The organism is Paenibacillus sp. FSL H7-0357 (genome assembly GCF_000758525.1).
Classification (GTDB): Bacteria; Bacillota; Bacilli; order Paenibacillales; family Paenibacillaceae; genus Paenibacillus_AQ.
The window spans coordinates 7,621,886-7,679,556 of the sequence record NZ_CP009241.1; the positions used below are offsets into that span (position 1 = coordinate 7,621,886).

At 49.5% G+C, this 57,671-nt stretch carries 54 protein-coding genes, 1 tRNA gene and 1 pseudogene (1 of these 56 cut by a window edge); 9 read left to right on the forward strand and 47 right to left on the reverse strand.

The genetic code is table 11. The features are described 5' to 3' along the window. Positions 1-347: 347 nt before the first annotated feature. The 9 genes and pseudogenes from H70357_RS33685 to H70357_RS33720 form a co-directional block, all read right to left on the reverse strand. Positions 348-683, reverse strand: coding sequence for a helix-turn-helix domain-containing protein (locus H70357_RS33685; RefSeq protein ID WP_038598176.1), 336 nt, complete (start codon positions 681-683; stop codon positions 348-350). Positions 684-688: 5 nt separating this feature from the next. Further along, positions 689-1,429, reverse strand: a complete 741-nt coding sequence (locus H70357_RS33690; protein ID WP_052092402.1) for a hypothetical protein — start codon at positions 1,427-1,429, stop codon at positions 689-691. A 27-nt stretch (positions 1,430-1,456) separates the two neighbouring features. Continuing rightward, a complete protein-coding gene (locus H70357_RS36425) occupies positions 1,457-2,698 on the reverse strand; it encodes a YecA family protein (protein ID WP_052092403.1) in 1,242 nt (413 codons plus the stop codon). 14 nt (positions 2,699-2,712) lie between these two features. Further along, positions 2,713-2,922: pseudogene (locus H70357_RS36430) on the reverse strand (response regulator transcription factor); the annotation flags it as partial. Between the two features lie 531 nt (positions 2,923-3,453). After that, on the reverse strand, positions 3,454-3,849 hold the full coding sequence (locus H70357_RS33700) for an SRPBCC family protein (RefSeq protein WP_052092404.1): 396 nt from the start codon (positions 3,847-3,849) through the stop codon (positions 3,454-3,456). Between the two features lie 27 nt (positions 3,850-3,876). Continuing rightward, positions 3,877-5,091 carry a WS/DGAT domain-containing protein gene (locus H70357_RS33705; protein ID WP_038598180.1) on the reverse strand — a complete coding sequence of 405 codons (1,215 nt, stop codon included), beginning with the start codon at positions 5,089-5,091 and terminating at the stop codon, positions 3,877-3,879. Continuing rightward, positions 5,072-5,599, reverse strand: a complete 528-nt coding sequence (locus tag H70357_RS33710) for a TVP38/TMEM64 family protein (RefSeq protein WP_269322459.1) — start codon at positions 5,597-5,599, stop codon at positions 5,072-5,074. The genes H70357_RS33705 and H70357_RS33710 overlap by 20 nt, the downstream gene beginning before the upstream one ends. A 39-nt stretch (positions 5,600-5,638) precedes the next feature. Further along, on the reverse strand, positions 5,639-6,583 hold the full coding sequence (locus H70357_RS33715) for a DUF4097 family beta strand repeat-containing protein (protein WP_081966077.1): 945 nt from the start codon (positions 6,581-6,583) through the stop codon (positions 5,639-5,641). 45 nt (positions 6,584-6,628) lie between these two features. After that, on the reverse strand, positions 6,629-7,291 hold the full coding sequence (locus H70357_RS33720) for a helix-turn-helix domain-containing protein (RefSeq protein ID WP_038598184.1): 663 nt from the start codon (positions 7,289-7,291) through the stop codon (positions 6,629-6,631). 164 nt (positions 7,292-7,455) lie between these two features. Between H70357_RS33720 and H70357_RS33725 the strand changes: the two genes are divergently transcribed. Beyond that, positions 7,456-7,938, forward strand: coding sequence for an alpha/beta fold hydrolase (locus tag H70357_RS33725; RefSeq protein ID WP_156130985.1), 483 nt, complete (start codon positions 7,456-7,458; stop codon positions 7,936-7,938). Positions 7,939-8,188: 250 nt separating this feature from the next. Here H70357_RS33725 and rlmH read toward each other — a convergent pair whose 3' ends face one another. Both rlmH and H70357_RS33735 read right to left on the reverse strand, forming a co-directional pair. Next, the gene (rlmH, locus tag H70357_RS33730; RefSeq protein WP_038601220.1) at positions 8,189-8,668 is read right to left on the reverse strand and encodes a 23S rRNA (pseudouridine(1915)-N(3))-methyltransferase RlmH; all 480 of its coding nucleotides are present in this window, start codon (positions 8,666-8,668) and stop codon (positions 8,189-8,191) included. A 93-nt stretch (positions 8,669-8,761) separates the two neighbouring features. Further along, a complete protein-coding gene (locus H70357_RS33735) occupies positions 8,762-10,555 on the reverse strand; it encodes a helix-turn-helix transcriptional regulator (RefSeq protein ID WP_038598186.1) in 1,794 nt (597 codons plus the stop codon). A gap of 167 nt (positions 10,556-10,722) precedes the next feature. On the opposite strand from H70357_RS33735, the gene H70357_RS33740 reads away from it, so the two are divergent. The 3 genes from H70357_RS33740 to H70357_RS33750 are packed head-to-tail and all read left to right on the forward strand — an operon-like array spanning position 10,723 to position 13,312. Beyond that, on the forward strand, positions 10,723-11,634 hold the full coding sequence (locus H70357_RS33740; RefSeq protein ID WP_038598188.1) for an ABC transporter ATP-binding protein: 912 nt from the start codon (positions 10,723-10,725) through the stop codon (positions 11,632-11,634). Next, positions 11,631-12,572: a DUF2705 family protein gene (locus H70357_RS33745; RefSeq protein WP_231578359.1), complete on the forward strand. Its 942-nt coding sequence runs from the start codon at positions 11,631-11,633 to the stop codon at positions 12,570-12,572. The genes H70357_RS33740 and H70357_RS33745 overlap by 4 nt, the downstream gene beginning before the upstream one ends. A 47-nt stretch (positions 12,573-12,619) precedes the next feature. Then, a complete protein-coding gene (locus H70357_RS33750) occupies positions 12,620-13,312 on the forward strand; it encodes a DUF4097 family beta strand repeat-containing protein (protein WP_038598190.1) in 693 nt (230 codons plus the stop codon). Here H70357_RS33750 and H70357_RS33755 read toward each other — a convergent pair. Continuing rightward, positions 13,299-15,074 carry a sensor histidine kinase gene (locus tag H70357_RS33755; RefSeq protein WP_038598192.1) on the reverse strand — a complete coding sequence of 592 codons (1,776 nt, stop codon included), beginning with the start codon at positions 15,072-15,074 and terminating at the stop codon, positions 13,299-13,301. The genes H70357_RS33750 and H70357_RS33755 overlap by 14 nt on opposite strands. Further along, positions 15,071-15,868, reverse strand: a complete 798-nt coding sequence (locus H70357_RS33760) for a response regulator transcription factor (RefSeq protein WP_038598194.1) — start codon at positions 15,866-15,868, stop codon at positions 15,071-15,073. The genes H70357_RS33755 and H70357_RS33760 overlap by 4 nt, the downstream gene beginning before the upstream one ends. Positions 15,869-16,079: 211 nt before the next feature. Here H70357_RS33760 and H70357_RS33765 point away from each other — a divergent pair, with 211 nt between their 5' ends. Next, positions 16,080-17,129 carry a peptidoglycan DD-metalloendopeptidase family protein gene (locus tag H70357_RS33765; protein WP_038598196.1) on the forward strand — a complete coding sequence of 350 codons (1,050 nt, stop codon included), beginning with the start codon at positions 16,080-16,082 and terminating at the stop codon, positions 17,127-17,129. Positions 17,130-17,311: 182 nt separating this feature from the next. Here H70357_RS33765 and H70357_RS33770 read toward each other — a convergent pair whose 3' ends face one another. After that, a complete protein-coding gene (locus tag H70357_RS33770) occupies positions 17,312-17,662 on the reverse strand; it encodes an ArsR/SmtB family transcription factor (RefSeq protein WP_038598198.1) in 351 nt (116 codons plus the stop codon). Between the two features lie 136 nt (positions 17,663-17,798). On the opposite strand from H70357_RS33770, the gene H70357_RS33775 reads away from it, so the two are divergent. Next, entirely contained in the window at positions 17,799-19,193 is a 1,395-nt protein-coding gene (locus tag H70357_RS33775; RefSeq protein ID WP_038598200.1) for an MFS transporter, read from the forward strand. A 91-nt stretch (positions 19,194-19,284) separates the two neighbouring features. On the opposite strand, the gene H70357_RS34880 is transcribed toward H70357_RS33775, so the two are convergent. Both H70357_RS34880 and H70357_RS33780 read right to left on the reverse strand, forming a co-directional pair. Next, complete coding sequence (locus H70357_RS34880; RefSeq protein WP_063829780.1) at positions 19,285-19,452, reverse strand: CxxH/CxxC protein; 168 nt, start codon at positions 19,450-19,452, stop codon at positions 19,285-19,287. 44 nt (positions 19,453-19,496) lie between these two features. Beyond that, positions 19,497-21,305, reverse strand: a complete 1,809-nt coding sequence (locus H70357_RS33780; protein WP_038598202.1) for a M3 family oligoendopeptidase — start codon at positions 21,303-21,305, stop codon at positions 19,497-19,499. Between the two features lie 346 nt (positions 21,306-21,651). Between H70357_RS33780 and H70357_RS33785 the strand changes: the two genes are divergently transcribed. Beyond that, positions 21,652-23,013 carry a DUF2252 domain-containing protein gene (locus H70357_RS33785; protein ID WP_038601226.1) on the forward strand — a complete coding sequence of 454 codons (1,362 nt, stop codon included), beginning with the start codon at positions 21,652-21,654 and terminating at the stop codon, positions 23,011-23,013. Positions 23,014-23,127: 114 nt separating this feature from the next. Here the strand turns inward: H70357_RS33785 and cydC are convergent, their stop codons facing one another. From cydC to H70357_RS33820, 7 genes are all read right to left on the reverse strand, one after another. Continuing rightward, complete coding sequence (cydC, locus tag H70357_RS33790; RefSeq protein WP_038598204.1) at positions 23,128-24,927, reverse strand: thiol reductant ABC exporter subunit CydC; 1,800 nt, start codon at positions 24,925-24,927, stop codon at positions 23,128-23,130. Further along, positions 24,924-26,687, reverse strand: a complete 1,764-nt coding sequence (gene cydD / locus H70357_RS33795) for a thiol reductant ABC exporter subunit CydD (protein WP_038598206.1) — start codon at positions 26,685-26,687, stop codon at positions 24,924-24,926. The genes cydC and cydD overlap by 4 nt, the downstream gene beginning before the upstream one ends. After that, positions 26,687-27,703, reverse strand: a complete 1,017-nt coding sequence (cydB, locus tag H70357_RS33800) for a cytochrome d ubiquinol oxidase subunit II (protein WP_038598208.1) — start codon at positions 27,701-27,703, stop codon at positions 26,687-26,689. Before cydB ends, cydD begins: the two co-directional genes overlap by 1 nt. After that, entirely contained in the window at positions 27,690-29,093 is a 1,404-nt protein-coding gene (locus tag H70357_RS33805) for a cytochrome ubiquinol oxidase subunit I (RefSeq protein ID WP_038598210.1), read from the reverse strand. The genes cydB and H70357_RS33805 overlap by 14 nt, the downstream gene beginning before the upstream one ends. Positions 29,094-29,317: 224 nt before the next feature. Continuing rightward, positions 29,318-29,548, reverse strand: a complete 231-nt coding sequence (locus H70357_RS33810) for a cold-shock protein (protein ID WP_038598212.1) — start codon at positions 29,546-29,548, stop codon at positions 29,318-29,320. A gap of 202 nt (positions 29,549-29,750) precedes the next feature. Next, positions 29,751-29,951 carry a cold-shock protein gene (locus tag H70357_RS33815; RefSeq protein ID WP_019914582.1) on the reverse strand — a complete coding sequence of 67 codons (201 nt, stop codon included), beginning with the start codon at positions 29,949-29,951 and terminating at the stop codon, positions 29,751-29,753. A gap of 388 nt (positions 29,952-30,339) precedes the next feature. Then, positions 30,340-31,587, reverse strand: coding sequence for a S1C family serine protease (locus tag H70357_RS33820; protein ID WP_038598214.1), 1,248 nt, complete (start codon positions 31,585-31,587; stop codon positions 30,340-30,342). Between the two features lie 376 nt (positions 31,588-31,963). Between H70357_RS33820 and H70357_RS33825 the strand changes: the two genes are divergently transcribed. After that, a complete protein-coding gene (locus H70357_RS33825; RefSeq protein ID WP_038598216.1) occupies positions 31,964-32,170 on the forward strand; it encodes a hypothetical protein in 207 nt (68 codons plus the stop codon). Here H70357_RS33825 and H70357_RS33830 read toward each other — a convergent pair. From H70357_RS33830 to rpsF, 21 genes are all read right to left on the reverse strand, one after another. Next, positions 32,139-32,945, reverse strand: coding sequence for an MBL fold metallo-hydrolase (locus H70357_RS33830; RefSeq protein WP_038598218.1), 807 nt, complete (start codon positions 32,943-32,945; stop codon positions 32,139-32,141). The two genes, H70357_RS33825 and H70357_RS33830, sit on opposite strands and share 32 nt — an antisense overlap. Before the next feature lie 18 nt (positions 32,946-32,963). Beyond that, entirely contained in the window at positions 32,964-33,707 is a 744-nt protein-coding gene (gene yycI / locus H70357_RS33835) for a two-component system regulatory protein YycI (protein WP_038598220.1), read from the reverse strand. Between the two features lie 143 nt (positions 33,708-33,850). Beyond that, entirely contained in the window at positions 33,851-35,128 is a 1,278-nt protein-coding gene (locus H70357_RS33840) for a YycH family regulatory protein (RefSeq protein ID WP_038598222.1), read from the reverse strand. Further along, a complete protein-coding gene (gene walK / locus H70357_RS33845; RefSeq protein WP_038598224.1) occupies positions 35,125-36,957 on the reverse strand; it encodes a cell wall metabolism sensor histidine kinase WalK in 1,833 nt (610 codons plus the stop codon). Before walK ends, H70357_RS33840 begins: the two co-directional genes overlap by 4 nt. Next, complete coding sequence (gene yycF / locus H70357_RS33850; RefSeq protein ID WP_038598226.1) at positions 36,957-37,688, reverse strand: response regulator YycF; 732 nt, start codon at positions 37,686-37,688, stop codon at positions 36,957-36,959. Before yycF ends, walK begins: the two co-directional genes overlap by 1 nt. A 182-nt stretch (positions 37,689-37,870) precedes the next feature. Continuing rightward, on the reverse strand, positions 37,871-39,424 hold the full coding sequence (locus H70357_RS33855; RefSeq protein ID WP_038598228.1) for a M23 family metallopeptidase: 1,554 nt from the start codon (positions 39,422-39,424) through the stop codon (positions 37,871-37,873). A gap of 329 nt (positions 39,425-39,753) precedes the next feature. Continuing rightward, a complete protein-coding gene (locus tag H70357_RS33860; protein ID WP_038598230.1) occupies positions 39,754-40,398 on the reverse strand; it encodes a hypothetical protein in 645 nt (214 codons plus the stop codon). A gap of 175 nt (positions 40,399-40,573) precedes the next feature. Beyond that, entirely contained in the window at positions 40,574-41,860 is a 1,287-nt protein-coding gene (locus tag H70357_RS33865) for an adenylosuccinate synthase (RefSeq protein ID WP_038598232.1), read from the reverse strand. Between the two features lie 213 nt (positions 41,861-42,073). Further along, positions 42,074-43,435 (reverse strand): replicative DNA helicase, encoded by a 1,362-nt coding sequence (gene dnaB / locus H70357_RS33870; RefSeq protein ID WP_038598234.1) that lies wholly within the window; start codon positions 43,433-43,435, stop codon positions 42,074-42,076. A 1-nt stretch (position 43,436) separates the two neighbouring features. Next, positions 43,437-43,883, reverse strand: coding sequence for a 50S ribosomal protein L9 (rplI, locus tag H70357_RS33875; protein WP_038598236.1), 447 nt, complete (start codon positions 43,881-43,883; stop codon positions 43,437-43,439). Further along, entirely contained in the window at positions 43,880-45,886 is a 2,007-nt protein-coding gene (locus H70357_RS33880) for a DHH family phosphoesterase (protein ID WP_038598238.1), read from the reverse strand. The genes rplI and H70357_RS33880 overlap by 4 nt, the downstream gene beginning before the upstream one ends. A gap of 11 nt (positions 45,887-45,897) precedes the next feature. Next, entirely contained in the window at positions 45,898-46,815 is a 918-nt protein-coding gene (locus H70357_RS33885; protein WP_038598241.1) for a DUF2232 domain-containing protein, read from the reverse strand. A gap of 6 nt (positions 46,816-46,821) precedes the next feature. Further along, entirely contained in the window at positions 46,822-47,133 is a 312-nt protein-coding gene (locus tag H70357_RS33890) for a MazG-like family protein (RefSeq protein ID WP_036706324.1), read from the reverse strand. Between the two features lie 218 nt (positions 47,134-47,351). Continuing rightward, positions 47,352-47,777 carry a CBS domain-containing protein gene (locus H70357_RS33895; RefSeq protein WP_020425709.1) on the reverse strand — a complete coding sequence of 142 codons (426 nt, stop codon included), beginning with the start codon at positions 47,775-47,777 and terminating at the stop codon, positions 47,352-47,354. A gap of 190 nt (positions 47,778-47,967) precedes the next feature. Continuing rightward, positions 47,968-48,999: an LCP family protein gene (locus tag H70357_RS33900; RefSeq protein ID WP_038598242.1), complete on the reverse strand. Its 1,032-nt coding sequence runs from the start codon at positions 48,997-48,999 to the stop codon at positions 47,968-47,970. 432 nt (positions 49,000-49,431) lie between these two features. Then, positions 49,432-51,147, reverse strand: coding sequence for an oligopeptide ABC transporter substrate-binding protein (gene opp4A / locus H70357_RS33905; RefSeq protein WP_038598243.1), 1,716 nt, complete (start codon positions 51,145-51,147; stop codon positions 49,432-49,434). 272 nt (positions 51,148-51,419) lie between these two features. After that, positions 51,420-53,402, reverse strand: a complete 1,983-nt coding sequence (locus H70357_RS33910; RefSeq protein ID WP_038598244.1) for an endonuclease MutS2 — start codon at positions 53,400-53,402, stop codon at positions 51,420-51,422. 405 nt (positions 53,403-53,807) lie between these two features. Beyond that, positions 53,808-54,182, reverse strand: a complete 375-nt coding sequence (locus tag H70357_RS33915) for a VOC family protein (RefSeq protein WP_038598245.1) — start codon at positions 54,180-54,182, stop codon at positions 53,808-53,810. Positions 54,183-54,416: 234 nt separating this feature from the next. Then, complete coding sequence (gene rpsR, locus H70357_RS33920) at positions 54,417-54,689, reverse strand: 30S ribosomal protein S18 (RefSeq protein ID WP_019914552.1); 273 nt, start codon at positions 54,687-54,689, stop codon at positions 54,417-54,419. 21 nt (positions 54,690-54,710) lie between these two features. Continuing rightward, positions 54,711-55,217 (reverse strand): single-stranded DNA-binding protein, encoded by a 507-nt coding sequence (gene ssb, locus H70357_RS33925; RefSeq protein WP_038598246.1) that lies wholly within the window; start codon positions 55,215-55,217, stop codon positions 54,711-54,713. Positions 55,218-55,264: 47 nt separating this feature from the next. Then, a complete protein-coding gene (rpsF, locus tag H70357_RS33930) occupies positions 55,265-55,549 on the reverse strand; it encodes a 30S ribosomal protein S6 (protein WP_038598251.1) in 285 nt (94 codons plus the stop codon). 215 nt (positions 55,550-55,764) lie between these two features. Here rpsF and H70357_RS33935 point away from each other — a divergent pair, with 215 nt between their 5' ends. Further along, entirely contained in the window at positions 55,765-55,962 is a 198-nt protein-coding gene (locus tag H70357_RS33935; protein ID WP_038598253.1) for a YjzC family protein, read from the forward strand. 349 nt (positions 55,963-56,311) lie between these two features. On the opposite strand, the gene H70357_RS33940 is transcribed toward H70357_RS33935, so the two are convergent. From H70357_RS33940 to H70357_RS33950, 3 genes are all read right to left on the reverse strand, one after another. After that, positions 56,312-56,402, reverse strand: a tRNA-Ser gene (locus tag H70357_RS33940). Positions 56,403-56,449: 47 nt separating this feature from the next. Continuing rightward, the gene (locus tag H70357_RS33945) at positions 56,450-56,656 is read right to left on the reverse strand and encodes a DUF951 domain-containing protein (RefSeq protein WP_038598254.1); all 207 of its coding nucleotides are present in this window, start codon (positions 56,654-56,656) and stop codon (positions 56,450-56,452) included. Beyond that, on the reverse strand, positions 56,656-57,671 hold the 3' portion of the coding sequence (locus H70357_RS33950; protein ID WP_038598255.1) for a mechanosensitive ion channel family protein. It continues 16 nt past the right edge of the window; 1,016 of the gene's 1,032 nt are visible here — the last part of the coding sequence; its start codon lies beyond the right edge, outside the window; the stop codon is at positions 56,656-56,658. Before H70357_RS33950 ends, H70357_RS33945 begins: the two co-directional genes overlap by 1 nt.

The following is a 57,671-nucleotide window of genomic DNA, read 5'->3' on the forward strand; positions in this document are numbered from 1 at the left end:
CGACATGTTTTTAAGCAAGTAATTCGGATATCTCTACATTTTTAAAAACATTGCTCAATAAAAGGATTACTTTCTATGTTGGTACAAGTCTTTATAAGACATCTTAATCTTCTTAGTCCCCTGCATCATTCCGGTTAAGATGGATAATACGATAATAACTACTATAAATCCGATAAATAATGTCTTGGCTGCTCCTTAGTAAATTAATAAGATTATTAGAAAATCAAATTTCAGACTATTGCCATTAATCATAAAATAAGAACTATTACTTAAGCTACAGCAAAACGCACAAGCCAGTGGCTTGTGCGTTTACTTTCAATGACCTCATTTGCTCTGAAGGACGTATCTCATAATAATTCTTTAAGTACATTTTTCGCCACGCGTATCTTCTCGTCATTAGCGTCACGAAGCATACTTACAATATCCTGAATATCGCTCTCAGCTGAAGTAACCATAAACTCTTCATTCTGATATGCAAATAGCTGAACTAAATTAACTTCAAGCGATTCCGCTATCTTATGTAAATTCAATAAAGAGACATTCTTCTCACCACGTTCAATCTGCCCTATGTATGAAAAATGAAATCCGCCTTTCTCCCCAAGCGCCTCCTGTGACAAGCCCCGCTCTTTCCGAAGAGCACGAATCCGGGTTCCAACGAGCTTCAGTATTTCCTTATCCATCACGGTATTCACCCCTTAATTAACGCCTGAACCTCGTTCACCTGCTCCACCGTTGCCCAATCGCTCAAAGATTCGAAGAGCGCCAGACTTCTTGTAAAATGACTGTCGTTCCCCGACCGATAGGCCAGCCTCACTGCTTGCATTATCTGCTCCAGTGCTTCCACCATTCTTCCCGCCCGCTTATAGTACAGCGCCAATTGATAACTGAAGCGATAAAAGTGTACTAGATTGCCCTCATCCTCATATGTGCTGAATTCAGCCGTATGCTCCGCGAACATCATCAGCAATTCGTCCACATCCAGCCCATACCGCAGCGCAGCCTGCAGAATCACATCCAATCCGGGCAGTACTTCTTCTGGATTCTCTCGCAGAAAGGCAGTGTAAGAAGTCAGAACGCCCACCCGCCCAGACATAAGTTCAAGTGCATATCCGTTTGCTTGTGCCAGAAATCTGAATTCCTCTACAACTTCCAGCCCGTCCTCACCTAGATCCTCCAACCATCCCAACTCGGCATACTTATCTATGTACGCCTGTGCTTCCTCATAGTTCTCTTTCGTTTGATAAGCCATCCCCCGAGTCAGATAACTGAATCCGTAATAATAGACCAGTGGATGCTCTAGCCCGATTGTCAACAGTGGTGAAGATTTAGCCTTCCGATACTGCTGTTCCTGATACAAGTACTGCACACATTCATACAAAATCTCCGATGTCTCAATGACTTTGTCCCACTTCTCCAAGCGGCAAGCCATAGTACAAATAAACTCGCAGGAGCATGTTTACGCACCATTCCAACCGGAGCGTGACTTAACGGTGAATGGCTCTATTAGCAAAAAATGAATCGGCATCTCGGCCAAAACATCAAATGCATACCCCCCTTTTAATTCTTTCCTGTAATACGTCTCGCAAAGTCGCAGTTGATTGCTCTCATGCAATAAATTAAATGCCATGATTTCAGCGTCAATGCTTTCAAGATTATCAAAGTCACCTTTATCTATTGCAACCAACACTCTACCTTCGCTAACAGCCATAAATGCTAAACGGTTATTTGTAAATGGTTTACCTGTATCTTTATTAAAAATTCTAGGTGCAATGAGAACTCGCGAACGATCATTATTTGAAAAATTGAAAGTATTTTCTATTAATTTCCCCCATGTTAACCTGATATGGTGATGGAATTCTTCTGCTGTTGCCAAAGAAAGCAGCTTTTTGTACAAATCGACCAGAATTGATGCATTATAAATTGGGTAATATTCTTTCTTATAAACGAAGAAATGACGCATTTCAATTGGACATTCTTGATATCCCATTATTTGAGATGCATGCTTAGAAAGTTCTACAAACTCTTTTGAATTAAACAGAGAATTCGATGCTACCCAAAATTGTTCTGAGGGCATCTCAAATGCGATATCATAATCTTCACCAGGAGAAGATATGTTACTATCAGTCAGCATGTTTATTATTTTTTGGTTATAATGCAATACAGCCTTAAGTTCACCTTTCATTTCAAGAACTTCGGCTAACTCAGGAAGAAAATTCATTACAGCATATACCTGTTCGTGACCAGTACCAATTACTACTGGATAAGTCTCACCATCAACAATTATTTTAACTTCACCAAAGTCATTTAGTGTCAAATCTTCTCTATAGGTAATCGGCAAATAAATAGAAATTGCACCAAAGAACTCTTTGAATTCGGAATATTGCTTAATATTTCGATTACCGAACTTTGTAGTATTACTTAATGAATGGTTAAGTGTTAATGCTTGTGCTAACGCCGAACGATTATCGGCCCAAGAATTGATGCAAAATATAGCTCTGGTGACATCATCAATGGTATAAAGGGATATGATTTTTTCAAGCTCTTTGGAGGTAGCCTCAATATATTCGAAATCAGAAACACACTCATCAATCAGGACCGTATTTGTATTTGAAGCTTTCCTTAATGGTTTATTAATACAGCACTTTTTGTACTTCTTTCCACTTCCACAAATACAAGGATCATTACGACCAATCGCCATTTCCAAAGCCTCCCATATTGCCGGAGCTTCCGGCACAAATCAAAGCCGTCCATGCCGGGCATCATAAGGTCAATGACACATAGGTCAGGACTTGCGTTCGTCATTTGTCGCAGCGCGTCACGCCCGTCGGACGCTTCATAAGTGATAAAGCCCTCATTTTGGAGTACTGCGCTCACAAGCTCACGGATGCATATATCATCATCAACAATCAGAATGGTATTCATTCCAAGCACCTGCCCTTCTCAAATCGTTATTTTAAGTTTAACACTCCAATATAAACGGACAATAACTGCAAATATGATCATTTCAGTGGGCATCTTGTTTACTCAAACCTGCACTTCCCATCAGCACGACAATCCAATTCCGCTCGATCAAATGAAAAAGCACTCTTCCAGTTCCACCCAATGCTGGCCACATCGTCATTTAAACGCAAAAAAGCCTGCTCCAAAAGATCGTGGAGCAGATTAATGTGAAGAAAGGCCAGAAAATCGAAGGCATCGAATTAGAGTTCAATTCGATGGTAAGTCAATACGTATTTTTTAGGATATGCCCCTTCCACTGACATCGCGGAAGGTTTTTTTTACTTTCTATCGGCGAAAAATGCGAAAGGAGCTTGCCGTGCAAGCTCCTTCGTACTAAGGCTTAAGTTTAAAGTTACTGTAACTTTATGAGAAACTTCACCTGTGAAATTTCTACTATACAAAATTGGTTATAATGAAACCCGAGGGATATTCGGTAGTTTTGTGCTTTTTTAACTACTTTGATTCTGTTTCAAGGGTTTGTTTAATGACTGCCGAAACGCGAACTACCTGGGTTTGAATCGCTTCAGTCAGCTCCGCAGGCAGAAAGTCGGTGATCCATACAAATTGACTGCCGCCCTGGCTATCAGGGAGTATCTGAAACGAAGCATTGTGATGAAGAAGCGGCATGCGCCCTTCCTTCACCGCGAACACCAGACGGCGCTCTTCTTCATCTATGGAAACAATCCATTCTTTCACTGAGCTGCCATCAGCCAGAATCAGTGTGCGTTCATTTCCGTCGATAAGCGTATTCGCTGTAAAGCCCGGGAATGTCTGCCCGGCTTTTCTTGCGGTATGAACCGCTGTTACGATAGGAGTAATAGGAAAGACAGTGGTTTTGGTTTCATGCAATTTTCCTTTCTGCCGATTCGTTCAGCATTATAATTCGGATAATAAAGCGGACTTCATTTGATTCAATAATTGCATTCCGGTAATTCTTTGCTTTTCCGTACCGCACATATTTACAGCAAGTGTGCAGACGTTCTTGTAAGTGCTTATGGACACCTGAAAAGAGGGGGCTTGCCTGTATGTACCGCATAGATAGCATTCTTTGATAGTAATTCCTTGAAAAAATATGTTTTCATTAATCGCCCCCATATTGGTGTAAGAGATCGGCTCCACCGAATAGAATGCTCTCGTGATATGCCGTAATAATTTAATTGGCAGTATTGTATGTAATATGTGCAGAAACAAAATGGAATGAAAGCAGTCATAGTGCGATTTCTGCCGTTCCATTTCCTGATGTACCGCTAATATGGTTTCTTTTAATTCTTCGTCTTTCGCAAGAGAAATGCGGCACAAATATTTACCTGTCATATTGGCAATTGTCAGTTTGCCGTTTAGTGTACTGAATTTCCGCAAATTGGCTGGACAGGTTAATATCATTTCGTCCTGTGCAGTAAAGGATTTCAAAGCATAGGCATAAGAACCCATAAAAACATCATTCAAAGTAACATGCAGGTTCTTTGCTTTTTCCTGAACCATTTTAAGCTGTTCTTCGGATAATGTGACTTTTAGGGAATGAAGAAGCGTTTGACCTTTCTCCACTGGCAGAATTGCCGGGATATTCCCTTTATGAACGTGTTTACTAATGTGCGGTAATCTTTGAATAGCAGTATGAAAAAGCAACGGAACCACACTTCGGAAGTTTACTTCACTGAATGCCTTTAAATTTTGCTCATTATAGAATTTACACAGCAGGGCAAGGTATTGCTGAAATCCGGCTCCATCGGTCAGAATATGGCTAATAGCTATTTGCAGATGATCGCCAGCACCTTGATGATAAACATTAATTTTCAATTGTGGGCCTATGTGCAAATCCCAAATCAAATCCTCATAACAATTCTTTTCTGAAATGATTTTGACCACCGAATTACTACCATACTTTTCCAGAATCCATGCATTTTTTGTTTCGTTATACCCGCATAGAATTTGTGGGATAACCTCTGTTGTACGGCTTACCGCCTGTTTCAATCGGTTAACATCAATCGTGGTATCAAGTTCCATATAGCAATATACAAGGGGAATGTGATTTTCTATATATGCTGTTTGTATCAAGTCAAGAGCCGTTCCCTTATAAATTTTCTTCTTCATGTTCTGCACCTTTCATTCTTCGGCCAATTTTCTTGTAAAAGTCAATCATTCTTTCCTGATGTTTTATCCCCACAACACCCAAAACGGCGGTTAAAGCAAAAATCAGAGCGGCGATTTCCCATTCCCCCTGCCGTATGGTAGACCCGATAAAAGTCGAGGATATGACGGAGGGAATGCGTGCAAAGGTTGCAAGAACCAGAAACTGGGTTATCTTCATTGGGCTGGTTCCAACAACATAGGTCAGCATATCTTTTGGGGTTCCCGGAATTAAAAACAGGATAAAAACAATGGTTTCCAGCTTCTTAGCGTCTTTCAGAAAAGCAAATTCATCAAGTTTACTTTTTTTGAATAGCTTTGCCATAAGGGGCGCACCAAACCTTTTGGAAAGCATAAAAACGCCAAAGGAAGCAATCATGCAACCAACCAGACAAAGGAATAGACCGCCAAACCCTCCATACAGCACTCCCGCCAAAATTTCAACGGGTTCTCCTGGTATAAATGCAATCACTATCTGGATTATCTAGGTTTATCGTCCTTTTTCATATCGTCACCTTACCGCTTTAATATCTCCATTCCGGGTTTCCAGTTCTACGGTTATATCAGGAGAGGTGCCGACAGTCCCGGCCGCAGTGTTATTCGTAATTGCAAGCTGGTCTGCAAAAGAGGTATCAATAGAGCCTTCTTTGGTTGTAGCTGAAAATTTAAAATTAAGTCCACTTGGAAGCGTTACCGTAAGCGTTCCGTTTTTGGAGTATGCGGAAATATCGCTTGTCACATCGGCAAAGGAAATATCTATGGAACCCTCCCCGGAAGCGTTAAAAGAACCGGAACCGCTAAGGCCAGAAGCCATCAATTTCCCGCCTTTTGATTGATAGCTGATTGTTCCGTTTATCTGATTCATGGAGGTTGTGGCATTGGTAGTCTGTATGTTTGTTTCATCTGCATCAATATTTTCAAAACTCAAACTGCCGTTTGTACTGGTAGCCTTTACTGTTGATGTCTTAGTATTTGATACTTCTATTACGCCGCTGGTCGTATCAACACTGAAATCACCTGATAAATTCAGCGCAATTTCCGAATTAATTGTTCCGCTCGTAGAGTGCAGGGATAAACTGTCCATATAGTCCTGCGGAATATAAATTTCAATGTACGATTCAAAGCTGGAACGTCTTGGCCTCTCACCCTCGGTAATCAGCAGTTCGCCATTCTGCGTGGAGGTTCTGGCATAGTAGCTTTTTTTGTTCTCGTTCATGTACTCTTTTACAATTACCTTGTCATTATCACTTTCCAAAACATGAATATCATCTGCATCATAATCAAGCCGAAGGCTCTCAAAATCTCCCGTATCAAATGTAAGAGTATTGACAAGCGCAGTAGCCTTTTGTCCTCCGCACCCTGATAAAATCCCCATGAGTAAAAAAACAACACAGGTGAATGAAATAAAATTGCGTGTCATAAAAATTATTCTCCTTTCAATAATTGAACCATTCATTTAATAAAATCGTATTTTTTTACGGAGCGCTTGCCCCGTAAAATTTTACTGCTTGTATGCGTGAAGCAGGTTATCCATACATATGTTTTTGGCTGTTTCAACTGTAATATTCTTTTGCGTCTCGAAAGCGTCATTTGTAATGTGCATTCCCCACCATGATAGGGTTTCGATGATTAAGCGTGTGACATATTGCGGAAACTCTACCTGACGGAACGTTCCGTTCTGCATGTATTGCGTGATATAAGATAGAACCTGATGATAAAATTTCTGGCGGTACTCTTTATAATAACCCGTCAACTTTCCTAAGTCGTCTGGATTTTTTTCAATGAGTAAGCAACCGATTCCGTACTTTGAAATAACGTCAAATGCGTCGGACAACATTATTTCCAAAGGATAATTTGTAATATCATCAAGATGAGCAGAAAAAGCTTTTGTATTTTGTTCAAATGCTTCCATGATCTCGTTATCTAAAGAATCAAATAGTTCGGATCGAATTGGCAATTCAAATTCCTGTGTAACAAACGCTGGTTCTATTGTTCCTTTCAGAAGAAAACTCAATATATCTCTTTTCCCTGTAAAGTAGACATAAAGCATACCAGTTGACAAACCAATTTCTTTTGCGATGTCTTTCATTTGTGTCCGTGCATAACCTTTGTTGATAAATAATTGACTAGCCGCGTCAAATATCAAATTCATTCTATTTTCCATTGCGCTCACCCCTCTTACTGAACCGTTCATTTAATTATTATTGTATTACTTTTTTCCTCATTAATCAACCGATTTTCAGTACGAAATAAGGCGCGGCTACCTATCCGGAGGATGTACTCAGCTTCACCGCGATCGAGATGGGCCTACCTGGATTCGGCTTAGAAATGCTGGCCGATGTCACACATGGTGGTACCTGGTACATCGGCGTTCTTGCTGCTCCGAACATCCCCGAGATGCTGCTCTCCGGACGCGAACGTGAGTTCCTTGGACAATTCGTATTCCCAACCATGAGCGCGACACCAAGGGCAATCACCGAAGCCGACATCGACGAGTTCGTACGCACCTACTCCCGTCCCAACGGTTGGCGCGGAGCGATTGGCCTCTACCAGTCTATGCTTCAGGAGGGCGAAGACATTGCAGCTCTCGCCTCCGCCCACAAATTGAGTGTGCCCGTGCTAGCAATCGGAGCCGGTGGAGGTGAGTTTACCTTTGCAACAATGAGCCAGGTAGCGTCGGGCGAAGTCCGGTCGGTTTCTCTTGATGGCGTCGGCCACTATGCAGCACTGGAGGCACCTGAGAAGGTGGCAGTTGCTCTTCTCGAATTCTTTGATAGCATGGATACTGCATCACTCGAATCAGAGAAATAATTGTACTCCTGAATTGGTTTCGTCAAGCAAAATCATCTGAAAAAATCGTGCATCCCCCCATCATTGTCAGGGATATTTTTCATCGTTCCTTCATGAGTGCATGCTTAAATCCCTTATATATTTATAAAGCAAATAATCCCGCAGAAGCCCGTTTACGCATCATTCCGACCGGAGTGTGACCTACCCTGCTCCTAACGTCGTCATGCTGCAAATACAGGCTCCTGCGAGCTTTTCTTCAAAAAACTTGCCGTTACTTGTGGTACGGTTCCCCCCGATTTATCTTCACCGCCCGATACACCTGCTCTACCAGCACCAGCCGCATGAGCTGATGGGGCAGCGTCATGCGGCCGAAGCTCATGCGCTGCTGGGCGCGGCGCAGGACCTCATCGGAGAGCCCGTGGCTGCCTCCGATGACGAAGGCGACATGGCTCGTCCCGTAGGTGCCGAGCCGGTCGATCTCTGCGGCAAGCTCCTCGGAGCTCCAGAGCTTGCCGTCGATCGCGAGCGCAATAACATGCGCCTCGCTCTTGATGTGCGCGAGGATGCGTTCGCCTTCGCGTGCCTTAACCTGGACAACCTCTGCGGCGCTTAGGTTGTCGGGCGCTTTCTCATCGGCTACTTCGATGAGCTGGAGCTTGAGGTACGGCGTCAGCCGCTTGGCATACTCCGCGATGCCGTCGGTCAGATATTTCTCCTTCAATTTGCCCACACCGATAATTTGAATTAACATAATATCCTCCATATGCCGGCCTCCGGGCCGGCTGCTGTATTCTTCGTTGTATGATTAGCAAGGCATCCGCCAGCTATCAGTCTTAAATCAATTCTATGCCCGAGGCTGCACCAGCTGCTCTTTCCTGCTCTTCTCTACGGCCTCGTCGCGGTCGCCCACCTGAAGCTTCAAATAAATCGCCGAAATATAGTTTCGGACGGTTCCCTCTGACAGATGCAGCTTTTGGGCAATCTGCTTATTGCGCAGCCCTTCCGTTAATTCTTGCAGAACCTCCAGCTCCCGCTCGGTCAGGTCATACGGATTAAGTGAAGTATCCAACTGCTGATCCTGGAACAGCTGCTGGGCCACCTCCTGCGAGATCATCGTACCGCCTCCGTAGACCAGGCGGATCGTCGCCGCCAATTCCTTCGGATGGAGTGCCTTTAGCAGATAGCCCTCAGCGCCAAGCCGCAGTGCTTCCGCCGCATAGGTAATCTCCTCGAAGGTTGTAATGATAATGACCCGGATCTCCGGCCACTTCTCCTTAAGCTGCCGGGTAGCCTCCAGGCCGTCCATTTCCGGCATGTGAATATCCATCAGGACAATATCCGGCTGCTCGGCGGCGCATTGCTCCAGTGCCTGCTTGCCACTCGCGGCAGTACGGATCCGGAAATCCTTCTCCTCTCCAAGCAGCAGCCTCAGACTCTCGCGGACCAGCGGCTGATCGTCAGCCAGCAGGATATCAATCCGCCGCTCCCCTTCCTGCGTCTGATTCGGGATCATACAGGTTACCAGCGTGCCGTCATTTTCCTGGGAATCAATATATAGCTTGCCCTGCAATGCCGCTAGACGCTCCTTCATACCGGTGAGGCCGAAGCCGTAGCGCAGCTGAGCAGTTCCCTTGCCGTTATCCTGAATCTGCAGCATGAGCTGGGCCGGATCATATTGCAGGACCACCCGGATGGCACTCGCCTGCCCATGCCTGCTGGCATTGGTCAGTGCCTCCTGCAGCGAACGGCATAACGTATGTTTGGCCTGCTTAATCACCGCATAAGGCTCGCCCATCGTGCGGAACGACAATGCGACCCCCGTATTGGATTCGAACTGCCCGGCAATCTGCATCAAAGCCCGGTCCAACGTCACCGGCTCCTCCAGCGGGTCCATCTGATGGACCTGCCGCCTCACATCTTCCAGCCCCTTGCGGGCTAGCTCCAGAACACTCTGAAGCTTATGCTCTCCTTCCTCCGTGGCTACATGCGGCCTCAGCGTTTCCAGGCCCAGAATCATCGAAGTATAGCTGTGTCCAATCGTATCATGCACTTCCCCGGCCATCCGGTAACGTTCCTCCAGCAGGGTCATGCGTTCAATCTGAGAGGAATACTGCTCCAGAATGGTATATTGCTCGTTGACTAGCGTCAGCTTTTGCCGGATCGCGTTGATTGACTTCGCTCCCATCTGCAATCCATATCCGGCTGCGTAGACGAACAACCCATCCGAGAGGCTCTTCCAGATCAGCGGGTGCGACAGTCCTTCCCCTATGGCGGGTCCGGCGCTTAAGCTGTACAGCAATAAGGTGATTGGAAGCGTATATAAGTGCGCCTTGCCCCGGGTATGGAAGGCAAGCATCATTACAGCAGGCAGGAATAATCGCGTTAAGCCAAAATAGTACGCCAGCGCGAACGCGATCCCGCCTGCGAATATAAATTCCAGAAGAATATACCGCGTCTTGAAATCCCGTCCAACCCATGAAGGAATTAAGCCGCCCAGCAATACCGCTGGCAGCACCAGCCAGAGCGGGAAATCCGGCTTATCCAGATACATCAATATAACGACCGCTATGCTCCATAACAGGCGTAAGAGCAGAACGGTTAGATCTTGCCACGCCCGCCGGGCTTTATTTTTTTGCATCAATCAGCATCTCCAATTCAGCTTGATCTGTTGTCACATCCAGCATATGACACGCAGTAACTGTTCAATATGACAGTCCGCTTGGTAGGTTATGGGCAGCGGGATTCAGCTAAGCGATATGCAGAATTATATCCTACTACAATCATTTGGAAAAGGGAGGGGTAGCTTTGCCGCTGCTTCAAATACGGGATCTGACCAAGGTCATTGGCCGCAAAACTCTTGTAGACCATGTATCACTGGAAATGGAAAAAGGAGAAATCATGGGCCTGCTGGGCCCCAACGGAGCTGGAAAAACAACGACAATCCGCATGATCGTGGGACTGGTCTCCAAATCGGAAGGACAGGTCATTATTGACGGAATCGACACCCGGCAGCAATTCTCCGCAGCTATGGGCAAGGTTGGCGTTATCGTGGAACAGCCCGATCTGTACAAATATTTATCCGGATATGACAATCTGATCCTCTTCTCAAGAATGAGTCCGGGCGTCACTGAGGACCGGCTGAAGGAGATTATCAAGCTTGTAGGACTGGAGCTGAGCATTTCTGCGAAAGTCAGTACCTACTCGCTGGGGATGCGGCAGCGTCTCGGCCTGGCTGTAGCGCTGATGCATAAGCCCTCTCTGCTGCTGCTGGATGAACCGACCAATGGCCTTGATCCGGCGGGCATCCACGAGCTGCGGGAGCATCTGAAGAATCTGGCCCGCCAGGAGAATGTCGGCATTCTGATCTCCAGCCATCTGATGTCGGAAATGGAGATGATGTGCGACCGCGTTGCCGTGCTCCAGCAAGGCAAGCTGATCGGAGTGCATCGTTTGTCGGAGCTGGTTCAGGAGGATGACGCGCTCGTCCAGTTCGAGGTTGACCGGCCCGAGCTGGCGGTGCAAGTACTGCAAGCGTTCCTGTCAGGTGCGGAAATTACTGCCGGCCACAACCAGCTTCGTGTACGCCTACCCAAGAACCGCATTCCCGAAATCAGCCAGAAGCTGCTGGATTCAGGCATCAACGTATACGGGGTGAACACGGTGAAGCGGACGCTTGAAGACAAATACCTTGAGATTACAGGAGGACAAGGACATTGAAGCTGATCAACTATATCCGAAATGAGAATATGAAGATTTACAAAAGAAAACGCACCTGGGTGCTCATTGCTCTCGTTGCAGTCTTCGTCATCCTTCAGATCATCAATGTGCGTGCTGGAGATGGGGGCACCGCTGCGGCAGACTGGAGGTCGCAGCTTGAGCAGGAGAATCACCGGCTGGCAGAGGAAGCTGCCGAACCGGATGCGTTGCAGATTGAAATACGGCAAGCGGAGAAAAACATTTTGCTGAACGAGTACTCCCTGCAGCATAATTTGCCGCCTGAGACGAATGCCTGGAGCTTTGCGGGGGATCTTTCAGGAAACATTATAGTTGCCGTCTCGCTGATCTCAATCATTATTGCCGGAGAGATTGCAGCTGCCGAATTTGTGTCCGGCACGATCAAGCTGCTGCTGACCCGCTCGGCCAGCCGGACAGAGGTGTATACCGCCAAATATATTGCCGCGATCCTGTTCGGACTGGGGTTGACGCTGCTCGGCCTTCTGCTCTCCCTGCTGTTCGGGGGAATCATGTTCGGCTGGGGCGGTCTTGGAGACAGCTATATGTATGTGCGGGATCACACCGTGCACCAAACGCCCATGCTGCTTTCAATCCTTGGCAGTTACTTGTTCCATCTGCCGTTTCTGTTGATTTCAGTTACATTGGCTTTTATGATATCTGCGGGTTTTCGCAGTCCTATCTTTGCTATCGTCATTCCCTTGTTCGTTTCCGTGGCCGGATTTGTCATTTCCATCGCCATGAACGGCTGGACGTGGACCCGTTTCTTTATTTTCTCCCATTCCGACCTTAGCGGTTATTTCTTGGGTGATCCGGCGGTGAAAGGCATGACGCTCGGCTTCTCTCTGGCTTTTATAGGACTTCATCTGGCAGTCATGCATCTTCTTTCGCACACCCTGTTCGTCAAACGTGATGTCTCATAACGGTACACAATGCTCTTCCATATTAAATTTAGAAAAGGGGAATTCCAATGCGCTGGACATGGAGATTATTAATCGTAGGTTGCCTGCTGCTAGTAACCGCTTGTAGCAAGGGCGCAGAAACATCGTCAACTCAGAAGCTTGAACTGCAGGCTGACAAGCTGACGAAGCTGGTTATAGATAACCGCAACGGAGAAATTGAAGTAAACGGTGCAGACACGGATACGATTGAAGTCACCGCCGTGGTCACCGCCAAAGGCATAAGTATGGATAAATTGAAGCTGAAGCTGCGGGCAGAAGAGGCTACTGCTTATTTGGATGCTTCCTTTGGCGGCCAGATGCTGGCTATGGGTTCCGGGGCCGTAGATCTGGAGATTACACTTCCGCGTGAACTCGCTGTGAAGCTGGACTCGCATAGAGATGGCAAACTTAAGGTTGCCGATCTCTCGGCTCCGCTGGAGGTGGACAACGTGAACGGAGATCTGGAGGTTATCGACACCAAAGGTCCGGTAACACTCTCCAGCCGGGACGGCGATATCACCGTGCGCAATATTGGTACCGATGTTGATATCGATAATATCAATGGACATGTTGTGGTAACCCAAGTAGAAGGTTCGGCCGAGGTTGCTGTCGGAGACGGGTCCCTGGATATGGATCACATTACGGGCGATGCCGTGATTTCCCAGACCGGGAATGGTGAAATTAAGCTTGGAACCATTGGCGGAAACGTTAGCCGGAAATAGCAGCCGCCAGACCATCCCAAATAAGCCGGATTTCCGTTCCTTTGCCGGGGGCGGAACTCACGGTGATCTGTCCACCCATCGCCTCAACCAAGCCCTTGGAGATCGCCATGCCCAGACCCGAACCGTTCGTTGTGGAAGCCGTATCTCCCCCGCGGTAATACCGCTCGAATAAATTCGCCGCCGTCTGCTCATCCATCCCCTGGCCATTGTCGCGGAAAATAATAACCAATCCGCCGGTATCCATCGCACTCAGTGTTACGGTAAGCTGCGTATCCGAAGAATTATGCAGCAGCGCATTGGCCGTTAAATTGCCGACGACCCTCTCCATCCAAGGCCGATAGATCCTGGCGGTAATTTCTGTGTCAGGGGATTGATAAATGATCCGCCCCTCTCCATACTCCGGGTTGGCTGCGGCCTGTTCCAGCGCATTGCCAAGCCAGGCTCTCATCTCCACGGCCTCGGTCTGCGGGACATGAATACCCGACCTCAGCCGGTAGGTAATGGCCAAATCGCTGATCAGCGTATCCATATGCGCCGACTTCTCCAGCATGATTGCAGAGAACTTGCGGACTTCTTCAGAGGACCAGTCATAAGTATCCTCGGCGAGCAAATGGGCATAGCCTTTAATGGAGGAGAGCGGGGTTTTCAAATCATGGGTAATGCCGGTAATCCATTCTTCCCGCAGGGTCTCTGTCCGCTGCCGCCGGTCCTCGTCACGCCGCAGAATCTCAGTCAGCTGGTCCAATGACAGCATGACATCGGCAAAGATAGAATAACGCCGCTTCCACTTGCCTGACTTCAGCCGGCTGCGCGGACGGCCTTTGCGGTCCACCGGTTCGTCATAAGAGCCCTGCCCGAGGGAATCGAGCCAGGCCAGCATATGGAACATCGGAGCGCCGAAGCGGCGCGCGTTCAAGAAGGACAGAAGCGCAAAGATCAGCAGCGTCGCCCCCAGCATCCCGGCAATTCCAGTCAGTACAATACGCATTTCTGCGGAGATCAGGGGGGCCTTGGCCGATGACTTCGCCGCATCATTGGGCAAGCTTACCACCCAGGTCTGGCCGGTATCTTCATTATAGTCAAACGCCATACGGTATCCGTATCTTCCCTCATACTTCGAGCGCAAGGCAAGCTCTTGTACAGTATATTTGGCTGGAGCAGAATCCGGCCGGTTAAAAGCCGCCACCTCACTGCCCTCCGGATTAAGCAGCTGCACATAACCGCCAAGCGCCTGGATCCGGCTTTCTGTCTTCGCTGAAAGCAGCAGCTTCCCCTCCGCATAGGAGGAAGGTTCTTCGCTGACCGCTTGCAATAGCGGCTTAAGCACCTCAGGCACCCCATAGAGAAGCGTGTACATTCTGCCGTGTTTCTCCTGAATCCAGAGGTAGACGTCATACGGGAAACCCTGCTGCTGCTGCTGCCAATAGGCGGCCAGCTCTCCCGGATTATACTGCGCCGGAACATCAGAAGGCGTGTTGTAGGACTTCTCTACTTTTCCGTTCTCATCCAGACTTTGCAGCCAGCCTTTATTTTGCTTGACCTGCTCCAGCAGCTTCGGGTCGAAGATAATGCCGTCCGCTCCGAACTCGGAGGACTCAACCAGCCTTTCCAAACCCACAGAAACAAAATTATCGGTGAGATTAATCTCCGAAAGCCGCAGCAGCACCCACATGACGGTGATTGCCGCAATAAGCAGCACAACCATTCCGGCGATGGCCGAATGCAGCACGAACCGGAGGGTCAGACGCCTTTTCATCTTCATACCTGTCCCTTTTCCCTCCCGCTGCGCTGTACCAGCTTATATCCCAGTCCTCTAACGTTGACCAGATACACGGGATTGGCAGGCTCCAGCTCTATCCTTTCGCGTATACGGTGAATATGTACCATAACTGTATTATCGTCACTCAGCGCGGCCTCGCCCCATACCCGTTCGTACAGCTCGCTTTTGGTGAACAGCCGGTTCGGATGCTTGCAGAAAAATAACAGCAATTGAAACACCAGCGCCGGACAGGTGACCACTTCCCCCTCCACTCTCAGTTCGCCCGCCGTCTCATCCACCTGGAATCTTCCGAAATCATAGCTAATGTTCTGCTGAAGCGGCTGCCGCTCCTGCCTGGCATTTCCCTGGGGAGGCTGTCCGTGTTGCCCCTCTTTATTTTGAACAGGCTCCGGCCCGCCCGCGTCACCCAGATAACGGCGAAGCTGCGAACGGATCCGGGCCACCAGCTCCAGCGGATTGAACGGTTTCGTGATATAATCATCGCCGCCGACCGCAAAACCGGTAAGCTTGTCAAAATCCGAAATACGCGCAGACAAAAATAGCACCGGCGCATTCGTCGTCTGCCGCAGGAAAGGGCAAATATCAATCCCGCTGCGCCCCGGCAGCATCACATCCAGCACAATCAGGTCATACACCTTGCTCTGGCAGGCCAGAATAGCAGCTTCACCCGTACCCGCCGAATCTATATCCGTGAATCCTTCTTTATAAAGTACCGTCTTGATCAGCTCAACAATGGACGCCTCGTCATCGACGAGCAGAATGGCAGCATGGTTCATGCCAGTTCCCCTTTCGATCTAGTAATCGCAACTATCATAACATGATTGGCTCCGCCAGACTGGCCGCACAACCTTAACAATAGCTTAATTCGTCTGCCAAAACCGTTGTTCAAAGTTAAGCAACCGTTAATGCAGTGTTATACTGGCGGAAATACTGACTAGCTACAATAAAGAGACGATAAGACAACAGCACTGCCGGGAGGAAAAACATATGCGAAGCATCAGCAAAATGATGGCCGGTACGACGGTCTTGGCCGTCTTATTATCAGCCTGTGGAGGAGAGAATTCGATGAATAACAGTCCGGAGGCATCAGCATCTGCCAGCCCCACAGAGGAGGTAGCACAAGTTACGCCTTCCGCATCCCCTGAAATCAGCAAAAGCGGACAACAGCCCGTACAGCCGGAGAATTTGGCCGGGGCCCTGTTAAGCGGCAATTTCAGCGGGATTTATGAGCGGTTCAGCCCTGAATTCAAGCAGCAAATCAGTGAAGATGAGGTCAAGGAGATGGGTTCGGCGTTTATTCAAGGGGTCACTGCCTTTGAGCCTTCCACCGTAATGCGGCTGAATGGCGCCGAACACCGGATATGGACAAGCGATGAGGGCGACAAGGGGATTATTGCTGTTTTTGATGAAGCGGGCGTCATTCACGGCCTGAACATCACGGAGCTGACCACCTATCCCGAGACAGATAAGGCATTGACCCTGACTGCCATGACGCTGCCGTTCCAAGGGGATTGGTTTGTATTCTGGGGCGGCAACAACGTGCTGAACAATTATCATTATGAGTACGAAAGCCAGCGCTACGCCTATGATTTCGTGCAGGAAGTGAATGGACTTTCATACGAAGGAGATCCGCTGCGCAATGAGAGCTACCATGCTTTCGGGAAGAATGTCACCGCCCCTGCTGACGGAATCGTCACCGAAGTCATAAATGATATCCCCGATAATACCCCTGTGGGCGTGATGAATGAAAAAGAACCCCCAGGCAATCTGGTCGTGATTGACCATGGCGGGGAATACAGCTTTTTGGCCCATCTGAAGCAAGGTTCGGTCACCGTAAAAAAAGGCGATTCAGTCAAAACGGGCGATATCATTGGGAAGCTTGGCAATTCCGGCAACTCCAGCGAGCCGCATCTGCATTACCAGGTATCGGACGGAGCCGACCTGTTCGGCTCCCGGTCCCTCCATATCCGGTGGAAGGACAATCTTAATCCGCTGAAGGGCCAGACTGTAACCGGCAAGGCCGCTGCAAACCGCTAACAGCTCAGGAAAAGAAGAATGAACATGATAGGATACGCCTGAGACAAGTACCTTAATCTGCATAGTATAAACTGGACCCTGCTGATGGCAGGGTTCTTTTTCCTTCTATAGAAACAGCAAAAGGACGTGCTATGACGTCCTCTTTTTCATTTGTTGTGCAAAAGAATCCGAATGCTTGCCCTCTAGTGCTCTTCCGTCTTCTCCATAAACAGCAGCTTTGACTCACCAGCCGATTCATAGGCCTCCAATATGGAATCCAGCAGGCCGGGGAACCGCTCTTCCAGGTCATCGGAGCGCAGCGACAGCAGGCGCTGTGTTCCCTGGGCACGGGTGTGGACGACTCCCGCCTCACGCAGCGTGCGGGCATGATGCGACATGGTCGATTTGGCGATAGGGACATTAAAGCTGTTGCAGGCCTGTTCACCATGCTTGCGGATTTCCGAAACAACATATAATCGAAGAGGATCGCTGAGCGCATACAATACCGAAGCAAGCTGAATGTCTTTACGGTCCGGATGATACAGTATCTTCATAGATAAATATCCCCTTTGTGGTGCAGATGGGTGCAAAATATTTTAAAATCCCTAATTGCATTTTACCTTACTGCATGCTATATTTCAATTGTTCGTAAGTAATCGAACTATCAAACAATAAAGGAGTGGCCCTCACATGAGCTCAAGCTCTACATATCCACCTGCAGTGGACAGCTCAGCCTCTTCGGTGGAAGCCACTCTTCCACGGGAAGGGCTGCTGACCGTTCTGTTCAGTGTCGCCATTGTACTCGTTATAATGAATACCGCCATGTTCAACCTGGCATTGCCCGATGTGACTGAAACATTCGGTATCACGGCTGCATCTGCTTCCTGGATCGTAACCGGGTATTCAATCATGTTCTCCATTGCCTCCATCACATTCAGCCGGCTCTCCGACTTCCTGCCGATTCGCAGGCTGCTTACTATAGGTCTGCTGACGCTTGGTCTGGCGGCGATTGCCGGCTTCTTCAGTTCGAATTTCGTATTTCTGCTGATTGTACGTATTGCGCAGGCCTCCGGTGCAGGCGCGGTGATGTCCCTGTCACTCGTGCTGTTCACCCGCTATGTCCCGCTGGCCCGCCGCGGCAAAGCAATGGCGACCATCATGTCTGCGGTTTCGCTTGGCCTGGGTCTCGGTCCGGTGGCCGGCGGAAGTATCGTCGAATATCTCGGCTGGCACTGGCTGTTCGCCGTTACGGCCGCCATCCTGCTTCTGGTGCCGCTGTTTCTGGTGCTGTTGCCCAGAGAAGTGCCCCGCCGCGGTTCATTCGACGCGCTCGGCGGACTGTTTCTCGGCATTGGAACGACCGGCCTTCTGCTGTTTCTGACCGGCGGATACTGGATTGCGCTGATCGCCGGAGTGGCCTCCCTTGCCCTGTTCATCCGCCGCATTGGCAGCATTCCCGATCCGTTCGTAATGCCTGCACTGTTCCGTGACCGGTCCTATCTGGTCCTGTCGCTGGTCGGAATCGCTTCTTATTTATGCAGCTTTGCCACCTTGTTTCTGCTGCCGCAGATTCTGACCCACCGCTTCGGCTTCAGTGCAAGCCACGCCGGGCTGGTTATCTTTCCGGGGTCACTGCTGGCGATTATCGTCTCCCGGGGGGTAGGACGGATTATTGACCGATATGGCAATGGGGGCATTCTGCGATATGCGCCGCTCCTTGTGCTAACCGCCACCGTCCTGTTTGCTTTGCTCGCCGCGCACTCCTGGATTGCGGTCATGTTGACCTATATGATTATGAGCCTGTCCTTTACGGCGTTGTCCAGCAGTGTATCCAATGAAATCTCGCGGATTCTCCCTTCTGCCCAGATCGGCTCCGGTATGGGATTGTTTCAGCTGCTTCAGTTTTTCAGCGGGGCATTCAGCGTAGCTCTGGCAGCCAGCGCCCTGGAGTGGCAGCGCGGATTATCGCTTTCGTCCGCTTACTCTAACATCTACTGGGGACTTTCACTTGCCGCAGGAATTGCTATTCTTTCAGCCTTTATGTACCGCCGTAGCAGCCGGACCGGAGAACTGGCAGATGCTTAATTCCCTATATTTCCACAAAAAAGCACCGGGCCGCTTGTAACTACAGCAGCCCGGTGCTTTCTACTCTTGCCTGATTACTTATTGAAGGTCCCTAGACCACCAAATACTCCGCATTTTTCTCGCATTCCGCACATTTCGCCGGCGGGTCCCAGTCCGAGAACTCGGTTTCCTTCAGATCCACAATATCCGGTGCATCCTCGTACTCGTCTACAAACTTGTCGATGGCCAGCTCCACATGTTCCTTACACACTACGTACATTCAATCAAGCATCCCTTTCTGTGCCGCTGCGGCGTATACTCCTTCTATTGTTCTACCACACTTCCCGGCAAAAAGGAACTACCTCTCCCAAACTGCAGGATATCCTCTGCAATGAGAGCCAGCGCATCCCGCCAGAACTCCAGTGAATGCACATCAATGTCCATCAGTTCCGCGGCATCCGCGATGGTTGTTCTGCTGCTGGCTGCCAGGAAGGATTGATACTGGTTCACAAAATCCCCGCCCCGCTTCTTATACTGTGCATATAGTCCTTTGGAGAACAGCAGCCCGAACGAATAAGGGAAATTCAGAAACTCGTTGCCTGTCATATAATATCCGGCTTTGCTGATCCACTGGTATGGATGAATCGATTCCGGAGCGACACTGTCACCATAAGCGGCAGTCATTGCCTCCAGCATCAGACTGTTAAGCTCCTCAACAGTTAACGCTCCTGATTTCCTTCTATTATACAGCCGGCTTTCGAACAGGTAGCGGGCGTAGAAATCAACGATAAAATATCCGGCGTCGGAAAGGCTCCGTTCCAGGATAGGCAGCATTTCTTCCTCCGGGGCAGACTGAAGCAGCGCCTGATGGATAAGACTCTCGCAAAAGATCGATGCCGTCTCGGCAATTGGTATCGGATAATCGGTATTGACCATCGTCTCCCCGGCGAGGCAGCTGCTGTGGTACGCATGTCCAATTTCATGCGCCAGCACGCTAACATCCATATAACTTCCGGTAAAACTTGTCATAATCCGGCTCTCTCCGATCGGAAAGATATCTACGCACAGGCCGTAATTCCCTTTCCCCGCTCTTGGCTCAGCATCAATCCAGCGCCGGGTGAACACTTTGCGGGCAAACTCTCCCAGTTCTGCACTGAACGTGCTGAATCCGGCTACAATAAGCTCCTGCGCTTGCGGATAGGTAATTCTGGAAGAAGACTCCCCGCCAACCGGAGCAAAGATATCATAGAACGGCAGCGGCCCCGTATGTCCCAGGAGCTTTGCTTTTTGGAGATAGTACTGCCCGAAGACCGGCAGGCTTTCCTCTATAGCCTGAAGCATGACTTCGAGCGTCTCTTGATCCATGCGCGAAGCTGCCAGCACCTTATGCAGCGGCGAAGCATACCCTCTCAGCTCATAGACTGCTGCCGCTTCTCCGCACACGGCATTGAGGCAGGCCGCACTCTGTTCCGCCACGCTCCGGCAAACCCCGGCCTCAGCCTCATACGCTGCTTTTCTAACCCGTGGATCACTGTCATAGACCAGATTTCGCAGTTCCGATAGAGACAAACTACGAATCGCACCTTCCATTTCCACATCCGCGCGCAATGTAGACAAGGTTCTCATATACAGCCTTTCCCAAGCTTTGGCGCCGGTATTCTGCATCCGGGCAATGACCGTCTCAGCCTCTTCACTGAGCAAATACTGTGACTGCCGCTGAAGCTGGCGCAGATAAAAGGCATGTCCGGCAAGATAATCGCTAGATTGTATGATGTTCTCCAGATCCTCCGCGCTCACTTGGGCCAGCCATTTGCTGAAGCTTACCAACGCTTCGCCGGCACCGGCTGCGGTATCCTCCAGTTCATCCATGCTATTCACTGCTTCTGCATTGCCGCTGTCACTGCTGAAGACCAGCTCCGCATAACTGAACAGGCAGAGATATACTCTTTTGAACGCATTGTAACGCTCCAGGAACTCTTCCGTTTGTTTGGCCGCATTATCGTTATCCTTTAAATGAAGAGCCGCCCATGCCTTGAGGCCGCTGGCAAGGGTCTCCGCAAGTTTAAGGTCCGCTTGAAATTGATCTGACTGGAATGAGGGGTACAGGCTCTCCAGGTCCCATGTTAAGTCCATCTGCATTTTATCTCCTTATCATAAACGCAGCTGAAGCTATACGTATCCCGGCAACCAGCCATAAATACATATAGCGGGCTGCGTATAGTTGAATGTATTTTCAGAACTCTCTAACCTGCGGTTGCAACTCACATGCTTCCACCTCTTCCGATGTTTTACAAGAAATTCATTCAAGTATATCACGCTTCCTCATGGTAAAATATGCGGTAAATAACTGGATATAACCCACTAACAGCGGTTCACAGAAAGGAAGATGGCGGATCTTCCATAAGATCATCAGGAAATATCAGGGTTAATGCGTTATGATAAGCTTAATTCTATTTATTCCCGCAAAGGAGTACCTATCATGATCAATGAATCCATAACCGAGGGTGTCATTCGTACCCGTACGAAACTCCGCAAAGATCTGCTAATCTCCATTTTTGACGAATTCGACGGCACCATTATGGGCCTGACTCCCTGGAAGCGGACAGAAAAGTACCTGAAGATGTCGCTCAGCCCTTTTTCATTCTACCGGGGCAGCTCTTATCTATTCTATTTTGACGCCACAAGGCAATACTTTCCCTACCACACTTCGGCGGAGCGCCCGACCTGGATTCAAGGGGACCTGCATTTTGAGAATTTCGGGGCTTTCCGCAGCGAAGATGGCTCTATCGTATATGACGTCAATGATTTCGATGAGGGTTATGTCGGCTCCTATCTGTACGATATATTGCGTATGGCAGGCAGTATTGCGCTTGTCGGGCGGCAGCTGGGGTACGGGGAGGCAGAGCAGCTTAACGTAATCGAGGGTTTTGTGCAGGCCTATTCCAGAGGGATCCGCCGGTTCAGCCAAGGCAAGGACAACCCCGGCAACTTCGTACTGAATGAGAACGGGGCCAAAGGGCCGGTGAAGAAGCTGCTCCGCAAGCTGGAGAAACGCCGCCAGGGTCATTTTCTGGAAAAGGTTACGTCCCAAATGCAGAGCGGCAGAGTATTTCTGGAGAACTCCGAGCTGGCTGTTCCAGAGGTAGAGGAGCAAACGTTGCTGGAGAAGGCCTGGAGTTTCTATATGCAGACCATTGTCGCCCGCAGCTGGAATGACGATCATTACCGGATGAAGGACATTGCTGTCAAACATGGCTCGGGCACTGCATCCATCGGGCTGGACCGTTACTATATATTGATCGAAGGCGGAAGCAGTCAAGAAGATACCGACGATACCATTTTGGAAGTAAAAGAGGTTCGTGTGCCAGTCCCGGCTTATTTCATGCCTTATTCCGAGTCTTTCTGGAGCTCATTCGGACATCAAGGGAAACGTGTGGCGGCCACACAGCAGGCGATGCATCACAAAGCTGATCCCTATCTGGGCTTTCTGACGATGGATGGCCGGGATTTTTATGTCCGCGAACGCTCCCCGTATAAAAAAAGCCTGAAGCTCAAAGACATCGCAACTGTAGACGATATGCTCCAGGTTGTTGAAGTCATGGGCAGCCTAACGGCCAAAATGCATGCCAGAGCCGACGCCGATGTGGACCAAGGAATCCTCTCCTACCACAGCGAGAAGGAAATTGCCAAAGCGATGGGCCCGGACCCTGATGCTTTTGCCCGCTATATTTCCCAATGGGCTTACGGTTATGCCACCCAGGTGGAGAAAGACTTCGTGATGTTTACAGAATGGGTGAAGGAGCGGTTTGGAGAGGAAGCGGAAGTGCCTCAGGTGGAGTAGCTGCCCCGGCTGTAGGAAGCGAGAATCGCCAATAACGTGAAGCATATAATTCTTATATTTTTAAAAAAGGCTCTTTCCCCCTCTTGGGTGGAAAGAGCCTTTTCATATTCATCTCTATTCTCCTGCTGCCGTGTTCACGAACCCGCTTGGCCGGTCCAGCTCATACAGCTTGCGGTATCGCGGTTCCTTGTCCATCAGCTCGGCATGGGTGCCGCGCATTTCCACGAACCCGTTCTCCATAAAGATCACTTCGTCCATCTGCTCTGCACCGACAAGATGGTGGGTGACCCAGATCAGCGTCTTGCCCTCCATGGCCTCGAACATAGTAGCCAGCAGATCCCGCTCAGTACGCGGGTCAAGCCCGACGGTTGGCTCGTCGAGTACAACTACCGGTGTATTCTGCAGCAGAATCCGTGCCAGGGCTATCCGCTGGCGTTCCCCGCCGGAGAAGCGCTGGCCCGCCTCGCGCACCGCTGTGTTATAGCCTTCCGGCAGCGATGAGATCAGTGTATCCAGCTTGGCCAGCTTGGCGGCCTGCTTAATGTCCTCATCAGACGCATCAGGATTACCAAGCCGGATGTTATTGGCTACGGTAGTGTCGAACAAGTGCGGGCTCTGGTTCAGGACGGCAATAAGCTGCGGAATTCTCTCGCCATAAGCGGAAGCTTCAATCCCCTTAATCGTAGCCGAACCAACGGAAGGCGAAATGACGCCCTGAATCACCTTCAGCAGTGTCGATTTCCCTGCCCCGCTGCGCCCGATAACGGCAATCTTCCGGCCTTGCGGAATATCGAGCGTCAGATTGCGGATCGACCAGTCATCTCCCGCAGCATAGCGGTAACCGGCATTCTCCAGCCGGATAGGCGCCAGCCCGGTTTCCTTGATCGCCTTGACCGCAGCATCCACATGGCGCGCAGTGTCAGCCTTCCCCGAATCCGGTGCTGCCCCCGCCATACTTCCTTCCGCGGCTTCCACGCCGGACAGGCGCTCCAGCGAATTGCGGTATTGCGGGATCTTCTCTACCGCTTCCGAGACCGGCAGGAAAGCATCTGCTACCGGAAAGACCACCAGTACAAACGCTGCAATCAGCGTTCCGGCAATGGCCCCGTCCGCGAATTGGCCGGCGGCCCAGTACAGCATCGACAGCACGCCGATGCCGACAACCGCCTGCCCGATGAACATGCGCAGGCGCGCCCAGCGACGCAGCGCTCCGTCGGTGTGGGCGACAGCTCTCTCATCGGCCTCGTAGGTTTCCACGAATTGGCCCTGCCGTCCGCTGATCACCCAGTCGCCCATCCCCAGCACAGCATCCGTCAGCTTCTGGTAGAGGCGGTTGCGCTCCTGCTTCACCTGACGCTGGCGTTTTTGCGTCAGCAGCAGGGAAATCAGCGGCAGCACAACTACCAGCACCAGCATATAGAGTCCCATCAGCAGAGCAAAAGCCACATCAAACGTGCCAATGGAAATTACCGCCGCCGCGTAGATCAGGAGGGCAATAATGCTTGGGAATACAGTGCGCAGATACACATTCTGCAAATATTCAATATCGTCGGCCAGCATGCCGAGAATATCCCCGGTACGGAACCGCGAAGATAGAAACAGCGCCTGCGGCTCCAGGATATTGTAGAGCCGGATCCGCATCTTCGAGAGAATCCGCAGGATCGTATCATGCGAGACCAGGCGTTCCGCATAGTGGATGACCGCCCGGCTCGTCCCGAACGTGCGCACGCCGACAATCGGCACATAGATCATCAGTATATTTTCTGGCGGTATGGACGCCTTTGAGATCAGAAATCCCGAAGTGTACATCAGGGACGAAGCTGAGAAAATCGTCAACGCACCCAGCACGATAATCAGCAAAAACCGCCAGAAATAAGGGGAGACATAGGGAGCAAACCATCCTTCACGTTTCAATGGATTCCCTCCAATTGACTTTGAATAAGCTCATAATAAGCACCGCGCCGGGCAACTAGCTCCGGATGGGTACCAACCTCGGCCACCTGTCCCTGCTGCATCACGACAATCAGATCCATATCGATCATCCAGTGCAGGCGGTGGGTGGCGAGAAACACAAGTTTCCCTGCAAATAGCGGCAGCATTGTTTGCTTCAGCTCGTATTCCGTCTCTATGTCCAGATGGGCGGTCGGCTCGTCGAGCAGCATGACCGGACGGCTGCTCAGCAGTGCGCGGGCCAGCGCGACGCGCTGTTCCTGACCGCCGCTGAGCGAACGGCCGCCGCCGCCGATCATTTCATCCAGTCCGCTTGGCAGCGACTCCACCAGCTTGGATAATCCAGCGGCGGCCATCACCGAAGCAACAGCTTCCGTCGAAGCTTCCGGATAATAGAAACGCACATTATCCGCCAGCGTGCCGCTGAAAATATACGGCCGCTGCGGAATATATGAGGTCTGCTTGCGCCACTCCTCATCGGTAAGCGCACTGACACGGTTCCCGTTAATGCTTATGCTCCCTGAGGTAGGATGCAGAAAGCCGCCCAGGATATCGACCAGTGTGGATTTACCCGCGCCGCTCTCTCCGATAATTCCAATCTTCGCAGAACCCTTGAACTCCAGGTTAACGCCCTCCAGCGAGGCAATCCCGTCAGCTTCATATTTAACGCCAACCTGCTCCAGCTTCAGCACACTATCCTGCCGCCAAGTAAATACAGCGGCAGGAGACGGCGCGGCTGTAGAGGTTTCCGTTCCCCCAGCCTCCAATACCTCCGCTGTTACCGTATCCCGGTCGATAATGTCCTTCATCGCTTCACCGGCTTCCTTGCCATCCAGCGTAGCATGGAAATCTGCTCCGACCAGCCGGACCGGCAGGAAATATTCCGGCGCCAGGATCAGAATGGTTAACCCGGTAACCAGGGTCATCTGCTCATTGACCAGCCGCAGCCCCAGGCTTACAGCTACTGAGGCCACGGATAACATCGTGAAGAAGTCCATCGCGAAGGAAGACAGAAAAGCTACACGCAGCGTACGCATTGTAGCCGAACGGTAGCGGTCACTGACCTCGGCAATACTGTCACTATGACTGCGGCTGCGCCCGAGAAACTTCAGCGTCTCCAGCCCGCGCAGCGAATCAACAAAATGATTGGACAGCGTCCGGTAGGACTTCAGCTGGCGGTCCATTTGCTTGCGGGCAGTCATTCCGATCAGAATCATAAAGACGATAATAATTGGCATCGTCAAGGTAAGAATAACACCGCTCGACGTATCCAGAGTATAGATGTATACCAGAAGCAAGACCGGTGTTACCGCCATGCCTACCATCCGCGGAATAATAAGCTCTATATAGGTGCGGAACTTCGTTACTCCTTCAAGCACAAGCGTAACCAGATTTCCCGTGCCCCGGTCGCCCGCCAGCCTCGGTCCCAGCTGGAACAGCTTGTCCATCATTTGTCTCCGCATGCTGCTGCCGGTGTTCTCCGCGAAGCGGTAAGAGACGCGGCTCATCAGCATGGCGCAGGCATGGCGTACAAGAAACGCAAGAAGGAACAAGAGCATTGTCGCCCCTTGTTCCTTCAGCGGTTCTCCCGCAAACAGCGCAGAGACTACTTCTGCCAGCGACTTAGCCAGCAGAAGTATGGACAGGCTTTGCACCAGGGTAAGGAAGCCTACGATCAGAAAGACCGGCTTAACTCCTTTGTACCCAAGCAAATTTTTATCCATTAGTATTCAAGATGCTCCTTCTCGTGAACCCGTTTGTGGAAGATGAAATAACTCCAGATCTGATAACCGAGCACGAACGGCAGCAGCGTCAGCGCTACAATCGACATCACCTTCAGTGAATACTGGCCCGAAGCCGCATTGGTGATCGTCAGATTAAACGCCTCATCAATAGAGCTGATCATAACCCGCGGGAACAGTCCCACAAATATCGACATCACCGACAAAGCCATAACCGCTCCGGTCATCCCGAATGCCCAGCTGTCCTTCTTCTTGGTCATGAAATAGCCGGACAGAACGAAGGCGGCAATGCCTAGAATCACTAATACCAGCAGCAATGCACCACGTTGTTCAAACACATCTGTCATATAGTAAGTCATAATTACAAAAGCAACCAGCAGCGCAGCCAGCGGGAACAATAACTTCTGCGCCAGCTTGCGCGCACGAACCTGCAGATCGCCAACCGTACGGAGCGTAGTGAACATCAAACCATGCACCAGGCAAAGCAGCACTACAGTAATCCCTGCGACTACGGTATACACATTCACGATGTCGAAGAATCCGGCATACATCTGCATGTCACCGTCAATCGGCAACCCCTTGATGAAGCTCGCGAACACTACTGCCAGCAGGAACGGCGGAAGGAAGCTGCCGAAGAAGATGCAGGCGTCCCAGGTTCTTTTCCAGGCCAGTGAATCGCGTTTGCCTCTGAATTCAAAGGCGACACCGCGGGCAATCAGCGCCAGCAGGGCAAAGACAAACGGGATATAGAATCCGCTGAACAGCGTTGCGTACCAGTTGGGGAAAGCAGCGAACATCGCGCCCGCACCCGTCAGCAGCCATACCTCATTCGCATCCCAGAACGGCCCGATCGAGTTGATTAGCACCCGGCGTTCCGTATCATTCTTGGCCAGGAACTGCGTTTCCATTCCTACGCCGAAGTCGAAGCCTTCCAGGAAGAAAAATCCGATAAATAATACCGCAATCAGCACAAACCACAATTCATTAAGAGAAAGCATGCGATCCCTCCTTACTATATGGATCATGCGACTCACCGTGATCGTTATCCATGGCATAAGGGCCTTTTTTGATAACTTTGATGAACAATCCGATCAGTACCGCTCCCAGAATAGCGTAGATCGCCGTAAAGGAGATCACCGAGAACAGCACCTGTCCAGCCGATATATTAGGAGACACACTGTCTTCTGTCGTCATTAATCCGAATACCGTCCAAGGCTGACGTCCGATCTCTGTCATGATCCAGCCTGCAGTATTGGCAATTGGCGGAAGCAGCAGCCCCCAGAACATGAACCGCATAAACCAGGTGTTCGGACGTTCCATCTTTTTGCGCCACATCAGATACATCGCATACATGCCGAGCACAATCATCAGCGTGCCTGCGACCACCATGATCCGGAAGCTCCAGAAAGTCGTACGAACAGGCGGGATATAATCCCCCGGGCCGTACTTTTGTTCATATTCCGCCTGCAGCGTGTTCATCCCTTTAACTTCACCGGAGAACTTACTGTAGGACAAGAAACTCAGCATATAAGGAATCTTGATTTCCCCGGAGTTTGATTTATTGTCAGGATCGATAAAAGCACTGGCTGTCCAAGCCGCAGGGTCACCACTGTCCTCCCAAAGGGCTTCCGTAGCTGCCATCTTCATCGGCTGTGTCTCTACCAGATACTGCGCTTGGGCATGACCTGCAACGGCTACCCCCATGGAGGAGACAATGCCGACAATCGCCGCAATTTCGAACGATTTTCTAAAGAAAGGCACATCCTGCTTCTTGAGCATTTTATAGGCACTGATACCCGTTACCAGAAATGCCCCTGTAGCGTAAGCCGCGAGCACCGTATGCGGGAATTCCACCAGCAATTGTCCGTTTGTAATCAAAGCCAGGAAATCATTCATTTCGGCCCGGCCATTATTCATCGCAAAACCAACAGGGTGCTGCATAAAAGAATTGGCTGCGAGAATCCAGAATGCCGATAACATCGTTCCCAGCGCTACCATCCAGATGGACAGTAAATGAATCTTCTTGGAGACTTTGTCCCAGCCAAAAATCCATAAGCCGATAAAAGTAGACTCCAGGAAAAACGCCAGCAGCGCTTCAATCGCAAGTGGAGCCCCAAATACATCCCCGACAAAGCGGGAATAATCGGACCAGTTCATTCCGAACTGGAATTCCTGCAATATCCCTGTTACTACCCCTACTGCGAAGTTAATGAGAAATAGCTTTCCCCAAAACTGCGCCATTCTTTTGTACTCATCGTTGCCTTTTCGGACATACATCGTCTCCATGATCGCGATCAAGAGTGCAAGTCCAATAGATACCGGTACAAAGAAGTAATGAAAGATCGTCGTCGACGCAAATTGTATACGCGACAGCATAACTGTATCCATGTTTCTTCCCCTTTCTTCTCCCCATTCGTTATGTCTATTCTGTCAAAAATTTAAGGCTTAAAGTGTGATAATTATCACATTATACACCCGGATTCGGCCTAAAAAACAATAAATTTGTGACAAATATCACAATATTACGTTCGGAAAGCAAAAAAAATAAGACGGTTTTACCGTCTTGGATTTGTTCGTCGTTCTATAGAAAGCTTGACTCATAAAGGCATTGGTTAGGTAATCGAAATACCCTTCTTCAGCGATTTGAGATCGCCATTAGAATTAAGCAATTGCGGCAGCATCTTCATGCTGCGAACCATTGGGGCATGACAGAGACGGCAAGAAGGCGCATGTTCAAATGCGAAATTATCCCTCATCCATCCGTTGCATCCATCATTGGTACAGGCCCAAATTGCGGTATTTTCTTCCGGTACTTCCTCTAAAGGCTTCTTCCGGTAGTTCATTGCCGTTCCTCCCTTCCTTTATGTTACAAGTTGAGAAACAAGTAAAAAAGCATCCAATTATATTCTTTCTAAGATGCTTACAAATCCTTCATTTGCAGTTGCTCTACTTCAAGATCATGTTGTGGTTTCATGATGATATAGCAGTTGATCTTATAAAAAAAGACCGTCCCAACTTGCAAAAGCGGGGACGGTGCTTCTATTATTACAGTTTTACAACGTTTTCGGCTTGTGGTCCGCGGTTGCCTTGAACAACGTTGAATTCAACGCGTTGGCCTTCGTCCAAAGTTTTGAAGCCGTCGCCAGTGATTGCGCTGAAGTGAACGAATACGTCGCTTCCGCCTTCAACTTCGATGAAACCGAATCCTTTTTCTGCGTTGAACCATTTAACTGTACCTGTTTGCATGTGTGTTACCTCCACAAATTTAAATTAATATGTTCTTTTTATCTTCAAACAAAGAAAAAATTCACACATTGAAAAAGGTTGTATTTGCATTGACAGCCCTTTTCAATACGAGAATTAGGTATCAAATGTATGATTAATCTCATGTTACCACACCGGAGTTACAAAGGCAAGCCAACATCCGAATATATCCGTATTTCCCCTTATAAGGTGTTGTTCCCAATGTAAGGGCTACCAGTCTTTATAAAAAGGGGGATTTGCATCCATATTAAGTAATATACCCAGATGATTTGACTTCGAAACGGATGCCGTCCTTAATTTTATAATAAGGACGGCTGGGCCGTCTCGCTTATCTTGACTGCCACATTATTATATACGGCTGACGCCGCTTTTATTCCTTTTGTTTTTCAAGAAGTTTCACTGTCACCTGTTTTACCTCTCCGTTGCGGTAATAAGTAATCTTCAGATCATCTCCGATTTTGGTGTGATCATACAGATACTTGCGCAGCGAAAGGGTCGATGTGATCGGTTCATTGTCAAACTTGGTAATCACATCATTGAACTGCAGTCCTGCATCCTTGGCCGGCCCTACCGCATCCAGCACAACTACTCCGTCTTTAACGGTCGTTGGCAGATTAAGCTCCTTGCGCTGATCTTCTGCGAGCGGCACATAAGGGTTATTCAAATCTACGGAATACACTCCCAGATAAGAGCGGGCAATCTTCCCGTTAGCCTCAAGCTCACCCGCCGTTTCCATAACATGATTGGCCGGGATGGCAAAACCAAGTCCCTCCACGCCTGTATCGGAAATCTTCATTGTATTAATACCAATCACCTTGCCGTTCAGATCGACCAGCGCGCCTCCGCTATTGCCCTCGTTAATTGCAGCATCCGTCTGAATGACTTCTTGTTCCCAGTCATAGACACCGTCCTGGTTCAGTGATACGGGAATGGTCCGTTCTGTGTAGCTGACAATCCCCGAGGTCAAGCTATCGCCGAGTCCCAGCGGATTGCCGATAGCAATGACCGTCTCCCCAAACCGCAGCTTGGAGGAATCACCAATCTGGGCTACTGTGGTAATGCCTTTAGCATCAATGGAGAGCACCGCGATATCACTTACTTTATCCGTACCCACAAGTGTTGCCTTGCGTGTCTCACCATCTACCGTAACCACTTCCAGCTTGCCGAAGCCCTCGATCACATGATTATTGGTAATAATAAAGGCCTTGTTATCGTCCTTCTTATAGATCACTCCCGAGCCAAGTGCCGACTCGTCGAGAATGTTAAGTTCCTTGTTATCTTCTTTATGATTAATTATGCTCACAACGGCCGGTCGGACAAGAGCCGCAGCCTGAACAATCCGTTCATACGGGTCACCGCTGCTTGCAGTCACCTTCTCAATCACTTTCGGCTGCTCCGCCTTCTCCTGTGTCAACTGACCTGTAGCCAGACTGAACAGAAGTACTGCAACCACCGCACTGATCACTGAGCTAATGACAGACACCTGCCAAGTTGCCAGGCTCCGCCGTGATTTGCGGGCAGACCAATTCCGGCTCGTTAAGACCTTAGAGGGTTCCTGCCCTCTGCCTTCGCGCCGCGGTACCTTGGTTGAATAAAAATCATCATCAAACAGTCCCACCGTTACATCCTCTCCCCTCTATTGCCACTGCATCCATGACCTGAACGCCAAGCAACCACGCCCGAGCTTTCCGCTTTATCTCTTAGACTCCTGAAAGCTCTAAAAGGTTTCACTTCATTCATTCACCACAAATGTGTGTGTTATAAGCGCAAGGGGTCTCCTATTCTTGCAACATATTAAAAAAGGATAAGCTTCAATCCGGAATATTTTCCAACTTAAAAGACTACAATAATAGAAGTACTATTTAAACTCAGGCTTAATTCTGCTCTTTATGATTGTATCACAGGCGGGGCTAGCACCCACGTTTTTTCTGACGTAAAAACCCTACAAATTTTTTACAGATCAGCTTTCATTTAGCTCAGAAGGAGGAATAAATATGGAATCTTTTTCAACAAGTATGGATCTGGTGCAATTTATCGGCAAACTCGGTGACCTGAAGGATGAACACTATCATCTGATCCTGGTTCAAAGCGCCATGATCGAGCTGCTGATTGATAAAGGGCTTTTCTCACGCCAAGAATTGGAACGTAAAATTACGGAGGTAGACCAGCTTATGACTGGCTCACCTTATCCCACGGCGTAGGCTGGTCATAATAGGTATCGCACAATCTGAACTCACTGTCTCTGAAGAAGCAGCCCCGGTCTTCCATTGCCCCGCGCACCGACATTTTGGCCAAATCCATCATATTGTGATCCCGGCTTAAGTGAGCCAGATAGGTCCGTTTGGTCCGTCCGGTAAGAATCTCGCTTAGTGCCGCTCCCGCCGCCTCATTGGAGAGATGGCCTAAATCGCCCAGAATCCGCCGTTTCGTATTCCACGGATAACGCCCCATTCTCAGCATCTCTATATCGTGGTTGGCCTCCAGTACCAGCACATCCGAATCGGCAATCGCCGTCCGCACTTTATCACTGACATACCCAAGATCCGTAGCAACACAAAGCTTCTCCTTGCCGTCATAAAAATTGTACCCTACCGGTTCAGCCGCATCATGGGAGATTGCAAATGACTCTACCCGCAGACTGCCGAAATCCCTGTGCTGTCCGGTCTCCATAATAATCCGGTTATGCTCGGCAATAGTGCCGATCCCCTTCTCAATCGCCCCCCAGGTATTGGAGTTGGCGTAGATCGGAAGATCGTATTTGCGGGCCATGGCTCCAAGTCCCTTGATATGGTCCGAGTGCTCATGCGTAACCAGTATTCCGTCTATCTCCTTGCCCGTCATCTCACGCATCGCGAGCAGCTCGTCGATCCGTTTGGCGCTGAGGCCCGCGTCGATCATAAGCGCCGTTTCCCCGTTTCGCACCACTGTTACGTTGCCGGTAGAACCGCTGGACAGTACCGTAAATGAAATCCCCATATCTCTCTCCTGCTCCTTCTACTCTGTTGTCTTCGGACTGATGATGTCCGCACTGATGGCATCGACGTAATAGGCGTTGCCGTTCTCCAGCATAAAGCGCCACATTGGCGAAGCCACCTGGCTTTCAGAGTTGAACAATTCCCCATAATAGCCAAGCTCAATCTCTTTAACTACCGAATCCGCCGGAAAATATTTCTCAATCAGGCTGCTGAGTGCCTGTGAGGCCGGAAGCACCTTCTGGATATCTTCGTCACTGCTTGTAGCTCCGATTTCAATCTTCGGCCAACGGTAGGCCACAATTTTTTGATCACTGTTGATCAGCTCAAGCCGCACTCTGAACAAAGACCATTTATGGTCGACCAGTGGATGAAGTACAAATTTGCCTACCTCGCTCTCCTGAGAATCAAAGCGATAATTGGCGATGTCTGTGATCTGGTCTGCCAGTGAACTGCTCAGTTCGGCAAATGATGAATAAATCAGCTTGCTGTCTATCGGCACCTTCAGTTCAACCGGTTCCTCATTCTGCTCTTCCCCGGAGTAGCGGTAAGTGATATCGGGCAGCTGCGGAGTGGCAGCCGGAATGGGACACAACACACGAATCCCCTTCTGTTCCATCACCGCCTGCGTTTCTGCGGATAGGGAAGTGAAATCCAGATTGGCACTGGCCTGATCGCGCAAGTCCATCCAGAGCTGATAACAAAGCAGCAGATTCAATACCAGAAAGGCGTAAATCAGCACATTTTTGGCTCTTCCCCAGTCCATACCGCTCCTCCTTAAAGTTTTGTGAGCATTCACTTCGTTGATTCTGCTTCGAACAAAACTAGCTTCGGAAGCATCCGCTTCGTTTGTGAGCATTCACTTCGTTGATTCTGCTTCGTCGTGTGAATTCCCGCGCGTCTATTACTCTAGTTCAGTGTAAGGAAAGTGCCGTCACGGAGCGTCACCCGCCATACCGGCAGGAGCTTCAGCTTCTCCCCGTTTACTGAAGCAACATAGGCCGGGGTCAAATCCTTCACAGGCGAAGCTTCGCTGAATTGGGCCAGCTTAGCCCGCAGCTCATCGCCACCGGGAAGCTCCACAATCTGTTTAACGGCTTTTCCCTCTTCTGTATACATCAGCGATCGCTCATAGGAGGATACTGTGCCCTGCTGCAACTCCAGGTTAATAGCGCCATACTGCAGCTTCGGCTTGCTCATAATCGGATAAGAACCGTAGTACTGCTGGAAGGAAACGGTCCGCTCCTGGTTGCCCTCCTCCGTTGATGCCAGACGGTATGTACCGTTCCATCCACCATGCTTGTTGACAAAATCCACCGCTTCCAGGGCATCCTTCGCAGGTGTACTTTCACCCGCAGGAAGTGCAGCCGGATCGCTATAGCTCATCCAGTTCTGTTCCTGATCAACCTGCAGGCTGCGTTTGCTGTCTGTATAAATCTTTGAGCCATCCTTCTCTGGAATATATCTGGTGCTGCCGGCATCAAAGAATAGATTGTTCTGCATTTGTTCAATGGTGTACATGCCGGAGGGAATTTCCACCTCAACCAGCGATATTTTTTCTTCCGGCACATAATAATCGCCATTCACTGCGGTATATGGCGTCCAATTCATACCGAAATCCACATGCTGCTGCACGTCCTGAACAGTCAAATCCGCCTTAGCCGCTTCATATACGATATCACCTCTAGTGCTGAAAAAGACGGCATGTGCCTTGGAATCATTTTTAACATTGTAAATCCAGATCCGGTCAATGCTTTCTCCCTGGAACAGCGAATCGGGAGCAAGCTGCATTACCCGCTGCAGCAAGGTTACCGGAATGCCGGCACCGAAGGACAGCTCAATGCCCGAATTCTCACTGCGGATCTTGTCCCAATCGAAATCCTGCACCGAGCGCCGCTGAAAGCTCTCAAACCCGCGTCCTTTCAGCCGGTTCATGATCAGGTCATAGAAGGTGGAGCCGGGATAAAACAGCGTATGCTTGTCCTCCCCCATATGAATGATCATTTTATCAGGGTAGAGCAGATTCTCAACTTTTTCTTCGGGCCCCATATTATCTGTCTTCACATACAAGTTCTCTGACATCACCGCTGAGTCGCTCCCCGGCAGCCGGTAGATCAGATAATAGCTCTCTACAAGACTTCCGCAAACGAGCAGGGCAAGTATCCATGACTTGATTGTTTCCTTCACAATACACTCCCCCTTTGCTCTTTCAGAGGCAGTGTGAAGGTTACCAGCGAGCCTTCATTAAGCTCTGACTGCAGGGAAATTGACCCTCCATGCGCTTTGACAATTTCCCGGGCAATGGACAGCCCGAGTCCGGTGCCGCCCATATTGCGCGAGCGGGCTTTATCAACCCGGTAAAAACGTTCAAAAATCCGTTCGATATCCTTCTTGGGAATCCCAATCCCGGAATCACGTACAGAAACGGCCAGCATTCCATCTTCGGTTTTGAGTGCCTCCAATTGAATGGTCCCGCCTTCCGGCGTATATTTCAGCGCATTGGAGACCAAATTGCCCAGCACCTGATCAATTTGATCGCGGTCCAGCCAGGCCGTGGCGACTTCCTTGCGCACTCTTGTGCTGATATGAATTCGTTTCTGGCGAATCTGGAAGGAGAAGCGGTCCGCCACATCCTCCAGCATCTCGGAGATATCCGTCTGCTGAATGCGCAGGCTCGATTCCCTCGAATCCAGCCGCGAGAGATGCAGCAGATCCGTAACAAGCCGGATCATCCGTTCTGTCTCATTGCGGATGACTCCGACAAACCGCGCAGCAAGCTGCGGATCATCGAGCGCACCATCATCAAGCGCCTCAACATAGCTCTTGATCGTCGTCAGTGGAGTCCGCAGCTCATGCGAGACATTCGCCACGAACTCCCGCCGCGATTCCTCCAGATTCTCCTGTTCGGTGACATCCTGCAGCACCGCAATGGTTCCGGCAATCCCTCCGCCTTCACGGCGGTGAATCGGGGTGAAGGTGACCCGGACGATATTGGGATCGCCTCCGCCCATTGGCGAGAGATGAAGCATCGCTGATTGGGCGTTGCCTTGCGCCAGCGACCCCGACTGCTCATGATCGAGACCGAGCAGCTCATCGAGCGGTGCCCCTTCCGGAAGCGGGCCTTCCGCTCCCAGCATATCTGCTGCCCGGGTATTCATCAGAATCACCACGCCGCTTTCATCAGTAGCTACCACGCCGTCACTCATATTGGTCAGGATGGAAGCAAGCTTCTCCTTCTCCTCTTCATTCTGCGACAGCGCTTCGCGGAGCCTTCCTGTCATGTAGTTGAACGCCTGACTGAGCTGCCCAATTTCATCATTGCCGAACACAGGCATCTTACGGTTGAACCGGCCCTCAGCAACCGCTGTGGCATGCCGGGTCATCTCCTTGATAGGATGGGTGATCGTATGGGCGAGAATGACACACAGAACGGCCGTCAGGGCGAGCGCCAGCAGCAGACCGGAGAGGAACACGCTGTTAATCCGGCTCATCGTGGCGTATAAATCTTTCATATCGGCAGCAATATAAATCGCGCCTACCACTTTGTCGCCGGAGAGAACCGGCTTGGCGACCACCTTCTTGCGCACATTATCATCGGCAATGATATATTCCTCGTTATCGCTGATGCCTTGCAGGGCACGGCTGACCACGGTTTGTGTGTTCCGCTGCCCGACATAATCATTTTGCGAAGGGACAGATGTCGTAATAATTTTACCGCTCGCATCCAGTACCTGAATTTCAGCTCCGCTGATATACAGATTATTGACCATTCCGCGCAGACTCTCCACTGCAGTCTCTTCACCGGCAGTTCCGGCTTCGCTGCCTAGTTTATCTGCCGTAAGGATCGACAACATTTCTGCCCGCGCCTTTAAATCTTTGGTGAAGTTATCAGTTAGTGAATTCTTCATCGAGCTGACAAAATATACACCGATCAGCTGCATCGCGATCAGAATCAGCAGCACGTAAATAATGATAAGCTTGGCCTGAATCGTCCGGAAAAAGGACCGCCCTTTCATCACAGCCCCCCGCTTTTGGGGCTATGCATCAAATAACCGAGTCCGCGCCGGGTGAAGATATATTCCGGCTTGCTGGGATTCTCCTCAATTTTTTCTCTCAGCCGGCGGATCGTGACATCCACGGTCCGCACATCCCCGAAATATTCGAAGCCCCATACCGCCTGCAGCAGATGCTCCCGGGTCATTACTTTGCCGGCGTGGCGAATCATATAATAGAGCAGCTCATACTCACGATGTGTTAAATCGAGCGGCTCTCCGTCTTTATAAACCATGTACATGTCGGTATCAACGAACAGGCCGAAATGATTGACGCCCTGTTTGCTCTCCGCTCTTTCACTAAGCATTTCGGACGGCGATGGCTTATGCTGGCGCCGCATTTGAGCTTTGACTCTGGCCAGCAGCTCGCGCGTGCTGAAAGGCTTGGTCACATAATCATCCGCACCCAATTCCAGACCCAGCACTTTGTCGATCTCACCGTCTTTGGCTGTCAGCATGATGATCGGGATGTCCAAATGCGCAGAGCGCACTTCGCGGCAGACATCCATGCCATCCTTGCCGGGAAGCATCAGATCAAGCAGCATCAGATCGGGCCGTCTGGACAGAGCCAGCTCCACAGCACTGTTGCCGTCAAAGGCACAGATTACCTCATAGCCCTCTTTTTCGAGATTAAACTTTAATATATCAGCAATAGGCTGTTCATCGTCTACTACCAGAATCGTTCCCATCTGCATATGCTCAGCTTCACCTTTCTAAGCGTACTAATCACTCATTCTCTTATTTTAACATACCTGCACTGGCGTCACATCCTACGAAGTGGGGATAGAAATATACTTTCATCCAGTTCATCAATATATTTTTAGCTTTAAAAGATAAAGCCGCCCGAAAACTCGGACGGCTGATTATAACCTATGGATTATTTCAGATATCTCAGCGGATTGACCGCTGTGCCGTTCTTGCGGATCTCAAAATGCAGGTGGGTACCGGTTGAACGCCCCGTGTTGCCCATAACACCAATGCCGGCTCCCTGCTCCAGCCGCTGGCCGACAGATACTGAGATGCTTCTCAGATGGCCGTAGTAGGTGACATATCCGTTTTTGTGATCCACAATGACCACATTGCCGTAGCCGCTCTGTACACCTGCAAAAGTAACCGTCCCGGCATCCGCAGCTGTTATGGTCCGGTTACCGGATACGAGATCGACTCCTTTATGGCTTCGTCCCCAGCGCTGGCCAAAGCTGCTGGAGAGGCTTGCCCGGCTGACCGGCCAGGCGAACATGCCCGTTCCTTCGCCGACTACCTTCGTGCCGCGATAGACCACCTCAGGCAAGGAAGCCTTCAGAACCGTCTGGCCCATCCATTCTTCCTTCACTACGAGACCATTTTCCTTGGTCACCCGGTACTGCATCTGTTTCAGGCCGGTCTGTCCTGCCCGGACCACCTTGCTCTTGCCTGCTGCCAGCTCATCGCTCTTGCGGACAATCACTTCCGGCTCAGTGACAAGCTGCTCCGATACCTGCTCTACGGTTACTACAGTAAGCTCTGGCTGTGGTACGGTCAATTGCAGCTCGTCTCCAATTTGCAGGGTCAGCTCTTTCACCGACGGATTGTTGCGGAAAATATCAGCCTGCGTAATCTCAAAACGTTTGGCAATCCCAGAGACGGTATCGCCTTCCTGAACCGCATAAACAAGCGGCTCCTCTTTCCCTTCGGTAAGCACCTCAACCGCTTCCTCGACGCTCAGCACCTGGGTGGGGTCCGCCTTGACAGGAACAACGGCAACGTCCTCCTGAATGGCAACCGATTCTACCTTGTCTGCATTTGCCGGTGCAGCCGCCTTCGCAGAACGCGTAGCTGCTGTCCTCTTGAGCTGGGTGCCCGTTGAAACCGCGGCAACTGGAACGTAGTGTTCTTTCACACTCTGCAGGACGGCATTCGCTGTCTCCTGATCTTTGACAATTCCCACAGCTTTGCCATCCACCGTCAGCTGCACACCCACTGCATAAGCTTTAAGCATGCCATCCAGCTTGTCCAGCGTAGCCGCACTGTCTATTTCCGGTTTATACGCTTTTTCCGCCTCTGTCGTAATGCCGCTTGTTTGCAGCACCATCACTGAATCGGGATACTTGAGCTGATATTCCTGCTGCTTCTCTTCGAACAGCCGATCCAGCTCTGTTTCCTCGCTGATCTTTCCGATTTCCTCACCCTTAACCAGCACCTTATAATAGGTTACCGTGTTCGCGGTCACATATTTCTTCTCTACCCCGATTGAAAAGGTCGCCAGAAGCACCAGACCGGCAGAAGCTGCTATCCAGGACCGCCGGAATCTCCGAGGTTTGGTTTCTTGATAAAAGACGTTAGTTTCGCTAGAGGCACAACTGCCCTTTTGACTTTCTGCGCTGAATTCTGCGGATGTCTCTGCTTTGTCCCGCAGTTTCCCCATCCCGCGCATGAACTTAAATCCTTTCATGAAACTCTCCCTTTCAGTCCGCTTAGAAGCGGCCAACCTTGTTATTCGACCCCTTTTATATATGCTGCTGCATCTATTTACTATGTGCGTTAGTGTACCTGCATTTCGTTTCCGTCCAAAATATAAGCATAAAGTATGAGGTAAAATTCGCACTTTTCTTATATTTAAAAAGGTTACAAAAAATTAACCCCTTATAGTCCTTTTTTACTGTACCATAGACGGCAGAAAAATTTCAACTTTACCCCAAAGACAAAACCCGCGATAATCGCGGGTTTCTTCCATGATTTTGACATTTTAACATCAAGAACGTGTCCAAAAAATGACAATTTTTAGTTTGTGGTACTCTCAGTTGAATTTGGTGTAAGCATTTTCATTAATGTGTCATATTCATCAGGATTCACATACTTGGCAATGACTTGCTGCAGTTCCTTCACTTCATTCTCCGTCAACCCATCCTCCATCGCCGTTGAGATTTTCTGCATCTCCTCCTGCGGAAGCTTGGTCATCAGGATATTGAAAATATTGGATTTCTCATCCATGGGCAAACTGTCCTTGAGCTCACCCATCGCTTCCGGTGTCATCACCAGCTGCTGGTCCAGTGCACTGTCACTTTGTTCTTCCTCTCCGGAAGCCTCTCCCATTACAGCCAAAGCATCCTCAGGCACCTTTTCCTCCACGGACTTCTCCGTTTTTTGTTCTGGTGTGTCCACCGTTTCACTTTTACTGTCTTTCTTTGCACCGGGGGCATCTTTAACATCCTCAGCTACATTTTTGGCGTTATCTGTGGCTCCCATTCCCGTGAGGCTCTTGATAAAACCGCCGATGCCCGGTGACGGCCCCTCCAGCTTTATATCAAAACTGGCCAACACCGACTGTATATACGTATTGACGACGAATGCCGTGGTCAGAACCGAAAGTGCGCTGGCCAGTACGACAATCAGGCAGACTCCAAGTGCACGTCTTACTATCTTCATCTTCATCACTCCCTTGCGCCCTGTTCATATTCAATCTCCGGAGGATCAGTGCGTTATTGCTTTCATCCTCCCAGTATTGACTAGAACCGGCTCCGGGAAACCAAAATATTACATAATTGTTGAAGCGCAAAAAAAAGAGACCCACATAGGGGGCCCCTTTACTCACAGGAATCACTTAGATATAGATAGGCAGAACCTGATTGGTCTGCTCACGGTTGCGTCCTACGGAGAAGATGGCAATCGGAATGCCTGTAAGCTCCGATACCCGCTCCACATATCTGCGTGTATTAGCCGGCAGATCCTCCAGTGTCTTCGCTCCGGTGATGTCTTCGCTCCAGCCTGGAAGCTCCTCATAGACAGCTTCGCATTCAGCCAGCATTTTGAGGCTGGCCGGATAGTGAGTAATCACCTCGCCGCGGAATTTATAGCCGGTGCAAATCTTCACCGTCTCAAGGCCGCTAAGCACATCCAGCGAGTTGAGCGACAGACCGGTAATTCCGCTGACCCGGCGGGCATGACGGACAACCACACTGTCGAACCAGCCCACACGGCGTGCACGTCCGGTTACAGTACCATATTCATGGCCTGTTTCACGGATGTAATCACCCGTAGCATCGTTCAGCTCAGTAGGGAACGGACCATCGCCAACACGGGTAGTGTAGGCCTTGGCAACCCCGATAACCTGCTTGATCTTCGAAGGGCCCACGCCAGAACCGATACACACACCACCAGCCGAAGGGTTCGACGATGTAACAAACGGATAAGTCCCTTGATCGATATCCAGCATTACACCTTGTGCACCTTCAAACAGTACTCTGGAATCAGCATCTATAGCATCATTCAGAACCACTGAAGTATCCGTCACATAACCGCGAAGCACTTCTGCATACTCCAGATATTTGACCAGAATTTCTTCCACGTTCAAGGCTTCCGCTCCATATACCTGGGTAATGACCTGATTCTTTTCCTCCATTAATTGGCGTAGTCTCAGCTCAAATTCCTCGGCATCCATCAGATCGGCGATCCGGATTCCGTTGCGTGCCGCTTTATCCATATACGCCGGGCCAATTCCCTTGCGTGTAGTACCGATTTTGTTCGGGCCTTTACGGTCTTCTTCCAAGGCATCAAGCAGCATATGATATGGCATAATGACATGGGCACGATCACTGATCACCAGATTTTTGGTATCAAATCCGTTCTCATGAATATAATTAATTTCTTGGATCAGGGCTTCCGGATTAATAACCATTCCGTTACCGATTACACAAGTCTTTTCTTTATAAAATACACCTGATGGAATCAAGCTCAGCTTGAATTTCTTTCCGTCAATCAGAATCGTGTGACCGGCATTGTTACCCCCCTGATACCGGGCGACCACATCTGCGCTCTCTGCCAGAAAATCCGTGATCTTCCCTTTGCCTTCGTCTCCCCATTGTGTTCCCACGACGACTACCGTTGACATATTCATTCCTCCGTAGGTGCAAGCTAGCACCATTATTTTTCATAATATGGGCTCTGTACAGCGTTCTTATGTACGCAGCCCTCCGGACGCCAAAGCAGTTTTAACCCGCTAAAGCACAATAACCAGTGTAACAGCGGTACTTTTTAAAGTCAAATAAAAACGAACGATCACACAAGGAAATGTGCAATCGTTCGGGAATTGTGAATAAATGATCTACCCTGCAAAAGGTTCAGAGTGTGCCCGCTCGTAGTTGACGAACTTGTTGAAATTTTTCAGGAACACAAGCTCTACAGTGCCGACAGGGCCGTTACGCTGTTTGGCAATAATAATTTCAATGATATTTTTCTTTTCGGTATCCTGGTTATAGTAGTCATCACGATACAGGAAGGCTACGATATCGGCATCCTGCTCAATGGAACCGGATTCCCGAAGGTCACTCATCATCGGACGCTTGTCCTGCCGCTGCTCCACACCCCGGCTGAGCTGGGAAAGGGCAATGACCGGAACATCAAGCTCACGGGCAATCTGCTTCAGGGTACGGGAAATCTCGGATACCTCCTGCTGGCGGTTCTCCCCGCCCTTGCCGCGGCCCTGAATGAGCTGCAAGTAGTCGATGACGATCATGCCGAGGCCTTTTTCCTTCTTGAGCCTGCGGCATTTCGCCCGGATATCTGTAACCGTGATCCCGGGAGTATCATCAATATAGATTTCTGCTTCCGATAAGGACTGAATCCCCATCGTAAGCTTCGACCAATCATCATCACTTTTGAAATCACCGGTACGCATAATGTTGGCATCGAGGTTGGCTTCCGCGCAGATCATACGCTGTACCAGCTGCGGCGCCGACATTTCCAGACTGAAGATGGCTACGGTCTCTTTGGCACGAACCGCTACATTCTGGGCAATATTCAGTGCGAATGCCGTCTTCCCTACGGATGGACGGGCCGCCACAATAATCAGGTCATTGCGCTGGAAGCCGTTGGTCATATGATCAAGGTCGGCAAAGCCGGTGGGGATCCCGGAGGTGCCCCCCTTATTCTGATGAAGCAGCTCCACACGGTCGAAGACCTGCATGAGCACATCACGGATGGCGATGAAGCCGCTGCCGCTCCGGCGGTTGGAGATCTCCAGGATCCGCCGCTCGGCATCGCTCAGCATATCGGCTACATCCTCACCGCCGGTGTACCCTTCACTGACGATCTGCGTCGCTGTACGGATCAGCCGCCGCAGCATCGCCTTCTCTTCAATAATCTGCGCATAATATTCCACGTTGGCCGCAGTCGGCACAGCATGCGCCAGCTTAGCCAAATAGCTGACACCGCCGATATCCTCAAGCTGTCCCTTGTCCTGCAGTCTGGACGTCAGCGTAACCAGATCAATCGGCTGGCTCTCTTCTCCGAGCTGCACCATCGCCTCAAAAATCATTTGATGCGGTTTATCGTAGAAGTCTTCGGTATTCACCCGCTCCATCGCGGTAACCAGCGCTTCATCCTGCAGCAGAACAGCACCGATTACAGCCTGCTCTGCCTCCAGGTTCTGCGGGGGAATCCGATCGAAAAAGAGATCTCCACCCATCTTACTCCTCCGTTACCTGCACCGTAAGGTTAGCCTTTACTTCAGTATGCAGCTTCACACTTACCTGAAACGTACCTACATGGCGAATGGGATCACTCAGCTCAATTTTGCGCTTGTCGATTACGATCCCTTGTGTTTCCACCAAAGTTTCGGCGATCTGCTTGCTTGTAATAGCGCCGAAGAGACGGCCGCCTTCACCCGATTTTGCTTTCAGGGTCAACGTCAGCTCGTCCAGCTTCTTACCCAGCTGCTGCGCTTCCTCTTTCTCCTGGTCCTTGCGGCGCTGCTCGGCTGCTGCCTGATTCTCCAGAGTTTTCACATTGCCGTCTGTGGCCGGGCGTACCAAGCCGCGCGGCAGCAGGAAGTTCGCTGCATAGCCTTCCGATACCTCTTTCACTTGCCCCTTCTTGCCTTGACCTTTAACATCCTTTATAAAAATGACCTTCATTCGAATAGCCCCTCTTTCGCTTCAATTTCAGCCAGAACTTCCATTAGTCTGGCTTCTGCTTGCTTGCATGTTCCCTCGAGCTGCACCGCTGCGTTGGACAAATGCCCTCCGCCGCCGAGCTTCTCCATGACCACCTGCACATTCATTCGTCCGAGTGACCGGGCACTGATGCCGATGAGGCCGTCAGGCCGCTCACTGATCACGAATGAAGCCACCACATTCGTCATTCCAAGCAGCGTATCCGCTGTCTGGGCAATTAAGAGCTGTGGAATTTTCATTCCCGGTGAGGTTACAACGAGTGCAATATGATCATACACCATCCGGGCATGTTTGATAATTTCCGCTTTGGAAATGTACTCCTGCAAATCCTCTTTCAGCATACGCTGGATAAGGATCGTGTCCGCGCCGATCCGCCGCAGAAACCCTGCCGCTTCAAAGGTTCGCGAGCCGGTATGCAACGCGAAATGCTTCGTGTCGACCGTAATTCCCGCGAGCAGCATGGTAGCCTCCAGCGGACTGAGCTTAATCTTGTCATGAATGTACTGCAGCAGCTCTGTTACCAGCTCGCAGGTGGAGGAGGCATAGGGCTCCAGATAGACCAGCACCGCATCATTAATGAACTCCTCACCCCGGCGATGATGGTCAACAACAACAATGCGGCTGGCGTACTGCACGAGACGCGGCTCCATCGTCATGGAGGCCTTGTGCGTATCCACGACAATCAGCAGCGTATGTTCAGTCATCATCTGGAGTGCCTGCTCTGTAGTAACAAAGGTTTTGTACAGCTCATCATCGCGGCGGATCTGCTCCATCATTCTAGTGATGGACGGATTAGGCGTCTCCATCACGATGTTAGCTTCCACATTGTACATCTGTGCCGCCTTAAGCAGCCCAATAGCGGCCCCTACGGCATCAATATCGGGGACCCGGTGACCCATAATCAGCACTCTGTCGCTCTCCTGCATCAGGTCACGCAGCGCATGCGCAATGACCCGCGCCCGGACTCTCGTGCGCTTCTCCGCCGCGTTGCTCTTGCCTCCATAGAAGGAGAGCCTCTGGCCCGCCTTAACAGCTGCCTGATCCCCGCCGCGGCCCAGCGCCATGTCCAGACTGGATTGCGCCAGCGCTCCGAGCTCACTGGCGGACTCTGAACCATAGGCAAGGCCTATGCTCAGCGTCATCGGCACCTTGAGGTCGGCCGTCATTTCGCGCACTTCGTCGAGTACAACGAACCGGCTCTCTTCCAGCGCCTGCAGGCTGCGGTGATTCAGCAGCATCAGGTAGCGCTCTGAGGACAACCGCCGCAAGTATACTTCAAACTGCTTGCTCCACTCCGTAATCTCACTGGCTACCTTGGCGATCAGCGAAGTGCGCTGCTGATCATCCATGCCTTGGGCTGCTTCATCGAGATTGTCCATCATCACAATACCGATGGCCAGCTTCTCTTCTTCATACCTTTCCCGCAGAACCACAAGCTCGGTAATGTCATACAAATAGAGCAGACGCTCGCTGGGTATGGCCACAACCTGATAATACCGGTCATCCACTGAAATTTCCTGTCTGATGTCCTTGAGCACGCCCTCTTTGGCCGGGTCCCGCTTGACCGGCACATTTCCCGTCAGAGAGGACATCATCTCAGGCAGCAGCTCCTGCAGCGCTTCGCCTACCAGGGACTTCCGGGAAAAGATATCCCCGGCATTGCGGTTGTTCCACTCCACCGTGCGGTCTTCGCTATACAGGATAATGCCGAGCGGAAGCATGCTGACCGCCTCACCTTCCACCCGCTTGATGCGGAAAGAAAGCCCGTTGATATATTCCACCAGGTTGCGCCGGAATGAGATCTCCGCTTGCAGCATGGAGAAACATAAAGTGCCGGCCAGAAACAGGCTGGCAATCCCCAGAGCCCAGTTATAGATACTGACGACTATAATAAGGACCAGCAGCAGCAGGAACGCCCATACGGTATGATAGCCGTGCCAGCGTCTTTGCAGAAATTTAGGCATGAGCTCTCACCCTATCGTTTCGATTTCTTCACTAGCTCTCGCAGTGGGAACGCCATATCGATAATACCGATAATCCATAATCCCGGCAGCCAAATAACCGGCAGTGCCAGCAGTATCGCCACAATCTTGCTCCATTTACGCTCGTAGACCACGAAGAACAGGAATCCGATAGTCTGGATTTTAAATACAATTTGCAGCAATGGCAGCAGATTGGCCGAGATCATCAGCATAAAGCTGTTGTCTGAATTGCCAAACAGCAGGTTAATTACGACTCCCAACAGATAGTACCAGATAAATGATCTTGAAAGTCTCCATTCACGCGCAGGCTTCAGCTTGGGAACCGCATATTCCATGCTGTTAAGGATGGGGCGGACAATGGAGTGGGTGATTACAGCCATCATAAATGAGCTCAGAATCAGCGTCATAGGAATAACCTGTATGGTCATATGACTGATTGTATTTACATCCTCAGATGTAAGATTGAACTCGGTCATCAGCGGATTGCCCGTGCCCAGATCAGAGAGCGGGGACGTAACCATCTGCATCATATCATTGACATAACTGGAGAGATCAAAATTGAACAGCGCCGTACCGATGACCAGCAGCAGCAGAAACTCACCTAAAATCGTAACGGTTCCCGCAAGGATGGTGGACAGCGCCGAAGCGCGTTTCTTGTACCATCGTCCCATAACTATTGCCGGGATTAAGAAATAGAGCGCTAACACTACGTAAACAGGCGTAATCAGGCCTACAATCAGCAGTACTGGCAGTAGATGTACAATAAACTGTTTAGTACTCAGAGTAGTGAATAGCACTACAGCCGGAATAATCAAGAAAAGGGTAGTGATAATGAGCAGCGGGGTTGATAAGGATAGCAGCAGCAGCAAGTAGACGATGCTCCATGCCACAGATGTCCAGCGAAATTTCAACAGTATTCACCTCTTACGCATATGTTCTTCTAACGCAGATATATCCTGGTACCATTCTTCAAGCTGATGCCCTTCCTGCCTGTGCTTTCTAAGCTTTTCGATTAATAAATCATCCAGCTCTCGATAGGGAATACCCAGTCTGCGCCCCAGAATATATGAGCTCATAATCAGGCTGGCCAGACTGTCGCCCACACGGGCGGTGCTGCCTTCCCACAATGCCTTGAACAGCCTTGAGACTTGATCAATTACTTCGGTTTTTAACCACTCAATTACCTTGGCGCGTTTGGCCACATCCAAATCCTTCGGCACATTGGGCATGTCTCTTAACCTCCGGCAAAAAGCATTATTCTCCATTATAGCATAAATATTTCCCAGCCACACGGGACGTCAGCCCCCCGGAAAGAGCCCTGCTTGTCTCCAGACAATAGGCCCGTTAACACCGCTTCTACGGGCCATCCCTCTTCAAAAAAGGCCCGCATTCCGTTTGTTGCCGGAAATACAGGCCTTGCTGCATTTGCATCTGATGCATCAATAAATTATAACGATTCCTGCGATTGCCGCGAAACAACCTTCTCACAATATTCAATAATTTGACTCCGGCGGACAATACCGATAAATCGGTTCATATCGTCGACCACCGGCACAAAGTTCTGCACCTTGGCCAGATTAATCAAATCCTCCATATCGGCGTCGATCGATACCGGCAGATTGTTCATCCGCAGCGGCACATCTTTAAGCAAATATTTTGAAGCATTTTCAAACGTAACCGCCCCGCCCGAGTCCTTCATGTACCAGAGCAAATCGCCTTCTGTTACGGTTCCGGCATATTCCCCGTTCCGGTTCAGGATCGGTACAGCAGTATAGCGGTGAAATTCCATCCGTTCCAGAGTCTGCCGCAGCGTTGAATCCAGTGTCACGCACGCGACCTCCTGCTTCGGAAGTAAAAAAAACGCAATATTCATCTCTTGATCCTCCTCAAAGAGTTCCGAAGGAATTAACACTTACCTTCCCCTTGTTACAGGGCCATTGTAGTTATACGCCTACGCGAGCAATAAGTTCCATCTCATTATACCATGAAGACAGTAAGCAGCAGCCACTAACCTTGCACATGGCTGCTGCTTTTTTAAGGATATTATATTGGTCCTGACCGTTCTATTGTGCTTGAGCTGTAGCCTTAGGCTCCAGCGCGTTCTCCGCTTTGCCCGGCTCAATCAGCTGATCAACCGGTGTGCTGGCACTCATCCAATTGTCGATCAAGGCCTTCGCTTCCTTCAAGTCTTCTTCATCAATGATATCGTAATACAATCCGTTGATACGCTCCCCTTCACCCATCACGGTAAAGCTGGAAATATCCATGTCTTTGCCGCTCATGAATTTCTTGGCCAGGCTAATAATGGTGGACGGCTCGATATCGGTCTTGAAATTTTCACCCATAATGTCCAGCAGCTCAGGGATCTTGCCGATTTGACTGATTGATAACATTTTATTCGCAACCACATCAATAAAGACCTGTTGCCGCTTGGTCCGGTTAAAATCACTGTCCTCCCGGTAACGGGTATAATTGAGTGCTTCTTCCCCATCGTAGTTCGGTTTGCCGCCCTCAATCGTAAATTTCTCATGATCCTTGCCTTTGTTTACGATATCCTTCTTAATCGGCAGCGGTACGCCTCCAATGGCATTCACCGCATCCTTGAGGCCTTGGAAATTAATTGTGGCATAATATTGAATATCGTGCCCCAGCAGCGCCTCCAGCGTATCCTTAGCCATTTGCTGGCCGCCAAATGCGTAAGCATGTGTGATTTTGTCTTTCTTGTTGTCATTATGCCCGATGATTTCGGTGTACGTATCACGCGGTATGGAAATGAGCAGCATCTTGTAATCCTCTGGACGAATGACCGCATAGATCATCGTATCGGATCGCGCCGTTTCATTTTCACGCTGGTCCGTACCCAGAAGCATGAGAGAGAACGGGTCGCTTTTATAAACAACCGGCTCCGGTTTGACTTTGTTGTCGTTCAGCGGCTGATAAGATTCTTCCGCCAATGTTTTTTCGACCCGGTCTGACAGGAAAAGATCAAAAGCCACGACGGCCAGCTGTTTTTGAAACAGAAAACCCCCGGCGAGGATGACTACAAGTGCTATAAGGGCAATATACCTTTTTTTCATTTTTTTCTTTTTCATCATTGGATTCCTTCTTTATGGTGGAATATACACAGGATTGCTTGAAGATCTATTTACAATGCTTGCCTGCTGCTTACCAGACAGTCATGACTGGGTGTCTTTTGTTGAACATGCTCTCTGCCCCTATTCAGTCTTAGTGTTCCCCCTTTCAGGAATTAGGGTCAATCTAATTGTTGAATAAACCTGGAAAACAACTTTGACACAGAAACAATATTTCTATTGTAATCACTTGACGCATAAAAAGAAACAACAAATACCGACATCATTTGTGCTGCAGCAACTTGTAATCCATAAAGTATATGACGAGCAAAACTCTATTTTGTTATGCAGCTTGACAAATAAATATTTAAAAACCTGCTGACAGCTTAGGCTTTAACACCAAAAGACCGCAACCTCCGCGATCTCTTGGGATGCGGTTTTTGCGGTCTCAAATGTCTAATCGATATCCTTAATCCACCACTTCTGCGGCTCCACAATATTGCTTATAGCATTCACTCTTACGCCCTGAAGTCGATGATTAACAGCAGTAATATTGGCCCGTTCGGCAAAAAAGATCATCGGAACCTCTTCGTTAATCAGCTTCTGCCACTCATAATACACCTGCTTGCGATGCTCCTTGTCATACGATTTGGTGCCCACACCCTCACGGATCAGTTCTTCGCTGCGTGTTGAATACCAGCGCGAATAATTCCACAGATCCGATGAGCGCCACAAGCCTGACGGATCCGGGTCACTGGCTAGTCCCCATACCCCGTTAAACAGCTCGACCGAAGGATCATCGTTCTCTACCGCTTCGTAGAACGTATTCAGCTCTTTCAGACTTCCGCCGTTTAGCTGTACATCTAGGCCGACCTTCCGCCAATTCTGCAGAATCGCCTGCGTGCGCGGCGCTGAGGTCTTGCTGCCGTTCATGGCATCATAGTGAATGATGAATTTAGCTCCCTTGGGGTCCTCGCGCAAGCCGTCGCCATCCACATCCACATATCCCGCTTCATCAAGCAATGACCTGGCAAGTTCAGGGTTATAGGGATAGGTAATAATTTCTGAATCGGCAATTTTGGCCCAGCTTGTACTGGGGACCGGAGTTTCAATCAGCGTTCCCAGCCCATTGGAGAATTTATTGATAATACCTTGACGGTCCAGTGCGTAATACATAGCTTTGCGCAAGCGCTTGTCTGCAAACTTGGGGTTATCCATGACATTTTGTTGTGTTACATCATCCCAATGTCCAAATTTGAAGCCTATGTATTCGTAGGAGAGCTCCGGTGACTGCAGAACCTCAATATTATCCAAGTCCTTTATGGCTGCAAAGTTATCCCGCGGAACCGTTCCAATATCGATCATGCCTTCCTCGAACTGGGGAGAAAGGCTCTCAGGATCCACTACCTTATATACAACAGCGTCAAGCAACGCCTTTCCCCGGTGATAATGGTCAAATCGCTTCATTTCCACAAGCTGCCCCGGCTGAATTTGCGTTACCTCGAAGGGGCCAATGCCAATTGGGTTTTTCCGCACCTGATCACTTTCCGGCATATCTTTAACAGCCACTCCGCTATAATATTTCTTGTTCATCGGATAAGGCCACAAATTGTCAATTGTATTCACGCGTGCGGCATTTACCGTAATTCTCAGCCGATATGGATCAATGACTTTGATTCCGGAGATTTCCTTCGCTTTTCCGCTATGATAATCTTCTACTCCCTTAATCATTTCCACGCTGTAATACCTTGAACCTGTGTAGTCAGGGCTGGCAATTGTCTCAAGTGCAAATTTCCAGTCTTCCACCGTCAGCTCATCGCCGTTATGCCAGCGGACACCGGGTTTAATGCTGAATGTGAACACGGTATGATCTTCGGATTCCTGCCAGGAAGCAATATTCGGTACGGTTGTCAGGTCATCCTCGACGGTAAACATAGCCTCCGTAATGAAATCAAGAACATTGGAATCATCATCTCCTTCAAAAAAAGCGGGTTCAAACAATCCCTGGAACGGAGAGGTGTAGCCATAGGTAACGGTACCCCCTGCCTTTGCTTCATCAGCCGTTTTGCTGAAGGATATTGTATTTGAATTATTGCTTAAGCCTAAACCGCTGCATGCTGAAAGTAGAAAAGCCATGAGCATCAGCATTCCGCCAAGTTTACGTTTATGCATGTATTCCTTCCTTTCTTCTGTTCCTCTAATCCTATATGGAAGCGTTTTCTAATGTTTATTTTACTGAATTTATTATTAAAATTTAGATGTCATTCCAATTTAAGCTATATATATCATATAATGCGTAAAATTTTTAAAACACGGTTTTGATAAACCACATTATAGAGGATATACAATATTCTCCGTAAAGAAAAGACCATATTTGTAACCTTTGTGCGGCGGACACAAAAAGGCCTGCCTTTTCGGGGCAGACCTCCGTTCAGAATTTATGCCTATTGTTCCTCATCCGTATGGATGATCGTCACGCCTTCAACATGTCTTTTTCGCATCAGCTTGCGCTTTTTACGGGTATCCTTGCTCTCGAAAATAATATCAAAATCATAATCGTCAGGATACAGCTCCTCTTTGGAGAGGTAGGGTTTCAGGCGTTTATGATTTATTTGCATTTTTTGCTTTTGAATCATGATCCCAACCATTCCCAAGTCATTTCGCTTCTCATACACAATTCCCGTTCTTCCAAGGGAGCTGACATACACCGCATCCCCTACCTCAAAACTTACGGCCTGCTTCTTGCTGTTTGCTTCCTCCGCAGAGTCAATCTGTTCTCCGCCTTCTTGTGTCCGCTCTTTGTCCTCTTCATTCGATTCAACGGACACTCTCACTCCGTCAGTCTTGTGCCCTGTGTGCCCGGCATTAGGGCTGCTCCAGACCACTCTCCCGCCCTGTTGTTCCCGCTGCTGGGCTACAAGCTGCTGCGAGCGCTGAATGACATTGCCCGGGATACCCAGCTTCTCAGCGATTTGCAGCGCATAGCTTTCACCCGCTTCGCCAATGGTCAGCTTATAGAGCGGCCGGAGTGTCTCTTTATCGAACTCCATCCGCGCATTCTGGAATCCCCGGGTTGAAGCAGCAAACACTTTTAGCTCATTAAAATGAGTAGTGACAATGATATTCGCCCCTTTGCGGTTCAGTTCCTCAAGAATAGCTATCGAGAGAGCAAAACCTTCACCGGGATCTGTCCCTGCCGCCAGCTCATCAATCAGCAGCAGTACCCCTTTGCCGGCATCCTGCAGCATTCCCTCAATGCTCTTCATCTGGGCAGAAAAAGTGCTCAGCGACTGCGTCAGGCTCTGTCCGTCTCCAATAACACTGATTACATCGCTGAACACAGTAAAGTCACAGCCCTCCTCTACAGGAACCAGCATTCCGGAATGCACCATTAAGGTCAGTAGGCCCAGCGTTTTGAGCACAACTGTTTTCCCGCCAGTATTGGGGCCTGTTACAATCAAAGACTTATAGCCCTTGCCAAACTCCAGGCTGACCGGCACCATATTCCTTAGCTTCGGATGCCTGCCGCCGTTCATCCTCAAGTAACCACGATCATTCAAAGCCACTCTCCTCGCCCCAAGTGTGCGGGCGTACTTAGCTTTGGCAAAGATGAAATCATACGTGCCGGTCACATCGATATTGACCCGCAAGGCTTCCTGCTCCTGTTCCACCATGCCGCTGAGCATGCTTAGAATCATTCCCTCTTCCCGTGCCTCGTCAGCAGCCAGCAGCTCCAGCTCTCCCTGTAGGGCGGCTATATCATAAGGCTCGACGAAGACGGTCTGTCCGCTGGTGGATTGATCCAGCACTGAGCCTTTCACCTGCTTGTGATATTCGCGTTTTACAGGAATAACATAACGCCCGCCGCGCATGCTGACCAGATTCTCCTGGAGGATAGACTGGTGCTTGGACATAATGCTCTCCAGCTTCCTGTTCAGCCGCTCTTTAGCCACTGCCAAACGCTTGCGCACTCTCTCCAGCCCTTTACTCGCCTGGTCTTCTATGACCCCAAACCGGATACAGCGTTCAATTTCCTCTCTGACATGCCTCAATTCCTGCAGAGAAGCTCCGTAGGCGGCGATCCGCGGCGCACTTTGCTCCTTAGAGGCCATATACTTGCGCAGCTGACTGCAGCTGTTCAGAAAGGTGCATACCGACATAAGATCCTGCTCGTTATACATATATCCGGTACCCAGCAGTGACATGATCGACTCGATTCCCTCCAGAGAAGGCAACGGAACACTTGCCCCTCTTCCCAGCAGCTCATAGGCTTCATCCGTTTCATCCAATGCCCGGTGGATTGCCGGCAGGTAAGTCATCGGTGCCAGCTCATTTACATATCTTCTTCCTTCATAGGATACTGCATGCCGTGCCAAATCCTGTTTGATCTCTTCGTATTCAAGGGTATTCAAACTTTGCAGATTCAATGTTTCTCCTCCTCTATTGTCGACCTGAATGTATCAGGCGTGATTGTTCCTAACGCAAAAAAGGGCAAAGACTGCCACTACGGCAGTCCTTGCCCTCATTTATATGGTGTTGTCTCTGAAAACAGAAAAAACCGTGCTGCAAGAGCACGGTTAATTACAAAGAGAACAACAGCCGTAAAGAGGCCATCGTGACGCTTCGTGTGTTCTTAACTAAATCATTCACCTTCAACAACCAGAGCATGTCGCGGGACAGACTCAAACAGAGCACACGTATCGCCTAATCCGATACCTGGCGCAGCTAATTGTTCAGGTAATATGAAATTGCTTAGTTAAGAACGCTCACCAACATCAAAATTTCCCCTTTAGTTTAGGATAACTGTAATTTACTACATTCTGTGACATCCGTCAATTGGCAACAAAACAGTTCAATACCCAACTAATTCTATTCTTACTATCTGCAACTTGTCCATGAAGAGCGCCGAAGAAAGTCTTTTGCAGCTCAACCAGGACTTGACCGCCATCAGCAATCAGTTTGTCATAAATGCCGCGCAGCTGTTCCTCACTGTCCAGCCCCATAATAATGCTGACATTTTCCGTCTTGGCGCCTTTCCCGTAATCATCGGAGAAATGGATCAGACTCTGGCCCAGATGCAGCTCTGCATGCAGCCATTTGCCTTTATGCTCATTCAAAATCTTAATTTCCCCGCCAAACACGCTCTGATAATATTCTACCGATTCCTGTACATTCTCAATGACTACAAAGGGGCTTGCACTGACCATCATCATGCCTCCAAGAATTAAATTATGCGGCTGTTTAGCTTCCGTCATTTCTTAATCATTATATACAATTAAGTATTTATGACCAAGCGAGCATACTTTGACCGCAGCCGTCCTGCTATCATTTGGTTTTATCCGTCTTTCTTCTATTTAGCTGAGGCCAGTTAATGCGGGAGGGGGTCGTTTAGGAGCAAATAAAAAAGCAGCCGGTTGCCCGGCTGCTTTGTATAAAACGTCCTATTCCGTTGTGTAAGGCAGCAGCGCGATTTGACGCGAGCGTTTTACAGCAATGGTCAGAGCGCGTTGGTATTTTGCACTTGTACCTGTTACACGACGCGGCAAAATCTTTCCGCGTTCGCTGATGAACTTCTTAAGAAGCTCAGTGTCTTTATAATCAATGTGAGTAATTTTGTTCACAGTGAAGTAGCACACTTTTTTGCGCTTGTTGCGTCCACCACGACGTGCCGGTCTTTTGTCGTTGTCTCCGCCTTCTCTTTGTTTGAAAGCCATGTTCAGTTCAGTCCTTCCTTATTAAAATGGCAAATCATCGTCCGATATATCGATCGGTTTTCCATCGCCCGAAAAAGGATCTTGATTATTGTTGTTGTTACGCGTGAAATTATTGCTATTTCCGCGTCCACTGTTACCGCCGCCACCGCCATAGGCTGGTTCTTCAGGAGTACCTGCACCACTTGGTGTATTTCCGCCTTCACGGTTCTGCGAAGATTCCAGGAAACGGACATTATCGGCAATGACTTCGGTTACGTATACACGTTTACCTTCGTTATTCTCGTAATTCCGTACTTGGATGCGTCCTTCCACGGCTGCCAGTCGTCCTTTGCGCAAGTAATTGGCACAGGTCTCAGCCAGCTGTCTCCAGGTTACTACCGGGATGAAGTCCGCCTCGCGTTCACCGTTCTGGCCCGTAAAGTTGCGGTCTACAGCAAGTGTAAACTGCGTTACGGCAACACCAGCGGGAGTATAACGAAGTTCCGGGTCACGGGTCAACCGACCGATCAGAATGATACGGTTCAACAATTCAATCCCCTCCTTTAACGCGATCAATTACAAAGCTTGTCAACATCTTAGGCAACGTCGTTCGTAATGAGATAACGAATTACTTCGTCGGAAATCTTCATGAGACGTTCCAATTCGGTAACTACTGCAGGTTCTGCATTGAAGTTAACCAAAACATAAACGCCATCACGGAATTTCTTGATCTCATACGCAAGACGGCGTTTACCTTGCACATCGTGCTTTGTAATTTCTCCGCCGTTGGAGATGATGCCTTGGAATTTTTCGACTGCTGCTTGAACGGCTTCTTGTTCAATGTCAGGACGAATAATGTACATGACTTCATATTTGCGCATAATTTTCACCTCCTTATGGTCTGCGGCCCCTGATCACGTCAGGAGCAAGGAACGAGCACAAACATAGACTCGCACCATATTAATATACCAAATAGTTCTGACGAGTGCAAGCAATATTAATCAATGCCATTTCCAGGTACTTTTTAGCTACATGAACAACCCCACGAGTGCGCACAATATAACTGTATTCACCACTCTAGAGAAGGAGGGATATCATGGGCGAACAGACGGAATATGAAAAAGGCGACAAAGCACCTAACCCCGGTGTCTACATGGAAGTAGGCGAAGCACGCAGCTTCCACACACAGATCAGTAATCCGAAACGGATTGAAATGGAAAAGGGTGATACCTTCCCCGAAACCACCAACAAAAACCGCAAATGGAAAAAGGTCGAGAAAGCGCGGGTCCATTAATTTTTGAGCACCATGTATAAAAGAGTCGATCCTGTCCCATAATAAACTCAGGCAGTACAAAAGAGAGGTGTGGTTCCGTTGGACGTCGTAGACGAACACAATCACTGGGATTCTGATTCAGCAACTATTGTAACCCGGGAAGAGTAAGGGCTGGGCTCCTAAAAAAAGTTCAGTTTCAGCACAACCCAATCACTTTAGCGGCTTTACACAGAGAAATTCCGAACATCATTGATGTACTGCCTCTGGAGAGGGACCCGAAAGGGTTCCTCTTTTTGTTGTTGATCAAGTACAAATAAAAAAACCTCCGCCTATCAGCGAAGGTTGGATTAACGATTATAAAATGCTGTAGTGGCGGAGAGGGTGGGATTCGAACCCACGCACGCTGTGACACGCCTAACTGATTTCGAGTCAGCCCCCTTGGGCCTCTTGGGTACCTCTCCGCAGCAAAATTTATTGTATCATGATGCAGCTTGCTTTGCAAGCTTAATTATTCAAGGCCGCTTTCCGCTGCACGCAGAACCTTTTTCATGTTCTTCTCGAATTTTGCACGGGGAATCAGGACACTATGCTGGCAGCCGATGCACTTAATACGGATGTCCATACCCATGCGGATAATCTCCATTTCATTAGTGCCGCAAGGATGCGGCTTCTTCATCTGCACAACATCACCCAACTGGAAAACCTTACGTTCCATCACTCTTCCCCCTCTTCGCCTTCTCTTTCCTGAGCCGCAGCGACTTGCCTTATCGGGTTAATCCCCTCGGTTTCCCGGGCTCTGCGTGCCGCTTCAAGCGCCTCGGCTTCCGCTGACCGAGCCTCGCGCTCCGCCAGTTCACGCGCTTCCTGCTCGGCCTTAGCCGCCTCCAGACTAGTCTGCTTCTCCAGCGCCTGTTTGATATCGCTCTGGATCTGCCGTTCTGCCGATTCTCTGGCGTTAGAGAGACAGTTCGCCGCTACACGAATCACATATTCTGAAGTGCTCATGGACTGAATACCCAGTATATTCGGGTACCCGAGTACATTTGAATTACGTTCCTCGATTCCCACAAGCGCCTCACCAATCAATGAAAGAGTGCCTTCAAGCCCCCGCTCTATTTTCACCGGAACATCCACCACCGCCAAAGCGTTGGCAAGGGAATAGTTGGTCACATTGATAATGGTACCATTCGGGATGATATGAACCTCACCGGTAGTGCTCAGCAGTCTTGTCGTTCTGAGACCGATCATCTCTACAGTCCCTTTATAAGTACCGGTCTGGATTACATCACCTACCGCGAACTGATCCTCAAAAATGATAAAGAATCCGGTAATTACATCCTTGACCAAACTCTGCGCTCCAAAACCAATAGCAAGCCCCACTACCCCGGCTCCTGCCAGCAGCGGGCCCAAATTAAAATTGAATTCAGCGAGAATTATCATGATCATTACAAAATTACAGATAAACGTAACCACATTCTTCAGCAGTCCCCCAACGGTTGAGAACCGGCGGCTGTTCACCAGTATTCTGCCACGGGTCTCCCGTTCCATTGAACGGTCAATGATCTTGGATACCACTTTTATAATGACCCGGGTCAGAATGAAAATGATAAGAATCCGCAAGCCTGAAAACAGTACATTGGCCCACATTTCCGTGTTGGTGAAAAACTCCCACACCTTATCACTAAGAGTATATGCAGCTTTCAATGGATCTGTAGGTTCTTCTGCATTCA

Bases quoted from the DNA above. Each gene is read 5' to 3' on its own strand.
- H70357_RS33690 (WP_052092402.1), bottom strand. From the start codon at position 1,429: ATGGCTTGCCGCTTGGAGAAGTGGGACAAAGTCATTGAGACATCGGAG.
- H70357_RS36425 (WP_052092403.1), bottom strand. From the start codon at position 2,698: ATGGCGATTGGTCGTAATGATCCTTGTATTTGTGGAAGTGGAAAGAAG.
- H70357_RS33705 (WP_038598180.1), bottom strand. From the start codon at position 5,091: ATGAAGAAGAAAATTTATAAGGGAACGGCTCTTGACTTGATACAAACA.
- H70357_RS33715 (WP_081966077.1), bottom strand. From the start codon at position 6,583: ATGAATGGTTCAATTATTGAAAGGAGAATAATTTTTATGACACGCAAT.
- H70357_RS33720 (WP_038598184.1), bottom strand. From the start codon at position 7,291: ATGGAAAATAGAATGAATTTGATATTTGACGCGGCTAGTCAATTATTT.
- H70357_RS33725 (WP_156130985.1), top strand. From the start codon at position 7,456: ATGCTGGCCGATGTCACACATGGTGGTACCTGGTACATCGGCGTTCTT.
- rlmH (WP_038601220.1), bottom strand. From the start codon at position 8,668: ATGTTAATTCAAATTATCGGTGTGGGCAAATTGAAGGAGAAATATCTG.
- H70357_RS33735 (WP_038598186.1), bottom strand. From the start codon at position 10,555: ATGCAAAAAAATAAAGCCCGGCGGGCGTGGCAAGATCTAACCGTTCTG.
- H70357_RS33750 (WP_038598190.1), top strand. From the start codon at position 12,620: ATGCGCTGGACATGGAGATTATTAATCGTAGGTTGCCTGCTGCTAGTA.
- H70357_RS33755 (WP_038598192.1), bottom strand. From the start codon at position 15,074: ATGAAGATGAAAAGGCGTCTGACCCTCCGGTTCGTGCTGCATTCGGCC.
- H70357_RS33760 (WP_038598194.1), bottom strand. From the start codon at position 15,868: ATGAACCATGCTGCCATTCTGCTCGTCGATGACGAGGCGTCCATTGTT.
- H70357_RS33765 (WP_038598196.1), top strand. From the start codon at position 16,080: ATGCGAAGCATCAGCAAAATGATGGCCGGTACGACGGTCTTGGCCGTC.
- H70357_RS33770 (WP_038598198.1), bottom strand. From the start codon at position 17,662: ATGAAGATACTGTATCATCCGGACCGTAAAGACATTCAGCTTGCTTCG.
- H70357_RS33775 (WP_038598200.1), top strand. From the start codon at position 17,799: ATGAGCTCAAGCTCTACATATCCACCTGCAGTGGACAGCTCAGCCTCT.
- H70357_RS34880 (WP_063829780.1), bottom strand. From the start codon at position 19,452: ATGTACGTAGTGTGTAAGGAACATGTGGAGCTGGCCATCGACAAGTTT.
- H70357_RS33780 (WP_038598202.1), bottom strand. From the start codon at position 21,305: ATGGACTTAACATGGGACCTGGAGAGCCTGTACCCCTCATTCCAGTCA.
- H70357_RS33785 (WP_038601226.1), top strand. From the start codon at position 21,652: ATGATCAATGAATCCATAACCGAGGGTGTCATTCGTACCCGTACGAAA.
- cydD (WP_038598206.1), bottom strand. From the start codon at position 26,687: ATGGATAAAAATTTGCTTGGGTACAAAGGAGTTAAGCCGGTCTTTCTG.
- cydB (WP_038598208.1), bottom strand. From the start codon at position 27,703: ATGCTTTCTCTTAATGAATTGTGGTTTGTGCTGATTGCGGTATTATTT.
- H70357_RS33805 (WP_038598210.1), bottom strand. From the start codon at position 29,093: ATGGATACAGTTATGCTGTCGCGTATACAATTTGCGTCGACGACGATC.
- H70357_RS33810 (WP_038598212.1), bottom strand. From the start codon at position 29,548: ATGAACTACCGGAAGAAGCCTTTAGAGGAAGTACCGGAAGAAAATACC.
- H70357_RS33815 (WP_019914582.1), bottom strand. From the start codon at position 29,951: ATGCAAACAGGTACAGTTAAATGGTTCAACGCAGAAAAAGGATTCGGT.
- H70357_RS33825 (WP_038598216.1), top strand. From the start codon at position 31,964: ATGGAATCTTTTTCAACAAGTATGGATCTGGTGCAATTTATCGGCAAA.
- H70357_RS33830 (WP_038598218.1), bottom strand. From the start codon at position 32,945: ATGGGGATTTCATTTACGGTACTGTCCAGCGGTTCTACCGGCAACGTA.
- yycI (WP_038598220.1), bottom strand. From the start codon at position 33,707: ATGGACTGGGGAAGAGCCAAAAATGTGCTGATTTACGCCTTTCTGGTA.
- walK (WP_038598224.1), bottom strand. From the start codon at position 36,957: ATGAAAGGGCGGTCCTTTTTCCGGACGATTCAGGCCAAGCTTATCATT.
- yycF (WP_038598226.1), bottom strand. From the start codon at position 37,688: ATGCAGATGGGAACGATTCTGGTAGTAGACGATGAACAGCCTATTGCT.
- H70357_RS33855 (WP_038598228.1), bottom strand. From the start codon at position 39,424: ATGAAAGGATTTAAGTTCATGCGCGGGATGGGGAAACTGCGGGACAAA.
- H70357_RS33860 (WP_038598230.1), bottom strand. From the start codon at position 40,398: ATGAAGATAGTAAGACGTGCACTTGGAGTCTGCCTGATTGTCGTACTG.
- H70357_RS33865 (WP_038598232.1), bottom strand. From the start codon at position 41,860: ATGTCAACGGTAGTCGTCGTGGGAACACAATGGGGAGACGAAGGCAAA.
- dnaB (WP_038598234.1), bottom strand. From the start codon at position 43,435: ATGGGTGGAGATCTCTTTTTCGATCGGATTCCCCCGCAGAACCTGGAG.
- rplI (WP_038598236.1), bottom strand. From the start codon at position 43,883: ATGAAGGTCATTTTTATAAAGGATGTTAAAGGTCAAGGCAAGAAGGGG.
- H70357_RS33880 (WP_038598238.1), bottom strand. From the start codon at position 45,886: ATGCCTAAATTTCTGCAAAGACGCTGGCACGGCTATCATACCGTATGG.
- H70357_RS33890 (WP_036706324.1), bottom strand. From the start codon at position 47,133: ATGCCCAATGTGCCGAAGGATTTGGATGTGGCCAAACGCGCCAAGGTA.
- H70357_RS33895 (WP_020425709.1), bottom strand. From the start codon at position 47,777: ATGAATATTGCGTTTTTTTTACTTCCGAAGCAGGAGGTCGCGTGCGTG.
- H70357_RS33900 (WP_038598242.1), bottom strand. From the start codon at position 48,999: ATGATGAAAAAGAAAAAAATGAAAAAAAGGTATATTGCCCTTATAGCA.
- opp4A (WP_038598243.1), bottom strand. From the start codon at position 51,147: ATGCATAAACGTAAACTTGGCGGAATGCTGATGCTCATGGCTTTTCTA.
- H70357_RS33915 (WP_038598245.1), bottom strand. From the start codon at position 54,182: ATGGTCAGTGCAAGCCCCTTTGTAGTCATTGAGAATGTACAGGAATCG.
- rpsR (WP_019914552.1), bottom strand. From the start codon at position 54,689: ATGGCTTTCAAACAAAGAGAAGGCGGAGACAACGACAAAAGACCGGCA.
- rpsF (WP_038598251.1), bottom strand. From the start codon at position 55,549: ATGCGCAAATATGAAGTCATGTACATTATTCGTCCTGACATTGAACAA.
- H70357_RS33935 (WP_038598253.1), top strand. From the start codon at position 55,765: ATGGGCGAACAGACGGAATATGAAAAAGGCGACAAAGCACCTAACCCC.
- H70357_RS33945 (WP_038598254.1), bottom strand. From the start codon at position 56,656: ATGGAACGTAAGGTTTTCCAGTTGGGTGATGTTGTGCAGATGAAGAAG.